This is a genomic window from Paraburkholderia steynii (assembly GCF_900100565.1).
In the GTDB taxonomy this organism is placed as follows: domain Bacteria; phylum Pseudomonadota; class Gammaproteobacteria; order Burkholderiales; family Burkholderiaceae; genus Paraburkholderia; species Paraburkholderia terrae.
On record NZ_FNDI01000013.1, the window covers coordinates 1 to 57,058 of the forward strand.

The 57,058-nt window shown below is 62.0% G+C and carries 53 protein-coding genes and 1 pseudogene (1 of these 54 cut by a window edge); 34 read left to right on the forward strand and 20 right to left on the reverse strand.

The genetic code is table 11. The features are described 5' to 3' along the window. Positions 1-241, reverse strand: a 241-nt coding sequence (locus BLT65_RS22740) for a transposase (RefSeq protein WP_143036543.1), incomplete at its 3' end; no start/stop codon positions are given. Positions 242-659: 418 nt separating this feature from the next. Here BLT65_RS22740 and BLT65_RS22745 point away from each other — a divergent pair. Beyond that, entirely contained in the window at positions 660-1,907 is a 1,248-nt protein-coding gene (locus BLT65_RS22745; protein ID WP_244186552.1) for a Zn-dependent hydrolase, read from the forward strand. 81 nt (positions 1,908-1,988) lie between these two features. Here BLT65_RS22745 and BLT65_RS22750 read toward each other — a convergent pair whose 3' ends face one another. The 5 genes from BLT65_RS22750 to BLT65_RS22770 form a co-directional block, all read right to left on the reverse strand. After that, positions 1,989-2,933, reverse strand: coding sequence for an AEC family transporter (locus BLT65_RS22750; RefSeq protein WP_091781220.1), 945 nt, complete (start codon positions 2,931-2,933; stop codon positions 1,989-1,991). Between the two features lie 500 nt (positions 2,934-3,433). Then, a complete protein-coding gene (locus BLT65_RS22755) occupies positions 3,434-4,417 on the reverse strand; it encodes an alpha/beta hydrolase family protein (protein ID WP_244186553.1) in 984 nt (327 codons plus the stop codon). 69 nt (positions 4,418-4,486) lie between these two features. After that, positions 4,487-6,046: a PqiB family protein gene (locus tag BLT65_RS22760; protein WP_091781223.1), complete on the reverse strand. Its 1,560-nt coding sequence runs from the start codon at positions 6,044-6,046 to the stop codon at positions 4,487-4,489. Positions 6,047-6,157: 111 nt separating this feature from the next. After that, positions 6,158-6,340 carry a hypothetical protein gene (locus BLT65_RS22765; protein WP_244186554.1) on the reverse strand — a complete coding sequence of 61 codons (183 nt, stop codon included), beginning with the start codon at positions 6,338-6,340 and terminating at the stop codon, positions 6,158-6,160. Positions 6,341-6,480: 140 nt separating this feature from the next. Further along, on the reverse strand, positions 6,481-7,143 hold the full coding sequence (locus BLT65_RS22770) for a DUF3313 domain-containing protein (RefSeq protein WP_091781228.1): 663 nt from the start codon (positions 7,141-7,143) through the stop codon (positions 6,481-6,483). A gap of 273 nt (positions 7,144-7,416) precedes the next feature. Between BLT65_RS22770 and BLT65_RS22775 the strand changes: the two genes are divergently transcribed. From BLT65_RS22775 to BLT65_RS22785, 3 genes are all read left to right on the forward strand, one after another. After that, positions 7,417-8,013: a TetR/AcrR family transcriptional regulator gene (locus tag BLT65_RS22775; protein WP_091781231.1), complete on the forward strand. Its 597-nt coding sequence runs from the start codon at positions 7,417-7,419 to the stop codon at positions 8,011-8,013. Positions 8,014-8,176: 163 nt separating this feature from the next. Continuing rightward, positions 8,177-8,602 carry a CopG family transcriptional regulator gene (locus tag BLT65_RS22780; protein WP_042305384.1) on the forward strand — a complete coding sequence of 142 codons (426 nt, stop codon included), beginning with the start codon at positions 8,177-8,179 and terminating at the stop codon, positions 8,600-8,602. A 44-nt stretch (positions 8,603-8,646) separates the two neighbouring features. Beyond that, entirely contained in the window at positions 8,647-9,723 is a 1,077-nt protein-coding gene (locus BLT65_RS22785) for an extracellular catalytic domain type 1 short-chain-length polyhydroxyalkanoate depolymerase (protein ID WP_091781234.1), read from the forward strand. 65 nt (positions 9,724-9,788) lie between these two features. Here the strand turns inward: BLT65_RS22785 and BLT65_RS22790 are convergent, their stop codons facing one another. After that, positions 9,789-10,043, reverse strand: coding sequence for a hypothetical protein (locus BLT65_RS22790; RefSeq protein ID WP_091781237.1), 255 nt, complete (start codon positions 10,041-10,043; stop codon positions 9,789-9,791). Positions 10,044-10,223: 180 nt separating this feature from the next. Between BLT65_RS22790 and BLT65_RS22795 the strand changes: the two genes are divergently transcribed. The 11 genes from BLT65_RS22795 to BLT65_RS22845 all read left to right on the forward strand — a co-directional run bounded on the left by BLT65_RS22795 (position 10,224) and on the right by BLT65_RS22845 (position 23,000). Further along, positions 10,224-10,856, forward strand: a complete 633-nt coding sequence (locus BLT65_RS22795; RefSeq protein WP_091781240.1) for a TetR/AcrR family transcriptional regulator — start codon at positions 10,224-10,226, stop codon at positions 10,854-10,856. Positions 10,857-10,939: 83 nt separating this feature from the next. After that, positions 10,940-11,851: a LysR family transcriptional regulator gene (locus tag BLT65_RS22800; protein WP_042305388.1), complete on the forward strand. Its 912-nt coding sequence runs from the start codon at positions 10,940-10,942 to the stop codon at positions 11,849-11,851. A 218-nt stretch (positions 11,852-12,069) separates the two neighbouring features. Beyond that, complete coding sequence (locus tag BLT65_RS22805; RefSeq protein ID WP_091781243.1) at positions 12,070-14,190, forward strand: 3-hydroxyacyl-CoA dehydrogenase NAD-binding domain-containing protein; 2,121 nt, start codon at positions 12,070-12,072, stop codon at positions 14,188-14,190. A 40-nt stretch (positions 14,191-14,230) separates the two neighbouring features. Continuing rightward, positions 14,231-15,412 (forward strand): acetyl-CoA C-acyltransferase, encoded by a 1,182-nt coding sequence (locus BLT65_RS22810; RefSeq protein ID WP_091781247.1) that lies wholly within the window; start codon positions 14,231-14,233, stop codon positions 15,410-15,412. Positions 15,413-15,425: 13 nt separating this feature from the next. Continuing rightward, positions 15,426-16,634, forward strand: a complete 1,209-nt coding sequence (locus BLT65_RS22815; RefSeq protein WP_091781250.1) for an acyl-CoA dehydrogenase family protein — start codon at positions 15,426-15,428, stop codon at positions 16,632-16,634. A 10-nt stretch (positions 16,635-16,644) separates the two neighbouring features. Then, positions 16,645-17,775, forward strand: a complete 1,131-nt coding sequence (locus BLT65_RS22820) for an acyl-CoA dehydrogenase family protein (RefSeq protein ID WP_091781253.1) — start codon at positions 16,645-16,647, stop codon at positions 17,773-17,775. 4 nt (positions 17,776-17,779) lie between these two features. After that, positions 17,780-18,592, forward strand: a complete 813-nt coding sequence (locus BLT65_RS22825) for an oxepin-CoA hydrolase, alternative type (RefSeq protein ID WP_091781256.1) — start codon at positions 17,780-17,782, stop codon at positions 18,590-18,592. A gap of 43 nt (positions 18,593-18,635) precedes the next feature. Beyond that, complete coding sequence (locus BLT65_RS22830; RefSeq protein WP_091781259.1) at positions 18,636-19,844, forward strand: CaiB/BaiF CoA transferase family protein; 1,209 nt, start codon at positions 18,636-18,638, stop codon at positions 19,842-19,844. Between the two features lie 36 nt (positions 19,845-19,880). Then, a complete protein-coding gene (locus BLT65_RS22835) occupies positions 19,881-20,867 on the forward strand; it encodes an NAD(P)H-dependent flavin oxidoreductase (protein WP_091781262.1) in 987 nt (328 codons plus the stop codon). A gap of 126 nt (positions 20,868-20,993) precedes the next feature. Continuing rightward, a complete protein-coding gene (locus tag BLT65_RS22840; RefSeq protein WP_091781264.1) occupies positions 20,994-21,311 on the forward strand; it encodes a DUF485 domain-containing protein in 318 nt (105 codons plus the stop codon). A 3-nt stretch (positions 21,312-21,314) separates the two neighbouring features. Next, positions 21,315-23,000: a cation acetate symporter gene (locus BLT65_RS22845; protein WP_208545791.1), complete on the forward strand. Its 1,686-nt coding sequence runs from the start codon at positions 21,315-21,317 to the stop codon at positions 22,998-23,000. 28 nt (positions 23,001-23,028) lie between these two features. On the opposite strand, the gene BLT65_RS22850 is transcribed toward BLT65_RS22845, so the two are convergent. Further along, positions 23,029-23,925 (reverse strand): LysR family transcriptional regulator, encoded by an 897-nt coding sequence (locus BLT65_RS22850; RefSeq protein ID WP_091781267.1) that lies wholly within the window; start codon positions 23,923-23,925, stop codon positions 23,029-23,031. 199 nt (positions 23,926-24,124) lie between these two features. Here BLT65_RS22850 and BLT65_RS22855 point away from each other — a divergent pair, with 199 nt between their 5' ends. Further along, positions 24,125-25,480: an MFS transporter gene (locus BLT65_RS22855; RefSeq protein WP_208545794.1), complete on the forward strand. Its 1,356-nt coding sequence runs from the start codon at positions 24,125-24,127 to the stop codon at positions 25,478-25,480. A 79-nt stretch (positions 25,481-25,559) separates the two neighbouring features. On the opposite strand, the gene BLT65_RS22860 is transcribed toward BLT65_RS22855, so the two are convergent. Both BLT65_RS22860 and BLT65_RS22865 read right to left on the reverse strand, forming a co-directional pair. After that, on the reverse strand, positions 25,560-26,150 hold the full coding sequence (locus BLT65_RS22860) for a TetR/AcrR family transcriptional regulator (protein ID WP_091781273.1): 591 nt from the start codon (positions 26,148-26,150) through the stop codon (positions 25,560-25,562). 63 nt (positions 26,151-26,213) lie between these two features. Continuing rightward, a complete protein-coding gene (locus BLT65_RS22865; protein WP_091781276.1) occupies positions 26,214-26,597 on the reverse strand; it encodes a tautomerase family protein in 384 nt (127 codons plus the stop codon). A 528-nt stretch (positions 26,598-27,125) separates the two neighbouring features. Here BLT65_RS22865 and BLT65_RS22870 point away from each other — a divergent pair. Next, positions 27,126-27,905, forward strand: a complete 780-nt coding sequence (locus tag BLT65_RS22870; protein WP_091781715.1) for an alpha/beta fold hydrolase — start codon at positions 27,126-27,128, stop codon at positions 27,903-27,905. A 175-nt stretch (positions 27,906-28,080) separates the two neighbouring features. On the opposite strand, the gene BLT65_RS22875 is transcribed toward BLT65_RS22870, so the two are convergent. Next, positions 28,081-28,734, reverse strand: coding sequence for a cysteine hydrolase family protein (locus BLT65_RS22875; RefSeq protein WP_091781279.1), 654 nt, complete (start codon positions 28,732-28,734; stop codon positions 28,081-28,083). 1,074 nt (positions 28,735-29,808) lie between these two features. Continuing rightward, a pseudogene (locus BLT65_RS46540) lies at positions 29,809-29,937 on the reverse strand (helix-turn-helix domain-containing protein); the annotation flags it as partial. A 42-nt stretch (positions 29,938-29,979) separates the two neighbouring features. Here BLT65_RS46540 and BLT65_RS22880 point away from each other — a divergent pair. Both BLT65_RS22880 and BLT65_RS22885 read left to right on the forward strand, forming a co-directional pair. Further along, a complete protein-coding gene (locus BLT65_RS22880; protein WP_244186555.1) occupies positions 29,980-30,132 on the forward strand; it encodes an oxidoreductase C-terminal domain-containing protein in 153 nt (50 codons plus the stop codon). Positions 30,133-30,251: 119 nt separating this feature from the next. Further along, positions 30,252-31,427: an MFS transporter gene (locus BLT65_RS22885; RefSeq protein WP_091781718.1), complete on the forward strand. Its 1,176-nt coding sequence runs from the start codon at positions 30,252-30,254 to the stop codon at positions 31,425-31,427. 12 nt (positions 31,428-31,439) lie between these two features. Here the strand turns inward: BLT65_RS22885 and BLT65_RS22890 are convergent, their stop codons facing one another. From BLT65_RS22890 to BLT65_RS22905, 4 genes are all read right to left on the reverse strand, one after another. Beyond that, on the reverse strand, positions 31,440-31,688 hold the full coding sequence (locus BLT65_RS22890; RefSeq protein WP_229516426.1) for a hypothetical protein: 249 nt from the start codon (positions 31,686-31,688) through the stop codon (positions 31,440-31,442). 199 nt (positions 31,689-31,887) lie between these two features. After that, a complete protein-coding gene (locus tag BLT65_RS22895; protein ID WP_091781282.1) occupies positions 31,888-33,405 on the reverse strand; it encodes a CoA-acylating methylmalonate-semialdehyde dehydrogenase in 1,518 nt (505 codons plus the stop codon). A 513-nt stretch (positions 33,406-33,918) separates the two neighbouring features. Next, on the reverse strand, positions 33,919-34,941 hold the full coding sequence (locus BLT65_RS22900) for an LLM class flavin-dependent oxidoreductase (RefSeq protein WP_091781286.1): 1,023 nt from the start codon (positions 34,939-34,941) through the stop codon (positions 33,919-33,921). A gap of 141 nt (positions 34,942-35,082) precedes the next feature. Beyond that, positions 35,083-35,766, reverse strand: a complete 684-nt coding sequence (locus tag BLT65_RS22905) for a glutathione S-transferase family protein (RefSeq protein WP_091781289.1) — start codon at positions 35,764-35,766, stop codon at positions 35,083-35,085. Positions 35,767-36,216: 450 nt separating this feature from the next. Here BLT65_RS22905 and BLT65_RS22910 point away from each other — a divergent pair, with 450 nt between their 5' ends. Both BLT65_RS22910 and BLT65_RS22915 read left to right on the forward strand, forming a co-directional pair. Next, the gene (locus BLT65_RS22910; protein ID WP_042305431.1) at positions 36,217-36,486 is read left to right on the forward strand and encodes a hypothetical protein; all 270 of its coding nucleotides are present in this window, start codon (positions 36,217-36,219) and stop codon (positions 36,484-36,486) included. A gap of 105 nt (positions 36,487-36,591) precedes the next feature. Continuing rightward, positions 36,592-36,846: a hypothetical protein gene (locus tag BLT65_RS22915; RefSeq protein ID WP_007577483.1), complete on the forward strand. Its 255-nt coding sequence runs from the start codon at positions 36,592-36,594 to the stop codon at positions 36,844-36,846. 157 nt (positions 36,847-37,003) lie between these two features. Here the strand turns inward: BLT65_RS22915 and BLT65_RS22920 are convergent, their stop codons facing one another. The 3 genes from BLT65_RS22920 to BLT65_RS22930 form a co-directional block, all read right to left on the reverse strand. Then, positions 37,004-40,636: a hydantoinase B/oxoprolinase family protein gene (locus tag BLT65_RS22920; protein ID WP_091781721.1), complete on the reverse strand. Its 3,633-nt coding sequence runs from the start codon at positions 40,634-40,636 to the stop codon at positions 37,004-37,006. A gap of 71 nt (positions 40,637-40,707) precedes the next feature. Further along, positions 40,708-42,006 carry an MFS transporter gene (locus BLT65_RS22925; RefSeq protein WP_091781292.1) on the reverse strand — a complete coding sequence of 433 codons (1,299 nt, stop codon included), beginning with the start codon at positions 42,004-42,006 and terminating at the stop codon, positions 40,708-40,710. A 166-nt stretch (positions 42,007-42,172) separates the two neighbouring features. After that, positions 42,173-42,988, reverse strand: coding sequence for a putative hydro-lyase (locus BLT65_RS22930; RefSeq protein ID WP_279634475.1), 816 nt, complete (start codon positions 42,986-42,988; stop codon positions 42,173-42,175). 149 nt (positions 42,989-43,137) lie between these two features. On the opposite strand from BLT65_RS22930, the gene BLT65_RS22935 reads away from it, so the two are divergent. The 10 genes from BLT65_RS22935 (at position 43,138) to BLT65_RS22980 (ending at position 52,640) form a co-directional block, all read left to right on the forward strand. After that, entirely contained in the window at positions 43,138-44,070 is a 933-nt protein-coding gene (locus BLT65_RS22935; protein WP_007577479.1) for a LysR family transcriptional regulator, read from the forward strand. Between the two features lie 217 nt (positions 44,071-44,287). Continuing rightward, positions 44,288-45,532 (forward strand): urea ABC transporter substrate-binding protein, encoded by a 1,245-nt coding sequence (locus BLT65_RS22940; RefSeq protein ID WP_091781298.1) that lies wholly within the window; start codon positions 44,288-44,290, stop codon positions 45,530-45,532. Between the two features lie 61 nt (positions 45,533-45,593). Then, a complete protein-coding gene (locus BLT65_RS22945) occupies positions 45,594-46,475 on the forward strand; it encodes an ABC transporter permease subunit (protein WP_091781301.1) in 882 nt (293 codons plus the stop codon). Beyond that, complete coding sequence (locus BLT65_RS22950; RefSeq protein ID WP_091781304.1) at positions 46,472-47,566, forward strand: ABC transporter permease subunit; 1,095 nt, start codon at positions 46,472-46,474, stop codon at positions 47,564-47,566. The genes BLT65_RS22945 and BLT65_RS22950 overlap by 4 nt, the downstream gene beginning before the upstream one ends. Then, on the forward strand, positions 47,563-48,273 hold the full coding sequence (locus BLT65_RS22955) for an ABC transporter ATP-binding protein (protein WP_042305438.1): 711 nt from the start codon (positions 47,563-47,565) through the stop codon (positions 48,271-48,273). Before BLT65_RS22950 ends, BLT65_RS22955 begins: the two co-directional genes overlap by 4 nt. Further along, entirely contained in the window at positions 48,270-48,977 is a 708-nt protein-coding gene (locus BLT65_RS22960) for an ABC transporter ATP-binding protein (RefSeq protein WP_091781307.1), read from the forward strand. The genes BLT65_RS22955 and BLT65_RS22960 overlap by 4 nt, the downstream gene beginning before the upstream one ends. 13 nt (positions 48,978-48,990) lie before the next feature. Next, positions 48,991-49,977, forward strand: a complete 987-nt coding sequence (locus BLT65_RS22965; protein ID WP_007740414.1) for an acetamidase/formamidase family protein — start codon at positions 48,991-48,993, stop codon at positions 49,975-49,977. Between the two features lie 58 nt (positions 49,978-50,035). After that, the gene (locus BLT65_RS22970) at positions 50,036-51,190 is read left to right on the forward strand and encodes a transporter substrate-binding domain-containing protein (RefSeq protein WP_042305441.1); all 1,155 of its coding nucleotides are present in this window, start codon (positions 50,036-50,038) and stop codon (positions 51,188-51,190) included. Between the two features lies 1 nt (position 51,191). Beyond that, complete coding sequence (locus BLT65_RS22975) at positions 51,192-51,842, forward strand: ANTAR domain-containing response regulator (RefSeq protein ID WP_174485035.1); 651 nt, start codon at positions 51,192-51,194, stop codon at positions 51,840-51,842. Between the two features lie 33 nt (positions 51,843-51,875). After that, the gene (locus BLT65_RS22980; protein WP_091781310.1) at positions 51,876-52,640 is read left to right on the forward strand and encodes an SDR family NAD(P)-dependent oxidoreductase; all 765 of its coding nucleotides are present in this window, start codon (positions 51,876-51,878) and stop codon (positions 52,638-52,640) included. Between the two features lie 15 nt (positions 52,641-52,655). Here the strand turns inward: BLT65_RS22980 and BLT65_RS22985 are convergent, their stop codons facing one another. Beyond that, positions 52,656-53,090, reverse strand: coding sequence for a MarR family winged helix-turn-helix transcriptional regulator (locus BLT65_RS22985; RefSeq protein ID WP_042305443.1), 435 nt, complete (start codon positions 53,088-53,090; stop codon positions 52,656-52,658). Between the two features lie 160 nt (positions 53,091-53,250). Here BLT65_RS22985 and BLT65_RS22990 point away from each other — a divergent pair, with 160 nt between their 5' ends. The 3 genes from BLT65_RS22990 to BLT65_RS23000 all read left to right on the forward strand — a co-directional run. After that, complete coding sequence (locus BLT65_RS22990) at positions 53,251-54,339, forward strand: substrate-binding domain-containing protein (protein ID WP_244186556.1); 1,089 nt, start codon at positions 53,251-53,253, stop codon at positions 54,337-54,339. A gap of 205 nt (positions 54,340-54,544) precedes the next feature. Then, positions 54,545-56,062, forward strand: coding sequence for an amidase (locus tag BLT65_RS22995; RefSeq protein WP_091781316.1), 1,518 nt, complete (start codon positions 54,545-54,547; stop codon positions 56,060-56,062). A gap of 40 nt (positions 56,063-56,102) precedes the next feature. Next, positions 56,103-57,058 carry the 5' portion of an urea ABC transporter substrate-binding protein gene (locus BLT65_RS23000; protein WP_042305445.1) on the forward strand. The gene runs 271 nt beyond the window's last position, so the window shows 956 of its 1,227 coding nt (coding positions 1-956); its start codon is at positions 56,103-56,105; the stop codon falls past the right edge of the window.

The following is a 57,058-nucleotide window of genomic DNA, read 5'->3' on the forward strand; positions in this document are numbered from 1 at the left end:
GCTCCCGCTCCAGTTCGGCTACCCGCCTTTCCAGCTCCTGAATGCGGGTCTGGGCAGGCGTCGCGCCTGCCTTTGGCGGTTCGGTCACCGCACCCTGCGGCTGGCGATCACCAAGCCAGCGACGCAGCGCCGTCTCGCCAATACCCAGCCCTCGTGCTGCCTTGGTGACCGTATAACCTTGTTGCAGTACCAGATTAACTGCATCTTCCTTGAACTGCGGCGAGAATTCCCTTCGTCCCATCGAACACCTCTCTGTTGGCTAGAAGTCTACCTTTTGAGGTGTCCAGGATCATTGGACCACTACACCTACTTTTCTTTGCGGCGGCAAAGAAAAGTAGGTGCCGCCCCGCACAGGGGCGACGCTTGAAGCACGCTAACAAAACGCGGATGCCAACAGCAAAAACAAGCAAACCACCCAGCGTCGCAGACAACCAAAAGTAGGTGCCAGCCCGCACAGGGGCAACGCGTGAAGCACGCTAACAAATCGCGGATGCCAGCGAAAGAACAAGAACAACCAAACCGGCCGCGCCGGAAGCCCCAAACGAGGATGCCAGCGCAAGACATCAAGTCCGCCGCGTGAGCCCATCACCCATCACGCGTTCATCGGGTTGATGCGAAAATCGTTCTTTGCCCATCGACTCATGTTCCGGAGAACTCGCGTGTACGACTTCCCACGCATCAATCCCGTTCGCCTACTCGACGATCTCAAGACTTTGCGCAGCTTTGGCGCCAATGGACCCGGCGTGGTGCGACTGTCGCTCTCACCCGTCGATATGGAGGCGCGTCGCTGGCTCGCGGGGCGCATGACGGATGCCGGGCTGGATGCAACTATCGACGGTGTCGGGACGGTGTTCGGGCGCTCGCGCAAGCCCGGCCCGGCGCTCGTAATCGGCTCGCATACGGATACGCAGCCGACCGGCGGCTGGCTGGATGGCGCGCTCGGCGTGATCTACGGCCTCGAAATCGCGCGCGCCCTTGACGAATGCGCTGCGGCGCGCGACTTCGCGGTAGACGTTGCATCGTGGATCGACGAAGAGGGCACGTTTTCGAGTTTTCTTGGTAGCCGCAGTTTCGTCGGCGATGCGATCGATGCGTCGTTACAGCACGCGCGCAATCGTGACGGCGTGTTGCTCGGCGACGGGCTCGCACAGGCGGGCTTGGCGAATGTGCCGCGTGTGGTGCTCGATCGTGCGAGACAACGCGCGTATCTCGAACCGCATATCGAGCAGGGCGGGCGGCTGGAAGCATCGGGGAAGTCGATCGGTGTGGTGACGACGATTGTCGGCATCCGCGAGTTTCAGGTGCGCTTCACCGGGCAGCGGAACCACGCGGGCACGACGCCGATGTCCATCCGACGGGATGCGGGCGCGGCGCTGGTTGCGTTCATCGCGCGTGTTGACGCGGCGTTCGGTCGACTGGCGGACGCGGATACGGTGTGGACTGTCGGCCGGATCGATTTCGATCCGGGTTCGTTCAGTGTGGTGCCGGGCAAGGCTGATATGTACGTGCAGTTCCGTGACGGTAACGCCGAGCGGCTGCATGCAATGGAGAACGCGCTTGCTGCGTTAGTAGACGAGTGGAATTTGAAGCATGCCGTGCAGGTTGAGCTGATACCTTGCGATGGTCCTGAGGAGCCGGTCGTGATGGACTCCGCGTTGCAGCAGCATATTGCGCAAGCGGCCGAAGCAGTCGTGCCGGGGCAGTGGATTTACATGCCGAGCGGCGCATCGCACGATGCACAGGTGATCGCGCATCACATTCCCGCTTGCATGCTTTTCGTGCCGAGCATTGGCGGCGTCAGTCACGATTTCATCGAGGATACCGCCGAGGCGCATATCGTGCTCGGGTGTGAGGTGGCGGCGCGGGCAGCGGCGGGGATCGTGGAGGCGTTGCGGGGTTCGGTTTGATGACTGAATTTTGGGTGCGCAGGTTCTGCGGGAGGGTCGTCGAGCACCGCTCGTTGGAAGCGACAACTCCCGTCTGCATCATCAGAAAAAATACGCGATCAGCAGTCCCTCGGTTACGACGCCGAGAATCGTGCTGACCAGAATCGTCGCGGTGGCGTCGCGCGTGTAGGTATCGCTCTTGAGCGCGAACATGGCGGCCGCGGTCGCAGTCGGCACGGCGCCCGTGATAACGGCCTGGTGAGCCGGTGCGCCCACTACCCCGAACAATACGGCGCCGAGCGCCATCAAGGCGGGTTGCAGAAAGTTCTTGATACCCAGGTTCGCCAGGACGTTGGCGTTGAGCACAAAGCGCTCGCCATAGAGCATTAATCCGAGTGCGAATAGCGACGTGCCGCCGGCCGCCTTTGCGATCAGGTCGACGGAGGTCAACACCGGGCCGGGCAGCGTGACATGGCAGAAACTCAGCACCATGCCGGAGATCGGCAGCCAGACAATGGGATTGATGACGGCGCGCGCGATACTTTGTCCGAATACCCGCAACACGTCCGGCTGCCCCGTTCCCATCGCATTCTTGTCGCCCAGCCCGGTCAGCACGATGGTCAGCGGCAGCATGAAGATGCTGGTGACGAGATTGCCGACCAGCACGGCCAGAAATCCCTCCGGCCCGAACACCGCGGCGAGAATCGGCGCGCCGAAGTAAGCCATGTCGGGAAAAGCACACACCAGTGCCTGCATGGTGGCGGTGCGCAGGTCATGCCTGAACACAAAGCGGCCGACGCCCAGCGCAATGACATACGTACCCATCAAACCGAGTGTCAGGCACAGCGCAAAGCCGGCATTGTGCAACTTGTCCGGCGAGGTCTTGACCGCGCCTTCAAACAGCGCAAAAGGTAGCGCAAACCGGATCACCAGAGTTGCCAGCACGCTGGCATCGTCATGCTTCAACAAGCCGATGCGAACCGAGAGCCACCCGAGCATGATGACGAACGCAACCGGCAACAGCCCATTGAGAATGGTGTTGAGCAAAGGAATACTCCTCCTCTATTAACCGGCATATATCGCGCTGCTTTTCGATTCGCTTGCACGGCATGAGCCCACGCACATTGAACGTGTCCCGCTCAGTATCGGGTACACGCGGTTGTCTCGTTCATCACGAGGTTGGCGAGCGGTGCATCACCATAACGCGCAATGTCGAAGAATGCTGTGATGGTCCCGATCGCCGGATGCATTGTCCGGATGCTTTGTCGCACAGGGCCGCGCGGGGGAATAGCGATACCTGGTCTAGTTGGCAATCGCGGTGACGCTGATTCTCATTGGGGAAAAGGTGATTTTCGTTTCGCTCATCGCTCGTCTCACCGGTTTGCTTCTGCGGCAGGTTAGCTCAGCCGAAACGTGTACGCTTCGAACAACCGCTATGCTTGTGTAACCTGTTAGATAGGCCCATGTAAGCCGCACTCGCGAGCAATGCACGCTGAAGAAGAGAACTAAGAGAGATCGACCGCCACGCGCCGAGGCAACCGAAAGACTCAGTGCAACTCCTTACGGAAAAAATCGACCACATCTCCATTGAACTGCTCGTGAAACGCAGCGCGATTGAAGCCCGGCAAACTATTGCAAATGGCGGGCATTTTGCGGGCAAGGCGCGCGTCGCAGGGCGGCAGAAAATCGTAGTGTCCCGCGTTCGGGATAACGTGATATTCGGGCGGATGGGGCAGGTCGGCGCGCACCGCCTCTTCATAGTATGGGTCCGGCTGATGACGGTCATCGGCGGCCCGCCATAGTTGGATTGGGACGCGCACGCCGCTCAAGCCCGCGCGTCCAAAGGTAAATCCGAAAGCGGGGGCCGCAATCACGGCGGCCTTGATTCGAGGGTCACGCACCCATACGCTGGCGGGCACGGCGGCGCCCTGGTCGGGATCGACGCCGGCCCGCGCCAGCGCGCTGCACAGATCGTGATCCGGATGTGCGTGACAATATGGAGCGATCTCGGACAGATTTGGCACGCCACCAGCCATCACGAGCACGGTGAAGCCGCCATTGGAGAAACCGAATGCGCCGACGCGCGTCTTGTCCAGGTGCTGATGATCGACCCACTCGGCGAGCATGTAGTCCACTAACCGGTTCAGTTGAGCGGGACGACGCCATAGCTGCAGAACACGGCTCTGATCGTCGAACGTGTCACCCGCATGACTTACCGCCGCTGCCACGAAGCCGGCGTGGACCAGCGCGATGGCGGTGTCGTAATGGCTGTCGTACCAGCCGCCGCCGCCGTGCGAGATCACGACTAATGGTAAGCCACGGCCTGCGATGGGCGCGTCCCGTGCGACAGTCTCTGTGACATTGCCGACGGTCTGCTCGACTGCCGTAGCGTTCGTCGGATACCAGATTCCGACCGTCAATGGCGGTTCTGTGCCATTCGCGATCTTGACTTCCGCAAAGCCGACGTTGGCAGCAAACGCTGGCGCAGCGAGCAGACTCCAAACGACAGCAACCAGAGCAAGTATTCTCACGACAGCAATCTCCCTCTATGCGTTGTTCGCGCCGCGCGCAGTGTTTTCAACTTCCCTGACTTGATTGGATCAATTGCGGTCCGGCTTGCCCCACAGAAGGGATTCAGGATGCCGTTGCAGATACTCGGACAGTGATCCAAGACTGGCAAGCGTTCGACGCAATTCGTTCAGCGCCTGATGAACATCGGATTGAAGCGGTGAATCCTTCGCAAGGGTAGCGTTTGCCGCGTCGAATGAACGCTGCGCAGCTTCCAGTGCCGCACGAGTCTCGGGGACCAGTTCGCTATCGATCTGCTGGAACAGCGACGCCGAATTCCGGAGAGTCTTGTCGAGATTGCGTCCGATCTCATCGAAGGGCACATCGTCGAGTTTTTTCACGATGCTGGCAAGCTGGTCCTGAAGTTCTTCGAGTGTATTGGGTACCGTCGGCAGTTCGACGGGCGTTCGCTGCGTATCGATTCGGACCGCGCGAGCGTGCGGAAAGAAGTCGAGTGCGACGTATCGCTGGCCCGTCAGCACACTGCCCGTACGCAATTGTCCGCGTAGCCCGTCAGCAACCAGCTGATGCAACAGACGCCTGCCCTCGGCGCCATCACCGTTTCCGAGTGCTTCCCGGTAGCGCCGTCCGAGTCGCGACGGGTAAAGGTCAAGTGTAGCGACCATGTCGACTTTAGCGGTTCGAACGTTTAAGTCGACGTCGATGGCCGTCACCTGACCCAGTTCAACACCGTGGAAATCCACCGGTGCGCCGATCGACAAGCCACGCAACGACTGTCCGAATCTCATGAGTACGCGTGCGGCCGGACCGTCCTCGGCCTTACGTGCGGCTTCCGTCCGTGTTGCGGACAGTGCGAACGACGTGCCGTCCGATGCCAGAGCTTGCGTCGTTGCGGGTCCAACGATATCGAACGCCACCCCTCCGGAGAGGATCGACGCGACCGACTGGGTGTCCAGCCGCAGCCCATTGGAATCAAAGCGCAAGTCGATTCCGCTTGCATGCCACCAGCGGGTATTCGAGGTGACATACTGATCGTAGGGCGCGTTGACGAAGACATCGACAATAACCTCCGCGCCATCTTTCGAGAGCGAATATCCGAGTACCTGACCGGCCTGAACGCGGCGGAAAAGGACGGGCGAGCCAGGTGTCAGCGACCCCAGAGAGCTTGCGTGAAGCACGAACCGCTTTCCCTTCTGATCGGATGTGACGGAGGGCGGCATTTCCAGGCCCGCAAAGTCTTTGCAAACGCTGGACGCGCGCCCCATATCGGCGGCGATATACGAACCTGAAATGGCCGTTGCGAGCCCGGAAATACCTGTCATGCCGATGCGCGGACGGACCACCCAGTATCGCGTATCACATGTCGCAAAAGCTTTTGCTGAGTCATCCAGTTGCACGTCGGCGAGAACCCGTGTGCGATCGGCGGTGAGATGCAGGCCTGTCAGCGTGCCAATCTCGACATCCCTGTATCGCACGCGCGTTTTACCCGCTTCGAGTCCCTCGGCGCTCGTGAAGCTGATCCTGATGTGAGGTCCGCGTTGCACAACGGACGCAACGAGTAGCGCGCTGCAAATGAGTAGCGCGGCGATAGGGATGAGCCATACAGCCGACGGCCGGCGCCGGCTATTCATCAGAGCGTTCCAGTGATCACGTCGCACAGTCGCCTGCCGAACCGGCGAACGATGGCTGCGCACGCTTTGAGCCGGCGACGGAGACGCTTCACCGCTGCCCGATCGCCGTGACTAATGAACGTTCGCATGCGAGTCGACGGCCAGCGCGATGTACACAAGCGCGGCAAACACGCCCGCCATCGTCCCGAGCACGTCCCTGTAGCCAGCACCGCGCGTGAAATGAACCGGCAGTCCTACCACGAAGTAGGTGACCGCGAACACGATCACGACCATCAATGGTGGTGGTGTCGTCATGACGAGGTCGGCCAGGGCATGCATCATGGCGAAACAGCCGGGGTGTGAGCGATTGCCTGCATCCGTGGATCGCTCATACGGTTGACGCGTCGATTCGCTCGTTCTCCGGCTTGGCGCATGTCGATGTGGCTCGCCGGGTGTTACTTCAGTTGAGCGACGAGAGCATCCGCGCCCTTGTCGATCCCCGTCTTGGCGGCGCTGAGCGATCCGAACGCAGCGGGCAGATTCATCGCGTTCGGATACTGCTTCGTCACATATGCCTTCAACAGATGCCCATTGGAACTGTCGTACACCTCGACCGCATACGACACCGAGCCGCTGAACGCACCCTTGCCACCACGGATGGCCTGCACGCCGTTATAGAGATTTCCGGCGATATCGAAGTGCATCACCTGCCCGACAAGCAGAGTGGTTTGTTCCGCGCCCGTCAGCGTGAGCTTGACGCGCAGGGTGGCGGGCGTTGGCTGTGCGGCGATTTCGAAACGCTTCGACAGTTTCGACGCGAACGTTTTGCCCATGTAGTCAGCGAGCGCCGCCCTGTCGTCATCTTTCATATCCCCGAACTGGTTGTCATTGCCCCGATAGATATCGACGGGATCGACGATCACCTGGTTGTAACGCGACCAGACAACGGGGGCCGCGAACCGGTACGGCACCTTGGTGGAGTCGTCATCCCGGTTCTGCTTCAGCTGCGACGAGGAGGCGATACCCGAGTACGCAACGGGCTGCACGCCAGCACAGGCCGTTAAGGCCAGCGCGGTTGCGCCGGCGAAGAAGAGCGGAGTCAGTCTGAGTTTGAACATGTCGTGTTCCCTGGAAGCCGATGGCAGGTATTGGAAGAGCGTCACGTCGGGTGAGTCCCGATGTGTGGCCGAAGCGTAGCATCGCCGTTTTCATATGTAAACCGTCTACCCGGTTTGTTTTTAAGGAAAACTCGGGCGTACAATTCAGGCTTTACCAGCATGAACGCCCGGTTTGCTTCGGATTTCAGCGGTTGGCGCGGGGCCGGCTTCAGACGCCGCTAACCTCGCAACAGACGGCATGACCGGTTGACGCGACGACATCTTTATTCATCAATGGACAATCAGACCCGTTCCGAGACGACCCGCAAGAAGGCTATTGAAGCCGCATTCACAATCCTTGCGCGAGAAGGCGTGGGTGGCCTTACATTCGATTCGCTGTCGCGCGAGAGTGGCGTGAGCAAGGGTGGGCTGCTGCATCAGTTCCGCACCAAGCATGGTGTGCTGACAGCGCTGCTTGATTATCAGCGGCAACAGTTTGAACAGATCCGGCTCGACTACCTGGCGAAGGAAGCAGGCAAGAAAGCCGAACCCAATCTTTCGGCGCATATCGCCGTCTATCGTGAGTCCATCAAGCAGCCGCATTCGGTCGCGCGAGCCGTGCTGGCAGCGTTGGTCGAGAGCCCGGAACTGCTCGACGACTCCAAAGCGGCGGACGCAGACAGGATGAAAGCGCTTCAGCGCGAATCGGGCGACCTCGAGCTTTCGTTACTTCGCTATTTCGCTGCAAGCGGCATAGCGTTCAATTCATTGCTTGGACTCGCGCCACTGCCCCAAACGATGATCAATCGTCTGTTTGACCGGTTGCTCGACGACGACAGCTGGCAGTCCCAGAAGCAGCCGCCGAAAGCGCCGAAGCGAGCTGCGCGATAAGCGGCGCGCCCAATTAGATCGCATTGAAGGCTTGCGGAATCGATGCACCTGCAACCAGGCAGTCAATGACTGTGCGGAAAGTGTATCGGCCCTGAATGTTGATGTTGCGGTGCGACAAAAACCAGCCTATAACCATCCATATGGATGGTGGATGGATGGAAAAATGAAAAAGCCCGCAGCACTCGACACGATTCGCCCCAAAGGCGGCGAATCGGAAAAAATCACGATCAACCTCGGCCCCGTCGATCTCGGACAAATCGACCTGCTGGTCGAGGAAGGCTTTTATTCGAACCGGACCGACCTGATCCGAACGGCGATTCGCAACCAGCTTGCCCTTCATGCGCAGGTCGTGCAGGACACGGTGACGCGCCGTGCGCTTGTGCTCGGACTGCAGCACTTTTCCAGGCAGGATCTCGAGGCCGTTCGCGCTGCGCGGCAGCGACTCACCATTCAGGTGCTGGGACTCGCCAGCATTGCTACCGACGTCACGCCGGAGCTTGCGCTCGCCACGATCGAAAGCGTCACGGTGCTGGGAGCCTTTCACGCTTCGCCCGCCGTCAAGACGGCGCTCGCGGACAGAATCCACTAGCCACGCGACGCCCAACGCCTACATCCGCTAACCGGACACATACGATGAAACTCGACGAAGGTTTCCTGAATTCAATGCACGAAGCGATGACCTTGCTGCGTACCCGCGGTCCCGCCGAAGCGACAGAAGCAATACAACGCGCACTGCGAGGAGGCGCCGTTGATGGAATGCGGGACAAGGCGCGAGTTTTCCCGTTCGCCGAGACACAAGTAAGCGAAGTCACACCGCACACGGCACGAGAAGACAGCAAGGATGTCGAAGACCGGGGGCATTTCAGCACGCATGCGTATTCGAACGCCGCAGGTTCCCGGCAGTATCGGCTGTACGTGCCGGCGGGCGCAGTCGGCGAGCCGATGCCATTGATTGTGATGCTGCATGGTTGCACGCAGAACGCCGACGATTTTGCAGCCGGTACGCAGATGAATGCGCTTGCCGAGCAGCATCGATGTCTTGTCGCGTATCCCGTGCAGCCGCAGCAGGCCAATCCGTCGAAGTGCTGGAACTGGTTCAAACCAGACGATCAGCATCGCGAGAATGGCGAGCCGTCATTGATCGCAGGCATCACGCGCGAGATCATCGCGGCCCACAACGTCGATCCTGCGCGCGTGTACGTCGCGGGCCTGTCTGCGGGCGGCGCGATGGCGGCGATCATGATCGCCACGTATCCTGACCTGTACGCTGCAGCGGGTGTGCATTCCGGTCTGCCCGTGGGCAGCGCGCACGATTTGCCCTCTGCGCTTGCGGCAATGAAAGGCGGCAAACGCCGCAGCGCGACAGCGCATGCGAAGCGCGCTAAAGACTCGCCGAAACGGCCCATGATCGTCTTTCACGGCGACGCGGACGCCACGGTTCACGTCGCGAATGCTACGCAGCTGGTTCAGGGCTTCGAAGAGCGAACCGATAACAGCATTGAAGGGCGTCGGGCCGATACGGGGCGGCGTAGCTGTACCGTTTCGAGGCTTACTTCCCCCGATGGTATCGAGGCGGAATTGTGGACCATTCATGGCGCGCCGCACGCGTGGTCAGGTGGTAACGCACGCGGTAGTTACACGGACCCAAGCGGCCCGGACGCGAGTGCTGAAATGCTGCGATTCTTTCTTGACCATCCCAAACGGGGATGAGGTGCGACCAACGCTGCTCTTCGCAGGAAGAGCAGCGTCTACCTTCTGCGTCCTATCAACCTCTGTTAGCTCGACTGTTTTGTCGATGACTGTGCTTTCGGCACAGACCCAGCCTGCACGAGGCGTGCGTCTTCCTGCGTCACGGCGCCGACGTATTTCCAGCCGTCCGGCAACTTCACAAACGTGTAACCCGTGGGTGCATCGACGAACACGGTGAAAACGGGCGAGTCAGCCTTCGCCTCGGAAACTGCTTGCGCGTGCGACACCATCGGCGCGGCCAGCAGCGTGACAGCGAAAAGTGACGAGGAAATCAGCTTCATTGCTCAATCCTTGAGATATTGAACGCTCGACCATCGAACCTGACCGATGGTCACGCTATTTATGTAACGACCATTACACATATTGAAGCACAGGCGGAGAGCATGCGTCCATAATTTTGTTATGATCGACATAGAATTCAGTATTCGCGGGTTTGTGACAATCGCTTGCCAGGAGGGGACATGGAGCCGGCCAGCTACGGCGAAACCAAGGGACGCGGCAGACCAAGAGCATTCGAGCGCGAGGTGGCGCTCAGGCGCGCGATGGACCTTTTCTGGGAAAAGGGCTTCGATATGTGCTCGATGTCGGATCTCGTCGATGCAATGGGCGTCAACTCGCCGAGCATCTACGCGGCGTTCGGCAACAAGGAAAGCCTGTATCGCGAGGCAATCGAGTTATACGTCCGGGCCGAAGGCGGCGCGGCGCTAAGGAACTTCGAATCGCGCGCGACGTTGCGCGAAAGCCTCGACGCCATGTTCGACGCAAGCATCGACCTTTTCACGGGCGGACAGCGTTCCCGTGGTTGCATGATTTTTCTCGGCGGCGCGGGAATTGGCGCAGAGCACGCCGAACTGCGAAACTTCCTTCAGGCGTTGCGGCTAAAGGCGGCTCGGACCGTCGAAAAGCGCTTGAAGAAAGCCGTCGAACAAGGGGAACTCATGCCTGACGCGGACGCTGCGGCGCTTGCTACATTGTGCATGTCGGTTTTCTCCGGCCTGTCCGTCCAGGCCGCCGACGGCGCCAGCAAACGCAAGCTGCAAGCCGGGGTTGCGCAGTTGCTGGCGATGATTCCTTTTCGTCCCGCGTCGCATTGAGCTAAAGCCACTTTGTAGTCGATGAGCGAACGGGTGAGCGCTATCCTGACGGATCGCCAGGTAATCACACGCACTATTGAACCATGGATCTGAACCTGATCGGCCTGTTCGTCGAGATCGTCGAATCGCGCAGTCTTAGCGCCGCCGCGCGCAAGCTCGGCATGACGCGCGCGAACATCAGTCAGCGGCTCAAGCTGCTGGAACGCGAAACGGGCGCGCAATTGCTGCGCCGCTCGACCCGAAGCCTCGAACTGACGCAAGCGGGACATACGCTATACGACTGCGGCCAGCGCATGCTGGAAGACCTGAGCACGGCTCGCGCATCGATCGACAGCCTCGGGCAGACCTTGAGCGGCCGTGTTCGCATCAGCGTGCCGACCGGCTTCGGCAGAATGTTTCTCGGAGAAAGACTGCTCGAGTTCGCACGCATGCATCCGGGCATCTCGCTCAATGTCACGTTCAACAACCGGATCGAAGACCTGATCGCCGCTGAAGTCGACGTCGCGGTGAGGATCACGGCGACGCCGCCGCTGGAATATGTGGCGCGCAACATCTGCTCGATTGACTGGAACCTGTATGCGTCGGCTGAGTACGTCGAAAAGCACGGTCCAATCAACTGCCCCGGCGACCTCGAAAAGCAGACGCTGGTGGCGTCGCCGTACCCGGCACGGCGGGTCACGATGACGCTCACGCATCGACAGGACGAGTCGGACGTCCACGTAATCGCGATTCAGCCTGCGCTGCAGTCTTCGGACTATCCGTTTCTGACGGAGGCGGTGTGTCAGGGTATGGGTATCGGGCTGTTGCCGGCCTATGTGCCGCACGCGCCAATGAGCCGCGGGTTGCTGCGTATCCTGCCGGATTTCCGTGTGGCCGGCTTGCAGAACACGCTGTATATCGTGACGCTTCCGAACCGCTATCCGTCGCCGGCGACGCAAGCACTGATCGATTATCTTCGAGCCGAAATCCTGTCGCTCGCGCAAGCCTGGAGCTGAAGCGGTTTCCACGCCGCGCCGCCTCGCGCAAGTCCGTCTGTTTCCCGCAAACCCGCTCTCCCGGCATCGAACTTCGGTGGCGAATCATCCCGCCCCGTAGGACGTTGTCGCGGTCAGTGTCAATCTCCAGTTAACAGTTCGTCAACTCCCAGTTGGATTGTCAACGCGTCTCCCGCATTTAACAATCAACCAACACGAAATACATGGAGACGCGGGCAATGACACTCGAACCGACCGGACACGCCGTCAGGCGTACTCTGCGCAACCGCATTCTCGTCATCACCGTCGATAACCCTCCCGTCAACGCGCTTGGCGCGAACGTGCGGCGCCAACTACACGACGCTATCCAGGCCGCCGAAAAAGATTCTGACGTCGATGCCATGCTGCTGGTTGGCGCGGGACGCAACTTCATCGGTGGCGCGGATATCAGGGAGTTCGGCAAGCCGCCGCTGCCGCCGTCGCTGCCCGAGGTCTGCAACACGATCGAAGCATGCCGCAAGCCCGTTGTAGCGGCCATTCACGGCGCTGCACTCGGCGGCGGCCTCGAAGTCGCACTCGCGGCGCATTACCGGATCGCACTCGGAGCCGCCAGACTCGGCTTGCCCGAGGTGACGCTCGGCTTGCTGCCGGGAGCAGGCGGCACACAGCGCGCGCCACGTCTTGTCGGCGCGAAGGCCGCGCTGGATCTGATGTTCAGCGGCCGTCACGTCGGCGCAAACGAGGCTCACGCGCTTGGCCTCGTCGACCGCATCGGCGAAACCGATGACGTGCTGGCCGAGGGTCTCGCCTATGTGCAGGCCTTGCTCGACGCGCAGGCTCCTGTCCGCCGGACCCGCGACGCCGACGGACTGGCGGACCGCGCGGCCAGTCGAGCCGCCATCGAAGCCGCGCGCGCCGAAACGTCGAAGAAATCCCACGGGCTGTTCTCGCCGCTAAAGATCGTCGATGCGGTGCAAGCGGCGCTCGAACTGCCCTTCGACGATGGCCTGCGCCACGAACGGCAACTGTTCCTGCAGTGCCTCGACAGCCCGCAGCGAGCAGGTTTGATTCACGCGTTCCTCGCCGAGCGCGAGGTGCTGAAAGCGCCCGAAACGCGCAACGCGAAGCCGCGCAAGATCGCAAGCGTCGGCGTGGTAGGCGGCGGCACGATGGGCGCGGGCATCGCGGTGGCGGTACTCGACGCGGGCCTGCCCGTCACGATGATCGAACGTGACGATGTATCGCTTGCGCGCGGCCTGGCGCATATCGAGAAGGTCTACGACAACCTGATCGCGAAGGGTCGCATGACGCCGGAGGCCAAGTCGGCAGTGCTCGCGCGCTGGAACGGCAGCACCTCCTACGACGCGCTCGGCACGGCCGATCTCGTGATCGAAGCCGTATTCGAAGAGATGTCCGTCAAGCATGCCGTGTTCGCCGAGCTCGACCGGGTCTGCAAGCCGGGCGCCGTGCTCGCGACCAACACCTCGTATCTCGACATCGACGCCATTGCCGCAAGCGTGTCGCGTCCTGGCGATGTCGTGGGCCTGCACTTCTTCTCGCCCGCCAACATCATGAAGCTGCTCGAAGTCGTGGTGCCCGCGCAGGTCAGCGCCGACGTGGTCGCCACCGCGTTCGATCTGGCGAAGAAGCTGCGCAAGGTGCCGGTACGGGCAGGCGTGTGCGACGGCTTCATCGGCAATCGCGTGCTGGCGATCTATCGCGCGGCCGCCGACCACATGATGGAAGACGGCGCGTCGCCTTATCAGATCGACCGCGCCGTCCGTGCGTTCGGCTTTCCGATGGGACCGTTCCAGGTGGCGGACCTCGCGGGCGGCGACATCGGCTGGGCGACGCGCAAGCGCCGCGCCGCCACGCGCGATCCGCAGCAGCGCTATGTGCAGATCGCCGACCGCATCTGCGAGCGCGGCTGGTTCGGCCAGAAGACGGGGCGCGGCTACTACGTGTATGCCGACGGCGCGCGCACCGGTAAGCCCGACCCGGAAGTCGAATCGATCATCGATGCCGAGCGCGAGCGTGCCGGCGTTACGCCGCGCGAGTTCTCCGATGAAGAAATCATCCGGCGCTACATGGCGGCCATGATCAACGAAGGCGCGAACGTCGTGCATCAGCGCATCGCCCTGCGTCCGCTCGACGTGGACGTTACGTTCCTCTACGGCTACGGCTTTCCGCGCCATCGCGGCGGGCCGATGCAGTACGCCGATACGGTTGGCCTCGACAAGGTGCTCGCCGACATCCGCGAGTTCGCACAAGACGACCCCGTGTTCTGGCAGCCGTCGCCGCTGATCGTCGATCTCGTCGAGCGCGGCGCCACGCTGGCGAGCCTCAATCACGCGGCCTGATCCGTTCAATCCCTCATCCCCTTTTTTGCAGATTCAGACCATGCGAGAAGCCGTTATCGTCTCCACCGCGCGCACGCCGCTGACCAAAGCGCATCGCGGCGAATTCAACATCACACCGGGCCCGACGCTCGCGTCGTTTGCCGTGCGGGCTGCCGTGGAGCGCTCGGGCGTCGACCCGGAACTGATCGAGGACGCGATCCTCGGCTGTGGTTATCCCGAAGGCATCACGGGCCGCAACGTCGCGCGCCAGACCGTGATCCGCGCGGGCTTGCCGCTGTCGATCGCGGGCACGACCGTCAACCGCTTCTGCGCGTCGGGACTGCAGGCCATTGCGATGGCGGCGGGGCGCATCGTCGTCGACGGTGCGCCCGCCATGATCGCGGGCGGCGTCGAAAGCATCTCCGGAATCCGGACACGCGAAGACGGCGTGAGCGGGCTCGACCCTTGGATCGTCGAGCGCAAGCCCGCGCTTTACATGGCGATGATCGACACGGGCGACATCGTGGCGCAGCGCTACGGCATCAGCCGCGAAGCGCAGGACCGTTTCTCCGTCGAAAGCCAGCGCCGCACGACAGAAGCGCAACTCGCCGGCCGCTACGCCGACGAGATCGTGCCTGTGACGACCACGATGGCCGTGACCGACAAGGAGACGGGTGCCGTCAGCCAGCGCGAGGTCACGGTCTCCGCCGACAACTGCAATCGCCCCGGCACGACGTACGAGGCACTCGCGAAGCTCGCGCCCGTCAAGGGCCCGGAAAGGTTCGTCACAGCGGGCAACGCATCGCAGAACGGCGACGGTGCCTCCGCCTGCGTGATGATGGAAGCGAAAGCGGCCGAGCGCGCGAACCTCGTTCCCCTCGGCGCGTTCCGCGGCCTCGCGGTCGCGGGATGCGAACCGGACGAAATGGGCATCGGTCCTGCGCTTGCTGTGCCGAAGCTGCTCGCGCGCCACGGACTCACCGTCGGCGACATCGGTTTGTGGGAACTCAACGAAGCATTTGCATCGCAGGCGATCTACTGCCAGCAGCGCCTGGGCATTCCTGTCGAGCGGCTCAACGTCAACGGCGGCGCGATCTCGATCGGCCATCCGTTCGGTATGACGGGCGCGCGTCTCGCGGGACACGTCCTCATCGAGGGCCGCCGGCGCGGCGTGAAGTACGCGGTCGTCACGATGTGCATTGCCGGCGGCATGGGTGCCGCTGGCCTGTTCGAAATCTATTGAGAGAAACGAGATCATGGATCTGAACTTCACCCCCGAGGAGGAAGCCTTTCGCGAGCGCGTGGTGCGCTTCCTGAAAGAAAAACTGCCTGCGAGACTTTCCGGCAAGGTTCGCAACGGCTTGCACCTCACACGCGCGGACATGGTCGAGTGGCACGCGATCCTGAACGAACAGGGCTGGCTCGCGAATCATTGGCCGGAACAGTACGGCGGCCCAGGCTGGAACGCCGTGCAGAAGTTCATCTTCGAGAACGAATGCGCGCTGGCGGGCGCGCCGCGCATCGTGCCGTTCGGCGTGAACATGCTCGGGCCCGTGCTCATCAAGTACGGCAGCGAAGCGCAGAAGCGCTATTGGCTGCCGCGCATTCTCGAAGGCGCTGACTGGTGGTGCCAGGGCTATTCGGAGCCGGGCTCGGGTTCCGACCTCGCGTCGGTGAAGACGAGCGCGGTGCGCGGCATCGACGACGAAGGCGAGCACTACATCGTCAACGGCCAGAAGACGTGGACCACGCTCGGCCAGCACGCGAACATGATCTTCTGCCTCGTGCGCACCGCCATCGATGTGCGCAAGCAGGAAGGCATCAGCTTTCTGCTCGTGGACATGAACGCGCCGGGCGTCGAAGTGCGTCCGATCATCACGCTCGAAGGCGAGCACGAGATCAACGAAGTGTTCTTCACCGATGTGCGCGTGCCTGCAGCCAATCTCGTCGGCGAGGAGAACAAGGGCTGGACGGTCGCGAAGTATCTGCTGACGTACGAGCGCACCAACATTGCGGGCGTCGGCTTCTCGGTCGCGGCACTGGCGCGCTTGCGCCGGATCGCAGCGAAGGTTACGCGCAACGGCCGGCCACTTGCCGAGGATCCGTACTTCGCGGCACGCCTCGCGCGCGTCGAGATCGATCTGGAAAACATGAAGACCACGAACCTGCGCGTAATCGCGGCCGTCGCGGGCGGCGGCGTGCCGGGCGCGGAAAGCTCGATGCTCAAGATTCGCGGCACGGAGATTCGCCAGGAGCTTTCGTCTCTGATGCGCCGCGCGATGGGACCGCATGCACAGCCGTTCATCGAAGAAGCGTTGCACGAAGGCCATGACGAAGCGCCCGTCGGCCCCGAGGGTGCCGCGAGCGCTGCCGCGCTCTACTTCAACAACCGCAAGCTGTCGATCTTCGGCGGCTCCAATGAAATCCAGAAGAACATCATCTCGAAGATGATCCTGGGACTTTGAGAGGATCACGATGAATTTCCAGCATACCGAAGACCGCCGCATGCTGGCGGATACGCTGAACCGCTTCGTGCAACAGGAATACGGCTTCGCGACGCGCGATGCGCTTGCGCGCAGCGACTCGGGCTTTAGCCGCGAACTGTGGGTCCGCTTTGCGGAACTGGGCGTGGTCGGCGCGCTCTTCAACGAGGCCGATGGCGGCTTTGGCGGAGCGGGTTTCGATATTGCCGTCGTCTTCGAAAGCCTCGGCCGCGGCCTCGTGGTCGAGCCGTTTCTCGGCGCGTTGGTGGTGGGGCGCGCGCTGGCCAGTGCCGGCAACGGCGTGCAAAAAGCGCTCATCGCGAGCCTGATCGAAGGCCACGCCGTTGCGGCGCTCGCGCACGACGAACCCAGCTCGCATTACGAACTGAGCAAGGTGACGACGCGCGCCGTGCATGGCTCGAACGGCTGGGTGCTGACGGGCGCGAAATCGGTCGTGCAGCAGGGTGCCGAGGCTGACTTCTTCCTCGTCTCCGCACGCACGAGCGGTGCGGCCGATGCCGAGGATGGCATCTCGCTCTTTGTCGTTCCGCGCGACGCGGTGGGCGTCAGCGTGCGTGGCTACGGGAAGATCGATGGCGGACGGGCCGCCGAAGTCTGTCTGAACGAAGTGTGCCTTCCCGACACCGTTTTGCTTGGCGAACGGGACGCAGGCTTCGCGACGCTCGAACGCAGCATCGGCGCCGGCGTGCTCGCGTTGTGCGCGGAAGCACTGGGTGCGATGGATGTCGCGAAGGTGTACACGCTCGAGTATCTGCGCACGCGCAAGCAGTTCGGCGTCGCGATCGGCAGCTTCCAGGCGCTGCAGCATCGCATGGCCGATCTGCTGCTCGAAATCGAGCAGGCCCGCTCAGCGGTCATCAACGCCGCCGCAGCGTTCGGCGCGGCGCGCGTCGAGCGCGAACGTGCGTTGTCGGCGGCGAAGGTCACGATCGGGCGCATCGGCGCGCTCGTTGCCGAAGAGTGCATCCAGATGCACGGCGGCATCGGCATGACGTGGGAACTGCCGCTTGCGCACTTCGCGAAGCGCCTTGTGATGATCGACCATCAACTCGGCGACGAAGATCACCATCTCGAACGCTTTATCACATTGGGCCGGAGCTAACACCGTGAATGAACCTATCCTTGCGCGCCGCGACGGCGCGGTGCAAGTGCTGTCCTTCAACAACCCGGCTGCGCGCAATGCGCTCACACCCGAGGTGTACGCGGCTCTTCCGGCCGCCCTCGCTGAGGCTGGGCGTGATCCCGAGGTGGGCGCGATCGTACTGACGGGTGTAGGCGGCGCGTTTTGCGCAGGCGGCGATCTGAACCGGCTTGCGCAACGTCGCGCGCTGACACCGCCCGAGCGGCGCGTGGGCATCGAAAGTCTGCACGACATGATTCGCGCCATTCGCGATTGCAGCAAACCGGTGATCGCAGCAGTCGAAGGCGCGGCAGCAGGCGCGGGTCTTTCGATCGCGCTGGCGTGCGACATGCTGGCCGCCGCGCGCAATGCGTCGTTCTCGGTCGCGTACATCAAGGTCGGCCTCTCGCCCGATGGCGGCGCGACCGCGTTTCTGTCCGGGCTCGTCTCCCGGCAACTGCTGACCGAGTTGTGCCTGACGGGCAGGCCCGTCACGGGCGAGCGCATGCACGCGCTCGGTGTCGCCAATCGCCTCGCCGAGCCGGGCAGCGCGCTGACGGAAGCTATCGCGATGGCGCAGTCGCTCGCGGCCGGCCCGGAACGCGCGATCGCCCGTATCAAGCGCCTGTGCCGTCAAGCCGGCGAGAACACGCTCGAAGCGCAACTGGATCTCGAAGCGCAATACATGACGGAGTCGCTTGGCGACGATGAATCCGCCGAAGGCATCGCCGCCTTCTTCGGCAAGCGCCCGGCTGATTTCTCCGCGCTGCGCCGTGTTTCGCCCGTGGATTCGCACTAGACGTGGTGTGCGCGTCACTCTTCCTTGTCACTCCGGATTAGCCATGTCGAACCTGAATTCTTCTCTGCCGCTTGCCGGCGTTCGCATTCTCGATCTGTCGCGCGTGCTCGCCGGACCGTGGTGCGCGATGGTGCTCGGCGACCTCGGCGCTGAAATCATCAAGGTCGAGCATCCAAAGCGCGGTGACGACACGCGCGACTGGGGCTTGCGTGTCGGCGCGAGCGAAACGACCTATTTCAACAGCGTCAACCGGAACAAGCGCTCGGTGTGCCTCGATCTGCAGACGGCCGAAGGGCAGCGGCTCGCCCGCGAACTGGCTCAGCAGAGCGACGTCGTGATCCAGAACTTCAAGTACGGCGGCGCGGAAAAACTCGGCCTCGGCTATGAACAGCTCAGCCAGGGACGCGAGGATCTCATCTACTGTTCGATCTCGGGCTACGATCGCCGTGGACCGGAAGCGTCACGTCCCGGTTACGACGTGGTCGTGCAGGGCGAGGCGGGACTGATGGCGCTCAACGGAGAAGCCGATCAGCCGCCCCTCAAGTTCGGCATCGCCGCCGTCGACCTGTTCACGGGTATGTACTCCGCCCAGGCCGTGCTCGCGGCGTTGTTCGAGCGGCAGAAGTCGGGCAAGGGACGCCACATCGAAATGGCGCTCTTCGATTGCGGCTTGATGATCACCTCGTACTGCGGACTGGAGTCGATGCTGATGGGCGACGATCCGCCGCGCTACGGCAATGCGCATCCTTCGATCGTGCCCTACGGCGTGTTCGATGCGGAAGATGGGCCGCTCGTCATCGCGGTCGGCACCAACCGGCAGTACGAGCGCTTCTGTCGCGAAGTGATCGAGCGCCCGGATCTCGTCGACGAAGAACGGTTCCGCACGAACATCGTTCGGGCCGCCAACCGTGAAGCGCTCGTGCCTGAAATCAGGCGCGAACTCGGCAAGAGAAAGCGCCTGGACCTGCTGGAGCGTCTGAGTCAGGCGGGCATTCCGTGCGGCGAAGTGCTCGGCCTGCACAAGGCGCTCACGTCGAAGCGCGCGGCCGAGGGCGGACTCGTGACGACCTACACGCATCCCGAAGCCGGCAGCACGCATGTGCTCGCGCCGCCGTACCGCTTCGACGGCGTACGCCTGCCTGTGCGAAGCGGCCCGCCGAAACTCGGCGAGGGCACGAACGAGGTTCTTCAGTCCCTGCTCGGACTGTCCGACGAACAACTTTCACAACTGAAGGCCGAGGGCGTCGTCTGACGCTGCATGGCGCCTTACCGCATGGTGGACTGTTCAATGAGTCAGATCGCTTTTCGAAACGCCGTGACCGAACTGTTTGGCACACGGCTGCCCATCGTCGCCGGCGGGCTGATGTGGCTCGCCGATGCAGACTATGTCGCCGCCGCGGCGCGTGCCGGCATCATCGGCTTTATTACGGCTGCGAGCTTTCCCGAGCCGCAAGCATTGCGTGCGGAGATCCGGCGCTGCCGCGAGCTGTGCGAAGGCGGCCCGTTCGGCGTCAACGTCTCGATGCTGCCCAAGCTCGTCCCCGGCGAGAAGACGCGGGAAGTGTTCGAACTGATCGTCGATGAAGGCGTGAAGTTCGTCGAAACCTCGGGGCGCAGTCCGGAGGAATTCTTGCCGCTGCTGAAAGAAGCCGGCATCAAGGTGCTTCACAAGGTGCCCGCCGTGCGGTTTGCAGTCAAGGCGGCAGCGCTCGGCGTCGATGCCGTCGCGATCGTCGGTGCCGAATGCGGCGGACATCCGGGGCTCGACATGGTCGGTTCGTTCGTCAATGCGGCGTGGGCCGAGAGCCAGCTGGACATTCCTTATCTGATCGGCGGCGGCATCGGACGCGGCTCGCAACTCGCTGCGGCGCTCGCGATGGGCGCTTCCGGCGTGGTTGTCGGCACGCGCTTCGCGGTAGCCGAAGAGATCTGGGCACATGCCGACTACAAGCAACGGCTGGTTGACGCTGGCCCGACCGACACCGAACTGAGCATGCAGTCCTTGCGCAACACCGTGCGGACGCTGCGCAACGAGACCACGGCCGCCGTGAAGGAGATCGAGGCACAGAACCCGGATGTGACGATTCAGGACCTGATGCCGATGGTGGCCGGCAAGATCGGCCGCAATGCCTATGTGACGGGCGATTGGTCGAAGGGACTGCTCTCCGCGGGGCAGTCTCTTGCGTTCGTCGACCGCATCGAACCGCTTGCCGATATCGTGCTCCGTTTCGAGCGCGACATGTGGCAGGCGATGGGACGACTGGTCATCGCCTGAACGGGTTCACCAGCAGGAACATCTGAAACAAGAGCTGCCGAAGCAGCCAGCAAAGCCGTTGTTGCGAACCGTGAAGTTTCATCCGTCATCGAAGACGTCCGCAAATAACAGGGAGGAGACAGTCCCATGCAGCAGGTCCATATCGATTCAATCAAGGCGAGCGCCGCGTACCGGCGGCTGATTACGTCACGCCGACGCTTCAGCTTCACGCTGACGGCACTGATGATCGTCATCTTCTATGGCTTTATCCTGTTCGTCGCGCTTGCACCGCACATGCTGGCCCGCCCGCTGTATACGGGCGCCACGACGAGCGTGGGTGTCGTCGCGGGCGTCGGCATCATCCTGACATCGATCGGGTTGACCGGCTGGTACGTGCTGCATGCAAACCGCACGCTCGATCCGTCGATGAGCGCGCTGCTCGCCAGCGTCCGGAAAGGAGACTGAACGATGAAGCTCATTCGCTCTCTGTCCTGCGCGAGCCTTGCCTCGCTGCCTGCGCTTGCTCACGCTTCCGCCATCGAAGGCCCTGTGCCTGATCACGTCGCGCTGAATCCCGTTGCGATCGGCATGTTCCTGCTGTTCGTGCTGGTGACGCTCGGCATTACGCGCTGGGCGTCACGCAAGACGCGCACAACGAAGGATTTTTATAGCGCGGGTGGCGGCATCTCCGGGTTTCAGAATGGCCTCGCCATTGCCGGGGACTATATGTCGGCGGCTTCGTTTCTGGGCCTCTCGGGCATGGTGTTCATGTTCGGCTTCGACGGCCTGATCTATTCGATTGGCTTTCTGGTCGGGTGGCCGTTTGTGATGTTTCTGCTCGCCGAACCGTTGCGCAATCTCGGCAAGTTCACCTTCGTCGACGTGGTTGCCTACCGTTTCGAACAGGCGCCGATTCGGCTGCTGACAGCCAGCACGTCGCTCGTCGTCGTGATCTTCTATCTGGTCGTGCAGATGGTCGGCGCGGGTAAGCTGATCCAGTTGCTGTTCGGTTTGCAGTACTGGATGGCGGAAGTGATCGTCGGCGCGTTGATGGTGATCTATGTGTTCTTTGGCGGCATGACGGCGACCACCTGGGTGCAGATCATCAAGGCCGTGCTGCTGCTGTGCGGCGCGACGTTCATGGCCGTCAGCGCGCTGGCGCAATTCGGCTTCAGTCCCGAAGAGATGTTTCGTCGAGCCGTCGATGTTCACCCCGGCGCGCTCAGCATCATGGGCCCCGGCAAGCTGCTGAAAGATCCGTTCAACGCGCTTTCGCTCGGCATCGCGCTGATGTTCGGCACGGCGGGCTTCCCGCATATCCTGATGCGCTTCTTCACGGTGCCCAGCGCGAAGGAGGCACGCAAGTCGGTGTTTGTGGCCACCGGCTTTATCGGGTATTTCTATCTGTTGACCTTCATCATCGGCTTCTCGGCAATCGCACTGCTTGCGCAGCATCCCGAGTTCTTCAAGACTGCCGCCGACGGGCATTTCAATCTGACCCATGATCTGCTTGGCGGCTCGAACATGGTCGCCGTCAAGCTGGCGCAGGCAGTGGGCGGTAATCTGTTCTACGGATTCATCGCGGCCGTGACCTTCGCGACGATACTCGCAGTGGTGGCGGGGCTCACGCTCTCCGGCGCGACCACGGTGTCGCACGATCTCTACGCATGCTGGCTGGCTCGCGGGCATGCAAACGAAGCTCGCGAAATGCGTATGTCGCGGATGGCGACGCTGATGTTGAGCGTCATCGCGATCGGACTCGGCATTCTTTTCGAGCACGTCAACGTGGCATTCCTGGTCGGTCTCGTGGCGGCGATCGCGGCGAGCGCGAATTTTCCGGTGCTGGTGTCGTCGATCTTCTGGCGCGGCATGACGACGCGCGGCGCGGTCATGGGTGGTGGTCTCGGACTGATCTCCTCCGTGTTGCTTACGGTGATTTCGAAATCGGTATGGGTTGACGTGCTGCATCAGGCACATGCGCTGGTATCGCTCGACAACCCCGCGTTGATTTCAGTGCCGCTTGCATTCGGAGGCATCTGGTTCTTCTCGATGCTGGATCGCGGCGCCCGTGCGAAGCGGGAGCGGGAGGCGTTTGCGCTGCAGGAGTTCTATGGGCAGACGGGGCTGTTGTCAGTGAAGGCGGTCGATCATTGAGGCAGTTTAGAGGCCACACCCCCCGTGCTCAAAGCTCGATCAATGCTTCATGCAATGTCGAGCGAAACTTTTGCACAGCCGGCGACATGTACGTTTTCCTGCGATAGAACAGCCGGATCCTGCTTTCGAAGAGCGCTGTTTCGTATGGCAGCGCAACGAGATCGCGGCCCGCGTAGGTCTGAAGCATCTGCTCGGTGAGCATCGTGATCAGATCGCTGTTGCGCAGCAAGGACGTCAGCAATGAGATCGACGCGTCGGTTTCGATCATTGCCTGAGGGGGCGCCAGATCATGGTCGTCAAAGTAACGCTCGACGATCTGGCGCAGCCCGTGACCCGGCAGCGGCAGCAGCCATTTCGCCGCCTGCAGCATGCGCGGATCGGCTGGCGTACGTGTCAGCGGATGACCTTGCCGCGCCACGATCCGGTAGCGTTGCGTGCCGATCTCGTCCGACTGGAGTTCTTCGTCCTCTACGGTGTCCGGCATGAAGCAAAGCGCGAGGTCCAGCTGCCCGTCCTTCAGTTCGTCGAATAGCAGCGCCGAAACCTGCACGGAAAGCCGGAAGGAAACGGCGCTCTCACGCGTCGTATAGCCGGCAAGCGTGGGCAGCAGCGCTGATTCCAGCAAGGCGGGCACGACACCGATGCGAATCTTGCCCACCGATGCGGACTTCGCCGCCGCCATCTCCGCGTAGGTTTGCGCGACAGAGGCGCCTACATCGGCGGCACGCTCGACGAGCACGCGCCCCGCGGCGGTCAGATCGACGCCGCGGCCCTTGCGGTCTACGAGGCGCGTGTCGAACTCGGCTTCGAGCCGCTGCAGGATCTTCGACACAGCGGATTGCGTGAGCCCGGTTTTCTGTGCAACGCGATGCAGATTGCGCGTTTGCGCCAGCACGGAGAATACGTGCAGGTCTTCGATTCTCATCCTGTGTCCGTCAGCCGTTGCCGATGCCCAACTCTAGCGGAAATCCGCATGCCATGGCGCCGGTATTCCCCGCGGGAATCAAACGACGCCACGCTTTCCGCGCGGCGCGTCGAACAATAGAGACAACACTTTTGTTCGAACCGGGGAGGGCATCTTGTCCGACGTTTATCACCCAGCCGCGCGTGGCGCCGATGCGCCGATGCCGGCCGGAAACCGCCTCGCGATGGTTGCTGTCATGCTGGCCGTCGCGCTGGCGACGCTTGATACCGCGATCGCGAACACGGCGCTGCCCGCGATCGCCGCCGATCTACACGTCACATCAGCCGAGTCGGTTTGGGTCGTCAACGCCTATCAGCTCGCGATGGTTGCGACGATACTGCCGTTCGCCGCGCTAGGCGACGTGCTGGGGCACGGACGCGTCTACATCGGCGGCCTGGCGCTGTTCACGGTTGCATCGCTGGCTTGCGCGGCCGCGCCGACGCTGCCGCTGCTCGCTGCCGCCCGGCTGCTGCAAGGGCTTGGCGGAAGCGCGATCACGAGCGTCAGCATCGCGCTCGTCAGTGCGCTCTATCCGCGACACCGGCTGGGACGCGGTGTCGGCGTCAATGCGCTCGTCGTTGGCGTGTCGGTTGCCGTCGGGCCAACCATTGCGTCGCTGATTCTTTCGACGGCTTCGTGGTCATGGCTGTTCATGATCAACGTGCCGCTCGGGCTGATTGGACTCGCGTTCGCGCTGCCTGCGCTGCCGCATACGGCCAAAGGCGCGCATCCATTCGATCCCGTTGCGGCCGTGCTGAGCGTTATCACCTTCGCGTCGCTGATTTTCGCGCTTGGTGAAGGTGGGCAACGTGCGCCTGCCGCTCACGTATTCGGCGCGCTTGCAGTCGCGTTCGTTTTCGGCGCGTGGCTGATGCGGCGCGAAGCAGGGCGGCTCGCGCCGATGTTGCCTATGGATCTGCTCAGACGACCTGTCTTCGCGCTGTCGGCGGTGACGGCCCTTTGTGGCTTTGCTGCGCAAGGGTTCGCGTTCGTGTCGCTTCCGTTCTATTTCGAAGACGTTCTGCATCGCAGCCAGATCGAAACGGGTTTTCTCATCACGCCGTGGCCCGTTGTCGTGGCGATCGCGGCGCCGATAGCGGGACGGCTGTCGGACCGCTATCCGCCAGGCGTGCTGGGCGCGACAGGGCTGGCCTGTCTGTGCGTGGGACTGGTGTCGCTGGCGCTGATGCCTGCTGATCCGTCCGTGTATGCCATTGCAGCGCGAATGGCGCTCTGCGGAGTCGGCTTTGGCTTGTTCCAGTCGCCGAACATCAAGGCGCTGATGGCAAGCGCGCCGCATGCGCGAAGCGGCGGAGCAAGCGGTGTCGTCGCGACCTCGCGCCTGATCGGACAGGCTACGGGCGCCGCACTGGTCGCGTTGTGTTTCGGCGTGGCCGGCCGGCACGGATCGACCCTCGCGCTGGCAGGCGGCGCGATGTTTGCGGGTGTGGGCTGCATTGCTAGCGGATTGCGCCTGCTGGCTCGCTCGCATCGGTTGGGGCGTGCGGGCGAGTGAGCGGAGCATTCACCGCGCTCTGCATCGTCTGATAGAGGGGGCGCTACGCGCTGATGACGACGCCCAACCGGCTGTGCCGCTACTGGAAACTGTCGTGCAGATAGTCGCGCACGGCTGTGAGTATTTCATCGGAGAGTGGATCGCCCCGCACCGCGCGCGCGAGCGTGGCCGCTCCCACCAGCATCGAAAGGCGGGCGATCGCGCGTTGGCGCGCTCTCTTCGACGGACGCGGACCAGCAAACGACGCCAGTCTGCCGAGCATCGACTTGAGACCTTGTAGGTATGCGCCGCGCACCGGCTTGGCCGTGTCTTCGCGGGCCACATCCGCCGCGAGCCCTACGGCGGGGCACCCGCTGCCGGGCTCGTCGCGCTGCTTCGTGCTCAGATAGTGCTTCGCGAGCGCGTCGACGAAAGCCTGTTCGCCCGCATCTTCCTTGACCAGCGCTCGCCAGCGCAAAGCGGATTCGCCGAACGCACGCTCGCACGCCACGGCCGCGAGCTCGTCCTTCGATTCGAAATGGCCGTAGAACCCGCCATGCGTGAGCCCCGCGCTCGCCATGATGTCCGTCACCGACACACCGTTCAGCCCGCGCTCCTTGAACAGGCGCGCGGACGCCGCCTCGATCAGCCGGCGGTTCTCGTCGGTTTGTTCCCTCGATACGCGAGGCATCCGCGCCCTCCACGGTGAGTGCGACGCAAGCTGCCTTTACGGCAGCGCGCGTCGACGATGCGCTTACTGCGCGTATTGTGCTTCGCCGTTACCGAACGACCAGTTTTCTTTCGGCACTTCGACGAGACTAATAAACAGGTCTTCGCGGCGCAGTCCGACGCGCGCGTGTAGACCTTCGCTGAGCGCCTTGTAGAAGGCTTTTTTGAGCGCGATATCGCGGCCCGCATTCAACGTGAGTTGCACGATGACGCACTGAGGCGAGCGCTCGATGCCGAGATAGGTCGGATCGGCGATGAAGTCGCCGGGCTTATGCTCGTTGACCACCATGAACCGGTCATTGGCGGGCACGTTCATCGTGGTGGTCATCGCCTTGTAGACCTCGTCGGCGACGGCGCTGCGATATTCGGCGGATTGGCCTTCTGCGAGATCGATGCGTACAAGTGGCATGATAATTTCCCTGGTTGAAACGTCTATGCCGGCGCGCGGCGTCAGATTGAGCAAAAGAAACGCCCGAATAGCGGGCTCGGCTACAACTCGATAATAAATGATGGTCATCATTTATACAATAGATGATGGATGTCATTTATAGGGCGGGAAAGACACGGTTGCGCCTGATCCTTTTTCGCGTCGAACGTGTTCGAACCTGGCAGCGTCAATGTCAGAGGATTGCCAGCTACCGACAATGCTTTCCAAAGTACCCCTTGCCTGCTTTACAACTGGTTGCTGCCTATACTTGTACGCTTATACACGCGGTGGAAAGTCGGTGGGCACAGTGGCGCACGCTATCGCTCGATGAGCCTCAGCGCGGACTACCTGCTCTCGAAGCAGGCCGATCTTCATGCGGCGGCGGTTCTGCAGAGGCCCGGTCCTTCCTCAAAATGGGCGATAACGCTGATCATTCAGTGGCCCCGCCAGGTAGCGGCGGCGTCGGGACCGCTATTGAGCCACAAAGCTTTTAGCGAAGGAGTTCAGTATATGGCTATGGACCGTCGCACCTTTTCGGCGGCTGTGCTGGTAGGCGCCGCAAGCGCCCTGGTGTCGGCACGCGCGCTGGCGATCCCCCCTGCGCAAGTGAAAGCGCGCAATGTCGTTCTCGCGCATGGCCTGTTTGCCGATGGCTCATGCTGGTTGGACGTCATTGCGCGGTTGCAGGCAGCGGGCATGAATTGCACAGCCGTACAGAACCCTCTGACGACCTTGTCCGAGGCGGCTGACTCCGTGACCCGCGTGCTGGATCGACAAGATGGTCCGACGGTGCTCGTTGCGCACTCCTTCGCGGGCATGATCATCACCGAGACGGGCGTGCATCAGAACGTTTCGGCGCTGGTCTACGTGGCGGCGCGCGCGCCGGATGCCGGCGAGGACTACCCCGCGCTTGCAAAAAACTACCCCACGCCTCCTGCGTCAGCCGGCATTGTCTTTGACGGCGACGAGGGACGCCTCAGCGAGTCCGCATTCCTGCACGACTTCGCAGGCGACCTTCCGGAAGCGAGGGCGCGGACGCTGTACGCGGTCCAGGAGCCGTTCCACAAGGCCTTGCTGGCGGGGAAGACGGCTCACGCCGCATGGCGATCGAAGCCCAGCTACTACGCTGTTTCCACCGAAGATCGCACGATCAATCCTGAACTTCAGCGCTTTATGGCCAAGCGCATGAGCGCGAAGACAATCGAGGTGAAGTCGAGTCACCTGTCGTTGATCTCCCATCCGGACGAGATCAGCAGACTGATTCTCGAAGCTGCTCGACCATCGGCCTGACCGGCAACGGAAAGGTGGCGTCGTAGTGGAGTGGCCGAACGTTGTGTGCCACGGTATCGCCTGGGCGGGGACTGCTGTCGATTCGTGACCCGCGAAGCAATGTCCCCGTGATGGCGCACCCGCTGGCACCGAACATGGCTGGAATCCTTTGAATGTCGGGCGGCTCGCGTCGCAGCTATCTTCGCGTCATCGAGTCCACGACATCCTGGGTTTTGACAACAGCGTGCGCAAGAAACGCATAGTTGATCAACGCCGCCTTATAGCCGTCGCCCCAGGTCGGATGACGCGGCCCCGCCGTAGCATCGGCGACGACGTACACTTCGAAGCCCTGCTCGATCAGATCGCGCAGGTGAGATTCGACACACATATTGGCGAGCATCCCGCCCAGCACGACTTTCTGCACGTTACGCTTTCGAAGTTGCAGCGTCAGATCATTTGTCTGCGGTCCGAACACCTTGTGCGGGCTCACTACGATAGTCTCGCCGTCCTCGATAAACGGTTTGAACTCCTCCAGCCAGTCAGCACCTGATTTCTCGAGACCGCTCAGGTTCAGCGCACCCGTTCGTGCGAACGTGCCCGTTGCAAACTCGTCTGCCTCCAGTGGGCCGTTGAATGTCCATGCGCGGTCGGTCGGATAGAAGTAGTGGGGGGAGATGAACACGCTGAACTTCGCTGCTTTCGCTGCCTTGAAGATTTTCACCATGTTTTCAACCGTTCGGTTTTCCGTCACGCTGGCACCAACAGCGCCCCAGTTTTTGCCTGTGGGGCTCAACACGTCGTTCTGTGGATCGATAAACACTACTGCCGTATCGGCGGGGTTGCAGTTCATGATCGAACTCCAGTGAGTAAATGGCGGGACGCGGACATGCAGTACCAATGTAGGTGATGGGAGTCAACCTTGCCGATTGATTCGTGGCAGATCCTTTGCACATATCCGCTCTGGCATTTCGAGTGTCGCGCGCTTACGGACTTGTCATGAATGAAAGGCCACCGTCCGGCTATCGACATGTTTGCGGCGCTCTCGTTAATGTCTCGCGCGATGTAGCAAGCAGAGCTGGCACGGCTATGCTCGCCGCTGGATTTCCTTAGAAGACAGGTCTATAACTGGAGGACAAGAAAAGGCGCGTCCCTAAACATGTGCCCTTGTCACCTCTTCAGAGGATGCCTTCAATAACAGAAACGCACGCTGTTATCCGCACCTGCCGCTATTCATCGTTTTTTGCGGCATTGTGCTTGAGGCGATGTATTACGAGCCTCGCCGTAACAGGCTTCCTCTTCTGCGATCGGCAACCGAAAGTCTGTTGTTCTTTCAAATCAATGCATTTCGATTCGTGATCCTGATTGGATAGACTCGAATTGCATTCTCCATGAAGGTGCAGAAATGAGAGTTCCTTTTGCTTCATTATTGGTGGCTTCTGCATTGTCCGCCGTTACAGGCCTGGCGTATTCGCAGACATCGCAACAGCCAGCCGGAAGCGCCAACCCGCAAATGGCGCCCGCCGCGACGATGTCACAACCACAAATGGCACAGCCTGCCAGCTCAATGAATCGCTATGAATACGATTCGGTCGGTCCTCAGCCTGGTGGATCGAGTGGAAGCGGGCGAGGGAGGAATGGCGGGCCGTGTGTCGTCGGATTGTCTTGTGATATTTATCAAGGGAGTTGAGTTTGCAACGATTGCGCAACCTCTTGGCAAGGTCGTCTCGGAAGTCCCGCTAGACGGAGGCCATGGAGTTGGACCCATCGCGGCGCGCCAGATCTGCATGACAAAGCGGCGCGTCGCTCAACAAGCTTGTTATTCTTTCGTTCACGCGATCGCGCAACGCTTCGCAAGATCCCGACGACCGTGGTGGCCGGCCTGGGGCTGGGTGAGACGCGGTGACGCGTCCACCCGACAACGCAGCGATTCGCGCCGCGGTGTTTCCGACGGAAGTTCTCCAAACCGCTCACGGTATGCCTGGGCGAACCGGCCGAAATGAGTGAGGCCGGAGTCCAGCGCGATAGTCGCGACCCGCACAGCGGGGAGCATCGTCTCGTCACCCGTGGGGATGCTGTCACCGGTTCGTTCTGTGTCATGGCGCTGGACGACACGGCGCGTATGAGGGCGGCGATTGCCGTCAATGCGGGACGCGAGATCGGCGCATGCAGGCGTTTGATTTCGGCAGGTGCCATCATGGACGAAGCGCGGCTCGCGGATTCATCCGTTTCACTGCGGTCGCTGCTGTGACCTGGGCCGGGATCGTGCATCGGTGTATCGAGTGTCGCTGGCGTGTGCCGTAGCATCCAGGCAGTCCGATGCCGCTTTGGTACATACTCGCTCCTGCGATTGACGACTGCCTCTCTTTCATGCGTCCATTCAACGGCTTTCTCGTTCTCGCCGGTACCCTGCTCACGGCAGCAGGATACGGCGGGACTTTTCTTCTTTCGATGCGCTTCAGGTATATCGGCGGCAATGACGTCGACACCGGGCTTACGCTCGTGGGTGCGATGGTGGGTACCTTTGTCGGCGTTCCGCTGGTCGGCTGGCTTTCGCATCACCGCATCGGCGCGGCGCGGATGGCCGCGCTTGCGGCGTTATGCGTGGGCATGGGCGTCGCGGGTTTCGCAGTGATCGAGCGTGTCAGCGTGCTCGATGCGATTCCCGCGTTTCTCGTGGGTTTGGGCTGGGGCGCGTTCTATCTCGCGGCGCCGATGTCGCTTGCCGAGCGAACCAATGATTCGGATCGCGGTTACTGGTTTCTGCGCTTTGGCACTTTCCAGATGGCGGGAATCGGTGGCTGCCCTGCGCTGGCAGGCGTCGCCATACATTCGTTGCACTGGTCGCTCAGCGGTGTGCTCTATACGGTCAGCGGCCTTTGTGTGGTCGCGTCGGTGATACTGGAAATGTTCGCCCGGCTGTCGCCCGTTTCGTTCGTGCCGCCGGTACAGGACAAATGGTGGCGTGGCATCGGCGCCATTGCGCGCACGCGTGCGATGTATCCGATCATCATGGTCGCGCTGGGCGCCTGCGTCTTCTCAGGCTTGATGACGTTTCAGATGTCGCTGGTGCAGGGAACGCATGCGCAAGCAACCACCTTCTTCAGCCTGTACGCGATAACCGTCGTGACGGTACGCTGGGCTTTCACCCGGCTGGTCATCAATCTGCGCCGCGAAACTGCAACGAAGGTGCTGCTCGTCATGATGGTGCTGGGCATCGCAGCGATGTTCGCGGTGCCGTACCATGTATCGGCTCATGCTGCCGCCGCCGTTCTGCTTGGCACCGGGTACGGGCTAGCCTATCCCGTCATTCAGACCCAGGCGGTCAACGATTCCGCCGCCGCGCATCGTCGCGCCGCACTGACGTGGTTCGTTGCGGCGTACTTCATCGGGGTCTTCGGCTTTCCGTCTGTGGGCGGGTGGGTATTGGTACACGCGGGCAAGGACGCGCTACTGACACTGATCGCGATATGCGGTCTGACGGCTCTCACGCTCGCATTCCTGGGCGACCGGGGGCGTGTTGACGCGCGTTCGGCAAAAGCGTAGCAACCGCCGGGCTCAAGCGGGGCGCAACTGGCTTCGCCCGCTGCCGTCTTTGCGCTTCTTCGCCTCGGCTTTCTTGCACATGTCGAGCAATACCCAACGCGCAACGGTCTCCGGACGATCCATTCCGCACTGGGCAGACCGGATATCCGTACCTGAATAGACGATGACGGTTCCTTCGAGCACCCGATATGAACCCGTGTGCGTAATGCCGGCGAGCGTGACGGAAACGGGTCGCCTTTCATCGTATTGAGCTGAAGCCACTTTGTAGATTTTTTTAATTGCAAAGCAGAAACTTAAACGTACGATTATCCGTCGTCAACAACATATACCTTTTGAAGCACATTCCGATTGGAATCCGGTTGGTGCGCCGCGCTCGTTGCCAGCGGGGGCAACGTCAGCAGTTTCGTGTTTGAACGCGCAGCGGGCACAAAACCGACCGTGACCGCTGCGACGCTCCGATTTATTTCGCTACGGGCATCGTGAATTCCGCACCTGTTGCGATGCTATCCGGCCAACGCTGCATCACGCTCTTGTAGTGCGTGTAAAAGCGCACAGCCTCTTCGCCATACGCGTGATGATCGCCGAACAGCGAGCGCTTCCAGCCTCCGAACGAATGCCACGCCGGCGGCACCGGGCTCGGGACGTTGATGCCCACCATGCCAATCTGAATCTGCCGGGAGAACGCGCGTGCCGCGGCCCCGTCAGATGTGAAGAGCGACACGCAGTTCCCCAGTTCGTGCGCGTTGACGAGCGCGATCGCACTGGCCAGATCGGGCACGCGGACAACCGACAGAACCGGGCCGAAGATCTCTTCGCGATAGATGCTCATATCGGGCTTCACGTCGTCGAAGAGCGAGCCGCCGAGAAAGAAGCCTTCTTCATGGCCTGGCACGGTATGGCCGCGACCATCGACGACGAGCCTGGCGCCTGCCGCGACGCCTGCCTCGATATAGCCCGTGACCTTGTTGCGATGCGCGGCGCTGATAAGCGGCCCCATGTCGAGATCCGGCTCCATGCCGCCGCCTATCTTGAGCGAACGCACGCGCGGCGCGAGCCGCTCGATCAGTTCATCGCCGATACTGCCCACTGCCACCGCGACGGAGGTTGCCATGCAGCGCTCGCCTGCCGAACCATATGCCGACGAGATCAGCGCATCGACCGCTTGATCGAGATTGGCATCGGGCATCACGACCAGATGGTTCTTTGCGCTGCCCAACGCCTGCACGCGCTTGCCGCGCTTTGCGCTTTCGCTGTAGATGTATTCAGCGACGGGTGTCGAGCCAACGACAGACATCGCAGCCACATCGGGGTGTGCGATCAACGCATCGACGACGGTCTTGTCGCCATGCACGACATTGAACACGCCTTTGGGAAAGCCCGCCTCGATGAACAACTCGGCAAGCCGGATCGACGCTGACGGCGTGCGCTCCGAAGGCTTGAGGATGAACGTGTTGCCGCAAGCGGCTGCCATCACGAACATCCAGCACGGCACCACCATCGGAAAATTGAACGGCGTGACGCCGGCGGCCACGCCGATCGGCTGACGCAGATTCCAGTTGTCGATGCCGCCGCTGACGGAATCAGTGAAGTCTGTCTTGAGCAACTGCGGAATGCCACACGCGAATTCGACGATTTCGATGCCGCGCACCACTTCGCCCTTTGCGTCCTCAAACAGTTTGCCGTGGTCGCGCGTGATGAGTTCGGCGAGTTCGTCAGCGTGCGCCTCAAGCAGTTCCTTGAACCTGAACATCAAACGGGCGCGTTTGAGCGGCGCGGTTTCGCTCCATGCCGGGAACGCGGCTTTCGCGGCGGCCACGGCGGCTTCGACTTCAGCGGATGTTGCGACGGGTACGCGGGCCGTCACCCGGCCTTGCGCCGGATCGAATACCTCGCCAAACCGCTGACCCGCACCAGCGGCGCGCCGACCGTCGATGAAATGACTCAACTCGCGCACAGCGCTTTTATCTGCTTCGCTCATTACATGCTCCTATCGAGGGCTGCGGGCATTGTCCGTGCCGCGCCGCCCCATGTTGTCGAAGGTTGGTTGCCCGGCCTTTACGCCTTGCGCCGACCGATCCAATAGACACAATGTAGGCGTACGAACCCGGAGGTCGAATATCCACGTCGGACAAACAGTCTTGCGCGGAAGGAACAAATGACAGTCAGCAGCAAGGCTTGCGCGACTGCACTGGACAGTGAATTTGTGCGTGTTGCAGCCGCTAAAAGGAGAGGGCAGGTTCGATGCGCCGGACGTGCTTTAACGTCGACTTCGCCTTGTCGGACAAGGCGCGCCGGAGTGGCGCGAAGTTTTTTACGCCTCGGGAAATTGAAGCCGCTACGACCCGATGTACTTGAACATCTGATCGAATTGATGGCCGTTGCGGCAGCAGGAAGTGTGAGTCAGAGCCTTTTTGCTGGCTCAAAATCTGCCTAAATTGGCCGGAAACCCGCTGCGCCGCGGCCTGTGTGTATCTGACGGTTCTTCCGCGCGTTAGCGCCAACCGAGACGCGGAGCGATATGCGTGAGAATCGATTCAATGACGTGCGCGCAGAACTCGACGCCCAACTGGTTGGGCACGGTGAGTAGCAACGTATCAGCTGCTGCAATGGCTTCGTCTTTTGCCAGTTCCTTGATGAGGACATCAGGCTCCGCAGCGTAATTCCGGCCAAAGATCTTCTGGATGTCGTCGTCGAGAAAGCCGATCGTGTCGTTGCTCTGCGTGCCCCGGCCGAAATACATGCGGTCCTGCTGATTCACGAGCGCGAAGATACTCCGGCTGACTGACACGCGGGGCGCTCGCGTATGCCCGGCCTCTTTCCATGCATCACGGTAAGCCTGGATCTGCTCGGCTTGCTGGATATGAAGCGGTCGGCCCGTTTCGTCGTTTTTCAACGTGGAGGTCTGCAGGTTCATGCCCATCTTCGCGGCCCAAACGGCAGTCGCGTTGGAACCCGAACCCCACCAGATGCGATCGCGAAGGCCTTCGGAATGCGGCTCGACGCGTAGGAGTCCCGGCGGGTTGGCAAACATCGGGCGCGGGTTCGGCTGTGCAAAACCCTTGCCTCGCAGCACTTCATAAAACACTTCTGTGTGACGGCGTGCCAGATCGGCGTGGGTCTCGCCTTCGTTTGGCGCGTACCCGAAGTGGCGCCATCCATCGACAACCTGTTCGCCCGAGCCTCGGCTAATGCCGAGTTGCAGTCGTCCGCCGGCAATCAGATCGGCTGCGCCGGCGTCTTCCGCCATGTAGAGCGGATTCTCGTAGCGCATGTCGATGACACCCGTTCCAATCTCGATCGTGCGCGTCTTCGCACCGATCGCGGCGAGAAGGGGAAACGGCGATGCAAGCTGTTGAGCGAAATGATGGACGCGGAAGAAGGCACCATCCGCGCCGAGTGCTTCGGCGGCGACGGCGAGGTCGATGGATTGCAGAAGAACATCGGCTGCCGACCGTGCCTTTGAACCTGGAGAATTAGCCCAGTGACCAAAAGAGAGAAAACCAATCTTTTTCATAGCTGTAGATTCGGTTGGCCGGCATCTGCGATGTCGGCCGCGAGAACAGGGAACAGGAAAGCTGTAACACTACAGTATCGATCTGCAACGCGCCCGCCCTCGCCATTTCGGGCGGCAAGCGGGGCGGCTCTCGCGGCTTGTTTAGACCGTGAGCGAGGCGTTCTGCGGGAACAGCGCGCGGCGGGTCTCTTCATCGAACTCGGCCTTGAACGTGAGCCGGTCCTTCAGCGCCAACGCGCGGACAGCCGCCGGGCGCGCCGAGATCTCATCGACGAGACGCTTGACGTGCGGATAGTCGGTGAGTCCCTTCTCGCCGAAGATATAGCCAGCAAAATTCGCCCAGCCCCACAGCGCGATGTCGGCGATCGAGTAAGTGTCGCCGGCCAGATACTTCGAGGTCGCGAGATGCTCATCGAGAACGCGATAGTGACGCTCGACTTCCTTCAGATAGCGATTACGCGCATACGGCAGCGGTTCCGGTGCATGGTGCAGGAAGTGTACGGCCTGACCGGAAAACGGCGACAACCCGGTCGCGACGAACTGGAGCCACGAGAGCATCGCGGCACGCTCGGACGCTGCGGACGGCACGAACTTGTCATGTTTTGCGCCGAGGTACAGAAGAATCGCGTGCGAATCGAACACGGTCACACCGTCATCGACGATGGCGGGCACCTTGCCGTTCGGATTGATCTTCCGGTACGCCGGCGCGTGTTGTTCTCCCTTGAAGGTATCGACAGAGGAAAGCTCGAATGGCGTTTCAAGCTCTTCGAGTAAAAGCGCTACCTTGATGGGATTGGGAGAAGGGTGGAAGTAAAACTGAAGCATGGTGTTTCCTTGATGAGGACATCGGTGAGATCGCAACGAACGCGCAGCCTGTTCGCGTAGTCAAATGCTGAACTCAAAGTCCCCTTCTGCCGTACGGTCTGTGCGTTGAACACGTTCGATGAAGTCGAACATGTTGACCGAAGACGAATTGGCGCTGCTCAAGGCAATTCGTGAAACGTGCGGCCTGTCACGCGTGGCGATACGACGCGGCAGGCCAGTGGCGACCGCTGCGCACGCCGTGCGGCAACTGGACACACGCTTTGTAAGTCCATGTTTTCCCGACAATCCTGCGGTTATCTGCCGAAGCCCGCGTCTATCGCGATGCCGCACCAGCGCGTATCCCATTCCCGAATTCTGACAAATACCTTACAATGCCGTCAGGACTTCCCGAGAGCATTGGCGCAATCCAGGCCGCCGCGGAGTCTCCATATAAGGGTCTGAGGAGGCGATATGCACTTCTATCACCACGGTGTAGCGATTCAGCCGTCGGTCGCACGAAGCGGCAATACCTTTGTCGCCCGGGTCGCTATTCTTGAAGAGGATGGCGAGGCGACGTCGCTTGGCGATCTGGGCCATTTCGCGAACCGGCAATCGGCCTTCGCGTTTGCCGTGCGCTGCGGCACGGCATTCGCGGACAACGAACCAATGCCGTTGCCACCCTGCGATATCCGGTCAAAGAAAGAAGGTTGCGGACACGAATCTGCGACCGATCTTCTTTGAGACGCAACGGTTTTGTCTTCAACGATTGGCACGCTTTGAAGTCAGGAAAGTACGCCCCCCTGCGCGAAGCGTCACCCCAGAATCGGAAAACAGGAGGTGGTATCCATGATTCACTCGGAAGTCCACAAGTTTCCCTACACGCGAGCGAGCGGCATGCAGCGTACCTACGACGTCACGATCAACCTCGTCCGGCGCGATTCAGGCGTGTTCGCCTATCGGTCATGGGTACACTACGCGGGGAGATTCAAGGGCAACGGTCTCGACTTTCCGCTCGTTTCCCGGACCACGGATCACGCGATCACCGAGGCGCGTGCCCGTGTTGAAGAACACATCGAACATCTGCTCGGGGTAACGGAATGATCCAGCACTGAAGGCAGTGCTGCACAGGCATGTTCGAGGATCGACATAACGCGTCAAGCGTCGATCTTCGAAGAAGGGGCGCTGAAGTTCATGCGCCCCTCTTTCTCTTCAGAACGTACCGCGAGCTACGCTGCGCAACGGCTCGCCGCAAGCCACATCAAAGCTGCCCGAATCCACCACCGCCGGGCGTCTCGACCACGAATACGTCACCCGTAGCCATCTCCACACTGGCGATGTGGCCCAGCGCGACGATCTCGCCATCCGCTCGTTCGACGCGATTGCTGCCTTGTCTTCCCGCACCTCCGCCCGCCGCGCCGAATGGCGCGTGAATGCGGTTGTTCGACAGAATCGAGGCCGTCATCGGCGCGAGAAAACGGATGCGCCGGATCGCGCCATTGCCGCCTTTCCACTGTCCGGCACCGCCCGACCCGTTGCGGATCAGATGCGATTCGAGCCGCACGGGATAACGCCATTCGAGCACTTCAGGATCGGTCAGGCGCGAGTTGGTCATATGCGTCTGCACGGCGTCGACGCCATTGAAGCCGTCTCCCGCGCCGCTGCCGCCCGCGATCGTCTCGTAGTACTGGTAGCGCGCATCGCCGAACGTGAAGTTGTTCATCGTGCCCTGGCTCGACGCCACGACGCCGAGCGCGCCATACAGCGCGTTCGTGATCGCAGATGAAGTCTCGACGTTGCCCGACACGACAGCAGCGGGATAGACGGGATTGAGCATCGAACCTTCCGGCACGATCACGGAAAGCGGCTTCAGACAACCGGCGTTGAGTGGAATATCGTCGCCCACCAGCGTGCGGAAAACATAGAGCACGGCCGCCATGCAGACCGCCTTCGGTGCATTGAAGTTGTTCGGCAGTTGCGCAGACGTACACGTGAAATCGACCGTTGCGCTGCGCGTCGAAGTCTCGACATGGATCTTAACGTCGATCACCGCGCCGTTATCGAGCGCGTAGCGATACGCGCCGTCCTTGAGTGCGCCGATCACGCGACGCACCGCTTCTTCCGCGTTGTCCTGCACGTGCTGCATGAACGCGAGCACCACGTCGCGACCGAATTGCGCGACCATGCGGCGCAGTTCGTCCACGCCTTTCTGGTTGGCAGCGACCTGCGCGCGCAGGTCGGCCATGTTTTGCACAATGTTGCGCGCGGGATAGCGGCCGGACGCCAGCAGCGCGCGCGTTTCGGCATCGCGCAACACACCAGCTGAAACAAGCTGCCAGTTGTCGATCAGCACGCCTTCCTCTTCGATATGCGTCGAAGCGGCAGGCATCGAACCGGGCGTGATCCCGCCGATATCCGCATGATGACCGCGCGAACCGACATAAAAGAGCGGCGCTTCGCTGCCGTCGGCAAACACGGGCGTGATGACGGTGACATCGGGAAGATGCGTGCCGCCGTGATACGGGTCGTTGAGCATGAACACATCGCCGTCGCGCATCGTGCCGCGATTGCGTTCGATGACGGTTCGGATGCTTTCGCCCATCGAGCCCAGATGCACGGGCATGTGCGGCGCGTTCGCAATCAGGTTGCCGGCCGCGTCGAAGATCGCGCACGAGAAGTCGAGCCGTTCCTTGATGTTGACCGAGTAGGCGGTGTTCTGCAGGCGCAGCCCCATCTGCTCGGCCACCGACATGAACAGGTTGTTGAAGATTTCGAGCCGCACCGGGTCGGCTTGCGTGCCGATCGAGCGGCGCGTCGGCAGCGCGAGCACGCGCGCCATCACGATGTTGCCGTCGCCCGTAAGCGCAGCCTGCCAGCCAGGTTCGACCACGGTTGTGCCGTTCTTCTCCGCGATGATGGCGGGGCCGTCCAGTTTGTCACCGGCCATCAGCGTGTCGCGCGAATAGAGCAACGCGTCATGCCAGCGGCCGCCCGAGTACATGCGTACCACTGCAGCGGCTGTGGGCGCGTCGCCTTCGGGGCGAACGGCGATGCTGCCTGTCACCGGCTGGGCATCCGAATGACCGATCGCTTCAACGGACGCGAGTTCGACCACGAGCGGCGTGTCCGCCATGAGAAACGCGTAGCGCTGCCGATAGGCGGTTTCGAACGCCTCGCGCATCGACTGCACGCTCCCTGCGTTGACTGCGAGTGCCGAATCGGTGCCCTGATAGCGCAGGTGAACGCGCCGCACGGTAGAAATGCGAGCAGCGTCGACGCCTTGATCGAGCAGCACGCCCGTTGCTTCATCGGCGAGGGCATCGAGTGCTACGTCGACGGTTGCAAGCGACGTGTCGTCGAGCACGATTTCGAGCGCGCGCTCGCGCATCGCGGTCTGATCGGCGAGTCCCATTCCAAACGCCGACAGCACGCCCGCGAGCGGATGTGCGAACACGCTCGTCATCGCGAGCGCATCGGCCACGCCGCAGGCATGCTGGCCGCCTGCGCCGCCGAACGTCGTGAGCACGTATTGCGACACGTCGTGGCCGCGCTGAACTGAAATTTTCTTGATTGCGTTCGCCATGCTGCCGATCGCAATCTCCAGATAGCCTTCGGCGATCTCTTCCGGCGTGCGGCGCTGGCCCGTTGCCGCGCAGATTTCGTCGGCGAGTGCGCGAAAGCGTGTGGCCACCGCTTCGCGGTCGAGCGGCTCATTGGCGTGCGGGCCGAACACATGCGGAAAATAGTCGGGCTGAATCTTGCCGAGCATGACGTTGCAGTCGGTCACCGTCAGCGGACCGCCGCGCCGGTACGCGGCAGGTCCGGGGTTCGCGCCCGCCGAAGCGGGACCGACACGCAGACGCGCGCCGTCGAAGCCGAGTATTGAGCCGCCGCCTGCCGCTACCGTGTGAATGCTCATCATCGGCGCACGCATGCGCACGCCCGCCACTTGCGTTTCGAACACGCGCTCGAACTCGCCGTTGAAGTGCGACACGTCCGTGGACGTGCCCCCCATGTCGAAGCCGATGACGTGCTCGAAGCCCGCCGCCTGCGCGGCGCGCACCATGCCGACGATACCGCCTGCCGGGCCCGAAAGAATCGCGTCCTTGCCCTGGAACAGGTCCGCACGCGTGAGGCCGCCGCTGCTCTGCATGAACTGCAGATTCACGCCGGGCATTTCGCTCGCCACCTGATCGACGTAGCGGCGCAGGATAGGCGACAGATAAGCGTCGACGACGGTGGTATCGCCGCGCGACACCATCTTCATCAGCGGCGATACTTCATGCGAAACCGAGACCTGCGTAAAGCCGATGCGCCGCGCCAGTGCCGCGACTTCGCGCTCATGCGTGGTGTGCCGATAGCCATGAACGAGCACGATGGCGAGCGCGCGAATGCCTGCATCGAAGACCTCGCGCAAGGCTGATTCCGTTGCAGGAAGATCGAGCGGCACGACAACGTCGCCTTGTGCGCTCACGCGTTCGTCGATTTCAATCACGCGCTGATAGAGCGCTTCGGGCAGCGCGATGTCGAGGTCGAACAGACGCGGACGGTTCTGGTACGCGATCCGCAGCACGTCTCGAAAGCCGCGCGTGGTCACAAGCGCGACGGGTTCGCCCTTGCGTTCGAGCAAGGCATTGGTCGCGACGGTCGTGCCCATCTTGACCATCTCGACATCGCTCGGCGTGATCACTTCACCGGCGCGCAAACCGAGCAGATGACGGATGCCCGCAACGGCTGCGTCGCGGTAGTGCTCGGGGTTTTCGGAGAGCAGCTTATGCGTGGTCAGCGAGCCGTCCGGGCGACGCGCAACGATATCGGTGAAGGTGCCGCCGCGGTCGATCCAGAATTGCCAGCGGGACGGCGTGCATGCTTCAGGTACGTGATGTTGGTTCATGGTGCGATGAAAGATAAGGGCGGAATGCAGAGGCGGTTGATCGAACGGGCACGCAATCGGGCGCGCCAGATTCATGCGGATTCGAGTTCGCGTCCACGTGTTTCGGGCAGCGTGAGGGCGGCGATAATCAGCACGCCGTAGGCGGCCACCGCAAAAATCCCGATGCTGGTACCAAGGCCGAACTCTTTCGACAGCGAGCCGATCAGCACGGGAAACAGCGCGCCGATCGCGCGGCCGACGTTGTAGCAGAAGCCCTGTCCCGAGCCACGCACGCGGGTGGGGAAGAGCTCGGTGAGGAACGCGCCCATGCCCGAGAAGATGCCGGAGGCGAAGAAGCCAAGCGGAAAACCGAGCCAGAGCATCGACGTATTCGTGAGCGGCAGCGACGTGTAGGCAAACGCGATGGCCATCGAGCCAACGGCGAACAGAATGAAATTGGGCTTGCGGCCAATGCGGTCCGTCAGCCAGGCGCTCGACAGGTAGCCGATATACGAGCCAACGATGATCATCGCCAGATAGCCGCCCGTGCCCATCACCGTGAGATGGCGTTCCGTCTTGAGGAACGTCGGCAGCCATGTAGTGATCGCGTAATAGCCGCCTTGCGCGCCCGTCGTGAGCAGCGCGGCGCGTAGCGTCGTGGTCAGCAGCTTCGGCGCGAAGATCTCAGTGAAGCGCGGTGTATCGTTGGTGTCGCGCCGGATCGCCTTCGCCTGCTCGAACACTTCGGGTTCCTTTACATAGCGGCGGATCACCAGCACGAGAGCGGCGGGCACGAGGCCGATCAGGAACAGCGCGCGCCACGCGATTTCCGGCGCCATCGCCGAGAAGAGCACGGCGTAGAGCAGGGCGGCCATGCCCCAGCCGAGCGCCCAGCCCGACTGCACGAGGCCCACGGCCTTGCCGCGGTCGCGTGCGCGAATCACCTCGCCGATCAGCACGGCGCCCGCAGTCCATTCACCGCCGAAGCCGAAACCCATCAGCGCACGTGCGGCGAGCAACTGGCCGTAGTTCTGCGCGAGTCCGCATAGACCGGTGAAGACGGCGAACCACAGCACGGTGAGCTGCAGCGTGCGCACGCGGCCGATGCGGTCCGACAATATGCCCGCGATCCAGCCGCCCAACGCCGACGAAAGCAACGTCAGCGTGCCGATGAATCCCGCATCCGCGAGCGTGATGCCCCACGTCGCGACGAGCGTCGGGATGACGAACGAGAGCATCTGCGTGTCCATGCCGTCGAGCATGTAGCCGACCTTGCAGCTCCAGAACGCGCGACGCGCGCGCGGGCCGGCTTCTGCATACCATGAAAGCCGGCTGGCGCCGGCCGCTTCGCTGGGCTCGTCAGCGATTGCCGTGAGTGTCTTGCTGTCCATCTGTTGCTCCTGTTGATCGACGCGTGTGGGACGCTGGGGGCACGTGCGGCGCCGCACGCACGCCTGGAAATGATTCAAAGGAATGAGTCAGCCCCTCTGGTCGGCGCGGCCAGATCTCGTTCAACGAATGGGATGCCCAGCGATGCGGCGCAACGCGCCGCGTTTGTCAGAACACGGCTAGCGACGCGTTCGTGATATCTGTCATCAGCATGTGGCCCGGTGCATGGGCGATGGCGATGGGCAGCTTCGCCGCCATCAGCGCGGTCTGCGGAGTCACGCCGCACGCCCAGTAAACGGGCAGTTCGCCCGCGCGGATCGTCACTGCGTCGCCGAAGTCGGGGCGCGCGAGATCGGCGATGCCAAGCTCCGCAGGGTCGCCGATATGGACGGGCGCGCCATGCACGCCAGGAAAGCGGCTCGTGATCTGCACGGCGCGAATCGCGTCGGCGCCGCGCATCGGGCGCATCGACACCACGAGTTCGCCGCCGAACACGCCCGCGCGCCGGTTGGCGATATGCGTGCGGTACATCGGCACGTTGCGTCCCTCTTCGACGTGGCGCAGCCCGATGCCTTCGAGCGCGAGCATGTGCTCGAACGAAAACGAGCAGCCGATCGCGAACACGACGAAATCGTCCTGCCAGAGCGCTTTGATCGAGTCGACGCGCTCGCTCAGCACGCCGTCGCGATAGACGTTGTAGGCGGGCACATCGGTGCGGATGTCGATATCGCGCCCAAGCACGGGTACGCGGAAGTCGCCCGGTTCACCGACACCCAGCAGCGGGCACGGTTTCGGATTTGCATGGCAGAAGCGCAGGAAATCATGCGCGTGTACGGCGGGCAGGATCGCGAGATTGGCTTGCGCGTACTCGCCGCAATGTCCGGCTGTCGGGCCGCGGAAGTCGCCGTGACGAACGGCCTGGCGGAATTCGGATGGAGTCATGGTCGGGCGGGCTTCTGAATGTTTTCGGTTGGCGGCGCGCATCACATTTCGAATTGCGTACCGTCAGGCAAAGCATAGAAAAGAAGAAAATTTGACGCCAACTAGTTTTCTTTGCTGTCCACGAATAGAATTTCTTAACGAATCCGCGGGTTTTCCCGAGTCACGTCGCTTTTTTTGAAGCGCTTCGCGCCATGAACACTCGCTTTCTCGAAACATTCGTCACGCTCGCAAAATTGCGCAGCTTTCGCACGACGGCAACGGCGCTGCACGCCACGCCCGCTGCGATTTCCCAGCGTCTGAAGGCGCTCGAAGATGAATTGCAGACCGTGCTGGTCGATCGCGACAGCCGCGAGTTTCGCCTTACGCCAAACGGCGACTATCTGCTCGGCTACGCGAAAGCCGTGGTCGAGGCGACGCGCCAGTTGCAGGCGGCCGCGTCCAACGAAGGCGCGATGCGCGGCAAGCTGCGGCTGGGCGTGATCGAAACGGTCGTACACAGCTGGCTTGCCGACTACATGCGCATGCTAGCCACCGACTACCCGCAACTCGAAGTGGATCTCGCGGTGGACGTGAGCGTGGTGCTGCAGCGCCGCCTGATGGCGGGCGAACTCGATCTGATCATTCGCGTGGAGGGCAGCGATGAGGAATCGGTGGTGTGCGACGCGCTTGCCAACTATCCCGTTCACTGGATCGCGCGCGCGGGTCTGTTGCCGTTGTCTCGCAGCGGGCTTGCAAAGCGCGTGTTGCGGCATCCCATCCTGACGTTCGGCCGTGGAACGGCGCCGCATCGGGCGCTCGAAGACATCGTCAGCAAGCTCGCGCTCGCGAATGGCGTGCCGCTCGCCGACACGCGCATCACCGGCTCGCCATCGATTTCGGTGATCGTGCAACTGGTGCGCGACGGCTTTGGCGTCGCGGCCATTCCGCGACTTTTCGTCGACGAGCTGATCGCGCGCGGCGAAGTGGTCGAGTTGCCTTTGCAACCGTCGCCGCCTTCGATCGTGGTGTCGATGTCGCGCCGCTCGGACGCGCCGTTGTTCGTACACGGCGCGGCGAATGCTGCACGTACCGCATGTCACGCGTACTGCGAGCATGGCGACGCACGGCTGATCGAGCGGCTGTAATGCGGCGTTTCCGCGAGCGCGCGGATGGCAGAAGGATTTTTGATCAGCGTTGACAACAGAAAATTCGGCGCTTTAGACTGCATCCATTCCTCGCGGCCCGACAAAGATGTCCGCCCGAGGGTCCGGCACAGAAGCCCCCTGACGAACCGTGTGTTCGTCAGGGGGCTTTTTTTTGTTCGCATTTTCGGGAGTTCGAGCCCATTTCTGGAGAATCCGCATGTTGCTTAAGCCGTCCGGCTGGATGCGTCTGGCCTTCATTGCAGGACTTGCAGTTACTTCGCTTGTCGCGAATATCACGGATGCCGCCGAACCCGTGAAAATCGGCCTGCTCGAAGACGCGTCGGGCAACTTCGCGCTCGCGACCATCCCGAAGATTCACGCCACGCAGCTCGCCGTCGACGAAATCAACGCGAAGGGCGGCATTCTGGGCCGCCCAATCCAGCTCATCGCGTACGACACGCAATCGGACAACACCAAGTTCCAGGAACTCGCGCGGCGCCTGGTTCAGACCGACAAGCCGGACGTGATCTTCGGCGCGTTCTCCAGCGCCTCGCGCGAAGCGATTCGTCCCATCATGGATCGCGCGCATCAACTCTACTGGTACGACAACCAATACGAGGGCGGTGTGTGCGACACCAATACCTTCGTGACAGGTGCCGTGCCGGAGCAGCAATTCTCGACACTGATTCCGTGGATGATGCAGAAGTTCGGCAAGAAGGTGTACACGATCGCCGCCGACTACAACTTCGGGCAGATTTCCGCCGAATGGGTGCGCAACATCGTGAAGGAGAACGGCGGCACGATGGTGGGCGAGGAATTCATCCCGCTGTCGGTATCGCAATTCGGTCAGACGATCCAGAACATCCAGAAGGCCAAGCCCGATTTTGTCGTGACCTTGCTGGTCGGCGCGAATCAGGCGTCGTACTACGAGCAGCAGGCTTCTGCACATCTGAATCTGCCGATGGCGAGTTCGGTGAACGTCGGTCAGGCCTATGAGCACAAGCGCTTCAAACCGCCTGCATTGAAGGACATGTACGTGACGGCGAACTATGTCGAGGAAGTCGACACGCCCGCCAGCAACGACTTCAAGAAGCGCTTCCACGCGAAGTTCCCGAATGAGCCGTACATCAATCAGGAAGCCGCCAACGCCTACGACGCCATCTATCTCTACAAAGCGGCTGCCGAAAAGGCGAAGTCCACCAATCAGGATGCCGTGCGCAAGGCGCTGGAGAGCGGCGACATCTGCACGGAAGGCGCACAGGGCAAAGTCTGCATCGACCCGAAGAGCCATCACGCGAGTCACACGATCTTTCTCGTGCATGTGAAGGACGACCATTCCGTCGATATCCCGAAGGTCTGGGATGACGTGCAGCCGTACTGGCTCGGCAAGGTGGGATGCGATCTGCCGAACAAGCCGGATCATCGTCAGTACACGCCGTCGAATTTGCCGAAGAAGTCGTGACCCGAATGGGCGCGCCCGGATAGTTCGAAGGGCGCGCCCGTTCTCTGAAAGTGGAGCAATCATGGCCACCTTGTCGGTGCTCTATTCGCTGATCTATCAGTTCGGCGACAGCTTTGCGTATCTGGTGCTGGCCGCGCTCGGGCTTGCGGTGATCTTCGGCATGATGGGCGTCATCAATCTCGCGCACGGCGAGTTCATCATGTGCGGTGCGTACGTCACCATCATCACGGCCAAGCACGGCGTACCACTGCCGCTCGCGATGTTGCTCGGCGCACTTGCGGCGGCGCTTGCCGGCGTCGTGATCGAGCGGCTCGTGATTCGTCATCTTTATGACCGCCTGTTCGATTCCGTCGTGGCGACGTGGGCCATCAGCCTGATCGTGCAGCAGACCATGCTGCTCGTCGCCGGTCCGTCGCTCGAAGGCATCGGCACGCCGTTCGGCGCGTTCTCGCTCGGCGAGTATTCGTTCTCGACGTATCGCGCAGTGCTGCCGTTGATCGCGCTTTGCATTCTGTTCGCGCTTTATCTACTGTTCTTCAAGACCGACTACGGTGTCTGTGCGCGCGCGACGATCCAGAATGCCAACATCGCGCAATGCCTCGGTTTGCGCACGGATCGTCTCTACACGCTGACCTTCGCGCTGGGCGCTGGGCTCGCGGGACTCACGGGTGCGCTCTATGCGCCGACCATGACGGCAGTGCCGACGATGGGCAGCAACTTCATCGTGCAGGCGTTTGTCTCGGTGGTCGTCGGGGGCGCGAACGTGATTGCTGGAACGACGCCGGCGGCGGGCGTGCTGGCGATCATCCAGACGGCGCTCACCGCGTCCTACGGTCAGCTGTTCGGGCAGATCGGCCTGCTCGTGACGGTGATCGTCGTGATCCGGTTGATGCCGCAAGGGCTCGGCAATCTGTTCATGCGCTTGCGCCGGGAGGAGACGTGAAGCAATCGGTGAAGCAATCGCAACTGGCTTCGTCAGGTCCGGCACCGCGCGCGCTGCGCTACGTGCCGTGGATCGTGGCGCTGTGTCTGCCGCTCGTCGTGGACTCGACCACGAGCGGCAATCTCGCCTACTGTCTGCTGTGGGCATTCAGCGCGGTCGGGCTCGCCGCGATGTGGGGCTATGGCGGCATCCTGTCGTTCGGGCAGACTGCGTTCTTCGGCCTGGCCGGCTATAGCTACGGCATCTTCACGCTGAACTTCGGCGACACGTGGTTCGATTCGTGGCTCGGCCTCGGCGCGGGCATCGCGGTGAGCGTCGTCGTGGCGGCGTTGATCGGCTACATGATTTTCTTCGGGCGTATCAAGGGCGTGTTCATCGGCATCGTGACGTTATCGGTGACGCTCGTGCTCGAAACCTTCATGGCACAGACGGCTGGGCCGCAATGGGCGATCGGCGAGGCGCGCCTGAACGGCTACAACGGCATGGGCGGCATGCCGCCCCTGACGATACCGTGGCCCGGCGGGCCGCTCACGCTGGAGAACACCAGCTTCTACTACCTGGTGCTGATCCTGCTGATCGCTGTCTACGCATTCATGCGCAAGCTGCTCGACGGGCCCTTCGGTCTCACGCTGATCGCGATTCGCGAGAATCCGCAGCGCGCGGAAATGCTGGGCGTCGATATCCGCCTTCATCAGTTGCTGGTCTTCGTGCTCGGCGGCACACTGGGCGGAGTGTCGGGTGCGCTGTACACGATCTGGGGCTCGTACATCACGCCGTCGACGATGGGTTTGACGGCTGCAGCGATGCCCGTGATCTGGGTCGCCACGTCAGGCAGGAAGAGCATCGGCGGCGCGATCGTCGGCACTGCGCTGCTCGTGTGGCTTTCGCAGAATCTCGCGGTATACGGCAGCCAGTACGCGCTGATCCTGATGGGCGCGATCCTGCTCGTGGTCGTGCTCGGTGCGCCCGAAGGCTTGCTGCCATTCGTGGCAAGGCAGTTGCGGCGCTTCGAGCGTGAGCGCAGCGTTGGCAACGGTCGCAACCGCCCGTGTTTCGACGAACCGCTCAAGCAAGAGGAGGGCAAATCGTGACCGTGCTGCTCGAAACACGCGCGCTCAAGAAGCACTTCGGCGGCGTGCAGGTGATCAACGGTATCGACTTTCAGATCGACGCGGGCGAGATTCGCTGCGTGATCGGACCGAACGGCGCAGGCAAGAGCACGTTCTTCAAGCTCATTACGGGCGAGCATCGGCCGTCCGAAGGCAGCGTGCATTTTCTCGGGCAGGACATGAGCCACGTGCTGCCGCATGAGCGCATCCGCATGGGGATGAGCATCAAGTTTCAGATACCCGGCGTCTTTCCGGATCTGAGCGTGCGGCAGCATCTGCAACTCTCGCTGCATCGCGCGAAGGACGACCGGCCTGGAAGTATCGAAGAACTCTTGCAGCGCTTCTTGCTGGAAAGCGAAGAGCATGTGCTTGCGCGTAACCTGTCGCATGGCAAGAAGCAGTGGCTCGAAATCGCGATGGCCGTGTCGCTGCGGCCGAAGCTGCTGTTTCTCGACGAGCCCGTCGCGGGCATGTCGATCGAGGAAACGCATGCGACGGGCGAACTCATCAAACGGCTTTCCGCATCCGGCCTGACGATGATGGTCGTCGAGCACGACATGACCTTCGTCAAACAGATCGCGACGCGCGTGACGGTGCTGCACGGCGGAAGATTGCTCGCCGATGGCCCGCTCGAAGAGATCCTCGCGCGCGACGATGTCGCCGAAGTGTATCTGGGGAAGAAATCATGAGCGCGCTTCTCGAAGTCGCGGACGTGGCAGCGGGCTATGGCGGTGGGCGCGTGCTCAACGGCGTGTCGTTCGGCATCGGGCGCGGCGAAGTGCTGGCGCTGATCGGACGCAACGGCGTCGGCAAGACCACGCTGATGCGCACGCTCATCGGTCTCGTCAAGCTCGATGCGGGCCATATCGTTCTGGACGGTGCGCCGATCGGTCATGAAAAGCCCTATGTGCGTGCGCGCAAAGGCATCGGCTACGTGCCGCAGGGCCGCGAAATCTTCGGCGCGCTGACGGTCGCGGAGAACCTGCAGGTCGGCGCGCAGGCGAACCCGGACAAGGCGGCGCTGATGCGGGAGAAAGTGGTCGGCTATTTCCCCGTTCTCAAGACACGCTATCGGCAGAAGGCGGGCACGATGAGCGGCGGGGAACAGCAGCAGCTCGCCATCGCGCGGGCGCTCGTCAGCTCGCCGCAGGTGTTGCTGCTCGACGAGCCATCCGAAGGCATCCAGCCTTCCATTGTCGATCTGATCGGCGAGACGCTGCTGACGATCGCGCGTGAGACGGGCATCGGCGTGGTGCTGGTCGAGCAGGACATGGGCATGGTCGAGCGCATCGCGACGCGTTGCTGCGTGATGGACAAAGGCCGCATCGTGGACACGTTGAGCCCGGCGCAACTCGGGGATGAGCAACTGATACGCCAGTATCTGGCACTGTGACGGAGAGCAGAACATGAAATGGCTAGAAGAATCGATCATGATGAAGCGCGGCGTCGGCGCCGATCGCGAACCGGTGGAACACCATTTGACCGAGGAACTGCAGAAGACTTTCCACTACACCATTGGGCCGTATTCGGAGCCCGTGCTGCACGTGAAACCCGGCGATCGGGTGGTGGTGGACACGCGCGACGCGTTCGAAGGCAAGATCAAGAACGAAACGGATAAGCCTTCGGAGGTGCTGAAGGTGCCGTTCCTCAATCCGCAAAACGGCCCCATCATGATCGAGGGCGCGGAGAAGGGCGATGTGGTCGCGGTGTACATCGAAAAGATGTCGCCGCGTGGCGACGACCCGCACGGCTTTTGCTGCATGATCCCGAACTTCGGCGGACTGACGGGCACCGACTACACGGCGCTACTCAACGAGCCTCTGCCGGAGGTGGTGCGCAAGATCAAGATCGACGAAGAGAACGTGTACTGGAGCAAGCGCAACACACTGCCGTACAAGCCGCATATCGGCACGCTCAGTCTGTCGCCCGAACTCGATTCGATCAATTCGCTCACACCGGATTCGCACGGCGGTAATATGGACGTGCCCGACATGGGGCCGGGCAGCATCACCTATCTGCCCGTGCGTTCTCCCGGCGGGCGGCTCTTTATCGGCGACGCGCACGCTTGCCAGGGCGATGGCGAAGTATGCGGCACAGCCGTCGAGTATCAGAGCACGACCACGGTACGGGTCGATCTCATCAAAAAGTGGAAGATCGACTGGCCCCGGCTCGAAAACGAAGACGCGCTGATGAGCATCGGCAGCGCGCGACCGCTCGAAGACGCGACACGTATTGCGTATCGCGAACTCGTGCTGTGGATGGCGGCGGAGTACGGCTTCGACAAGTGGGACGCGTATATGATGCTGAGCCAGGTCGGCAAAGTGCGGCTCGGCAATTTTGTCGATCCAAAATATACGGTCGGCGCGATGGTCGCCAAGCACTACCTCAAGTAAAACGATCTGCCGTGCGGGCATGGTCCCGCACGCAATCATATGGAGAGCGTGTCACGAAATGGCATTGTCCGATCCCATCAGAGTTGGTCTGCTTTGCTCCACGAGCGGCTCGACGGCGCTTCTGGAGCAGTCGCAATGGCGCGGCGCGTGCCTCGCGATGGACGAGATCAACGCGCGCGGCGGCATCGAAGGACGCGAACTCGTTGCGATTCACTACGATCCGGGCTCGGACCCCGCCGTGTTTCGCGAGCTTGCCGAGCGCCTGATCGTGCAGGACGGGGTCAACGTGATCTTCGGCGGCTATACGTCCACGAGCCGCAAGGCGATGCTGCCCGTCGTCGAGAAGCACAACCGGCTGCTGATCTATTCACAGCAGTACGAGGGCTTCGAATACTCGGACAACATCATCTACAGCGGCGCGTCGCCGAACCAGAACGGCGTGCAGCTCGCCGACTTCATGACGCAGACGTTCGGCGCGCGTGTCTACTTCGTCGGCTCTCGCTACGTCTATCCGTACGAATGCAACCGGACCATGCAGGAGCTGCTGCTTCAGCATCCCGAAGGCGCCATCCTCGGCGAGCGCTATCTACCCCTCGAAGCGGACCGCGAGCAGTTCGCGCAGGTCGTCGCGGATATCGCGCGCAAGTCGCCCGACTGGATCTTCTGCACGGTGATCGGCGCGACCGTGCCGTATCTGTACGAGGCCTACGCGCATGCGGGTTTCGATCCCGCGCGGATGCCGATCGGCAGCCTCAACACGTCCGAGACCGAAATTCATGCAATGGAACGCGGCATCGCCGCGGGACATTTCACGGCGGCGCCTTATTTTCAGAGCATCGACACAGCCGAAAATCATCGCGCGGTGCGGCAGCACCAGGCGCGCTTCGGTGTCGATACGCCGACCGACATGAACTGGGAAGCCGCTTACTATCAGATGCATATGTTTGCCGAAGCCTGCACGCGCGCCGGTACGGACGAGATCGGCAAGATCATGCCGCATCTGCTCGGCTCCGAATTCGCGGCGCCGCAAGGCAGGGTACGCATCGATCCCGTCAATCATCACATGGCGCTGTATCCGCGCATTGGCCGCGCGAATGCGGACGGCCAGTTCACCGTGCTGCGCGAATCGAAGTTCGCCGTCGGACCCGACCCGTACATGACGCGCCAGACGCTCGGGGACTGGGTCACGAAGTTGAGCACGCGGGACTACTGACGTGAGCGCGCGCATGGGCCGAGACCAACGCAGCCTCACCAGTTCGATTCTGGAGCGCCATCCGCGCGTGGTCGTGTTCCATCCCGATGATGACGACGGCCAGACCCTCACGAACCATCTCCGGCGCATGGGCTTTCAGGTCGAGCGATGCTGGCCGCCGCTGGAGACGCTGCCCGACAGGACGGATCTGGTGTTCCGTGCGCTGCTGCCCGAGGAGCGCGCGCCGAAAGACGAATGGTCCGGGCCGGATGCGCCGCCCGTCATCTGCGTGGTCGCGTATGAGAACCCGACCTTTATCGATCAGGCCATCAAGATGGGATCGGACGGCATCGTCACGACGCCGATCCGCGCATCGGGCCTGCTGTCGACGGTGGTCATGGCGCTCTATCACGCGCGGCGTTCGCGGCAGCATTTGCAACGCATCGCCAGGCTCGAGCAGAAGCTGCTCGACAGCCGGCATCTGCAGGAAGCAAAGGGCATTCTCATGACGATGCATAGCGTCAGCGAGAACGAAGCGTACGACATGCTGCGCGCCCAGGCGATGGAAAAACGTGTGTCGATCGACGACATCTGTCACTCGGTGATCCAGGCGGGCGAGGTGCTGCAGATCAAGCGCGGCATGATGCCCGAGGATGGGCGCGGCGAAGACTGAGTTCAACCGTAGGTTCAAAAAGGGGCAACCAGCATGGACTTGCAACTGAAGGGACTGAAGGCAATCGTGACGGGCGGGACCAAGGGCATCGGTCTTGCCATTGCGCGCACGCTCGCGCAGGAAGGCGCCGACGTGGCCATCTGCTCGCGCGACGCGGCAGCGGTGACGGCGACGGCGGGCGCGCTCGCGGAACTGGGCGGCGCACGCGCGTCGGGCGCGGCCGTGGATGTCGCGGACGGCAGCGCGCTGAAGGCGTGGGTCGAGCATGTCGCGAAGGACTGGGGCGGGCTGGATATCGTGGTGGCCAACGTGAGCGCGCTCGCTATCGGCAACGATATCGAATCGTGGCGCAAGGAGTTCGAGACCGACCTGCTCGGCACCGTCAATCTCGTCGACGCGGCCATGCCCTGGCTCGAAGCGAGCAAGGCGGCTTCGATCGTCGCGATATCTAGCGTATCGGGACGCGAGATCGATTTCGCCGCCGGCCCTTACGGCGTGTTCAAGGCAGCACTCGTTCACTACATGCAGGGGCTCGCGAATCAGCTCGCGTCCAAAGGCATTCGCGCGAACACGGTATCGCCCGGCAACGTCTATTTCGAAGGCGGTGTGTGGGACTGGATCGAGCATAACGACGCGGCGCTGTTCGAGCGGGCGCTCGCGTTGAATCCGACCGGGCGCATGGCCAAGCCGCAGGAGATCGCGAATGCCGTCGCTTTCATCGCGAGCCCGGCGGCGAGCTTTGTGAGCGGCACCAACTTCGTGGTCGATGGCGCGCTCACGCGCGGCGTGCAACTCTGAAGCGGGCGGGACGCGTCAACGCGGTCCCGACTCCTCGATAAACCGTTCGAGCAAACGCTTCAACTGCTTCGCGTTGCGAGGGCCAAGCGCTTCTTCGATGGCGGCATGATGCGCGTCCACGCCCGGTTGCAGACGGGCTAGCAGCTTGATGCCCCGGTCCGTGATGAAAATCAGCACCTTGCGGCTGTCGTAGTCGTCCGCCGACCGCTGCACCAGGCCGCGGCTCACGAGCTTGTCGACGTTTTTGGTCAGCGCGGGAAGGTTGAGCAGGACCTGAGCGGCGAGTTCGCTCATCGAGTGGCCCGTCTCGTCGGATACGGCATGCAGGATGCGCCAGTGCTCTTCGTTCACGCCTTCTTCGGCGGTCAGCTGGGCGAGACTGAGCTTCATCTGCCGATGCGCGGATGCGATGAGCCAGGCAAGGTATGAGGAGAGGTCTGTGTCCGGCATGGTAGATGCTTTGTGAAAGACGAATAGCTGAATCTTACGCAAATAAACTTTCTGCGGAAAGTATCGGTGCAAGTGTCCTCTGGCGCGTGCGCGCGATGGTGCGCGCACGCCATTCGTTGGTGCATCCCGAATCGTTCGAACCCGCCGCGTCGACCGTTTGATGAAGCCGCGTTCCCGTGCTTGCCGCTCAGGGCAGGAGATGACCATCGCGTTGTGCGTGCCGCTAGGCGGCGCGGCCGGGCTTTGGGGGCCTTGCGCGCTTGCCTCGGCTCAACTCGCCGTGGACGAACTGAATGCGTCGTCGGGCATCACGGGCCGCCCCTGCCGGCTGTTGACGATCAATGCGGGCGACGACGCGCGCGAACTCGACGCCGCCTTGACCGACCTCGTCGGCGACGGTGCAATCGATGCGCTCGTCGGCATGCACACGAGCGCAGTGCGCCTCGATCTGCTCAAAGCCGTGGGCGGACAGATACCGTTTGTCTATACGCCGCTCTATGAAGGCGGCGAGCGCACGCCCGGCGTCTTCGCAATTGGCGAGACCACGCGGCGGCAGCTCCAGCCGGCCATTCACTGGATCAGCACGCAGCGCCGCCCGAAGCGCTGGTTCTTCGTCGGCAACGACTATGTATGGCCTCATGCGACGCATCGGCTCGCTCGACGTTATGTGCTCGACGCGGGCGCCGAGGTGGTCGGCGACATGTATCTGCCGTTCGGCGGAGGCGACTATGGCGAGGTGCTCGATGCGATCCGCAAGCGGCGAGCGGATGCCGTACTGCTGTCCCTGATCGGCCAGGACACCATCGACTTCAATCGTGCCTTCGGTGAGGCCGGGCTCGCAACGCATATCGTGCGGCTGTCGTGCGCGCTCGGCGAAAACGAACTGCTCGGCATCGGCGCGCGCAACACGGCTGAGCTGTATGTGGCCTCGGGTTATTTCGCTTCATTGCGCACCGATGCGAACCTCGCATTCAAGGAGCGGTATCGCGGGCGATACGGCGCACGCGCGCCGACGCTCGACACCTTCGGTCAATCCACTTACGAAGGCATTCATTTTCTCGCGGCGCTGTTCGACGATGCGCGGCGCAGACGTCTGTCCGAGCAGGCGGGGCTCGCGCAACTCGGCATCGCGCCGCTTTCCTATCAAAGCGCCCGCGATTCTGCCTATGCAGGTGGGCGAGTGAACCACGTGCCCATCTATCTGGCGCGGGCCGAGGGCCATCATTTCGAGGTGCTTTCGCCGCTATAGGCGATGCGTGTTTCGTGCCACATCGGGCTTAGTCCAATTTAGTTTCCGTGGAAAATAAATTGTTGACTCGGAAAATATGTGTCCATACCATGGCTCGCAGATCGGGACACATGCAGGTCGATTCGTCCCGTTCATTACGACACGCCTGCATGAAGGCACAACAGCAGGCGGCAGTCCGTCACGAATCCGTTCGAGTGAGGAAGCCATGGCAGTGAAACGTCCCACGCCCGCCCAGCTTGACGAAGTCGCCATCAGTCTCGGCATTCATCTGTCCGAGGCACAGCTCGCTTCGTATCACACGTTGTTGCAGCCGAATTTCGACGCATACGATGTCATCGACGCAATGCCCGATTACGTCCCGCGCGTCACTTACCCACGTACGCCGGGCTATCGCCCTTCAGGCGAAGAGAACCGCTATGGCGCCTGGTACGTCAAGAGCGAAGTGAAGGGCGCGCCCACGGGCAAGCTTGCGGGCAAGACTGTCGCTCTGAAGGACAACGTATGCCTCGCGGGCGTGCCGATGATGAACGGCGCCTCGACACTCGAAGGCTATGTGCCCGATGTCGATGCAACCATCGTGACGCGTCTGCTCGATGCAGGCGCGACCATTGTCGGCAAGGCCACCTGTGAGTACTTCTGCTTCTCGGGCGGCTCGCATACCAGCGCGCCGGCGCCCGTACACAACCCGCGAAAGATGGGCTATTCGGCGGGCGGTTCGTCGTCGGGAAGCGCGGCGCTGGTGGCCGCGGGCGAAGTCGATCTCGCTATCGGCGGCGATCAGGGCGGCTCCATCCGCATGCCTGCGTCGTATTGCGGGATTTACGGCATGAAGCCCACACATGGGCTGGTTCCTTATACGGGTGTCATGCCGATCGAATTGACGATCGACCACACGGGACCGATGACAGCCAACGTGACGGATAACGCGTTGATGCTCGAAGTGCTGGCAGGCCCCGATGGTCTCGATCCGCGCCAGTACGCGGGGCAGACCGCGAAACCCTATTCGGACCTGATGAAGGAAGGTGTGCGCGGACTGAGAATCGGCGTCGTGAAAGAGGGTTTCGGATGGCCGCAATCGCTCGCGGAATCGGATGCCAAGGTGCGCGCCGCAGCCGATCATTTTGCGGAACTGGGCGCGAAGGTCAGCGAGGTCTCGATTCCGATGCATCGCGTGGGCCCGTCGATATGGCTGCCGATCGCCGCCGAGGGCGCCACGCAGCAGATGATGAAGGACAACGGTCACGGCTTCAACTGGAAGGGCCTTTACGTCACGAGCATGGTGGACTATCACGCCGGCTGGCACGAGCGCGCGGACGAACTGTCGGAAACGCTGAAGATCACGATGGTGCTTGGCGAGTACTTTATTCGCCACTATCGCGGGCATTTCTATGCGAAGGCGCAGAACCTGTCACGCCAGCTCACGGCCGCATATGACGCCGCGTTCGCCGACTACGATCTGCTCCTGATGCCGACGCTCCCGCTTACGGCGACGCCGTTGCCCGAGCCGGGCGCGAGCGTCGAGGAAGTCGTCACGCGTGCTTTCGAAATGTTGCCGAACACATGCCCGTTCGATTGCACGGGGCATCCCGCGATGAGCGTGCCGTGCGGCACGGTCGACGGCCTGCCGGTGGGCATGATGCTGATCGGCAAGCATTGGGACGAAGCGACCATTTATCGCGGCGCATACGCATTCGAACAGTCGATCGACTGGATGAAAGTCTGATCTTTGTGATCCTTCTCGCGTCTCTTTCCGGAACCCTTCTATGGACCGACGTGCGTTTCTGAAATCGTCTGCGGCATCGGTAGCCGCTGGAATGGCGGGCTCGTTTCCCTTCATCGCCGAAGCGGCCGACGAGATTCTTGTCGGCGGCATCACGGACCTGTCGGGCGGCCTCGATATCTACGGCAAGCCGATGGCGGACTGCCTCACCATTGCCGTCGAGGAGTGGAATGCGCAGGGCGGCCTGCTCGGCAAGCAGATCAAGCTGCTGAATTACGATCCGCAGTCGAGCATGCAGCTCTATACGCAGTTCGCGCAGCAATCGGCGTTGAAGGACAAGGTCGCGGTGGTGCATGGTGGCATCACGTCCGCTTCGCGCGAAGTCATGCGGCCCGTGCTGGACCGTTATCGCACGCTCTATTTTTACAACACGCAGTACGAAGGCGGCGTATGCGACCGCAATACGTTCTGCACGGGCGTGACACCGGGCCAGACCGTCGCCAAGCTGATTCCCTACGCGATGAAGCAGTGGGGCAAGAAAGTGTATGTCGTTGCAGCCGACTACAACTATGGCCAGATCACCTCGCAATGGGTGAAGAAGTTCGTCCAGGACAACGGTGGGTCGGTACAGTCAATCGACTTCTTCCCGCTCGACGTAACCAATTTCGGCTCGACCATATCGAAGATCGAAGCGGCGAAGCCTGACATGCTCGTGTCGGCGCTCGTCGGTGGCTCGCATATGTCGTTCTACCGGCAATGGGCTGCGGCGGGCTTGCACAAGAAGATTCCGCTGGCGTCGACGACCTTCGCGGGCGGCAACGAGCAGATCGTCCTCTCGCCTGAGGAGTGCGATGGCTTCCTCGTCTCGTACAACTACTTCGAGAACCTCGACAACCCGGTGAACAAGGCGTTCAAGGACCGCTTTCACAAACGTTTCGGCGCGAACTACCCGAACATCACCGAGCTGGCGATGGGTACGTATCAGGGCTTCAACCTCTG

Excerpts from the sequence above, each read along its gene's own strand:
- BLT65_RS22820 (WP_091781253.1), top strand. The coding sequence starts at position 16,645 with ATGAATTTCCAGCATACCGAAGACCGCCGCATGCTGGCGGATACGCTG.
- BLT65_RS22995 (WP_091781316.1), top strand. The coding sequence starts at position 54,545 with ATGGCAGTGAAACGTCCCACGCCCGCCCAGCTTGACGAAGTCGCCATC.
- BLT65_RS22980 (WP_091781310.1), top strand. The coding sequence starts at position 51,876 with ATGGACTTGCAACTGAAGGGACTGAAGGCAATCGTGACGGGCGGGACC.
- BLT65_RS22920 (WP_091781721.1), bottom strand. The coding sequence starts at position 40,636 with ATGAACCAACATCACGTACCTGAAGCATGCACGCCGTCCCGCTGGCAA.
- BLT65_RS22970 (WP_042305441.1), top strand. The coding sequence starts at position 50,036 with ATGGCATTGTCCGATCCCATCAGAGTTGGTCTGCTTTGCTCCACGAGC.
- BLT65_RS22835 (WP_091781262.1), top strand. The coding sequence starts at position 19,881 with ATGAGTCAGATCGCTTTTCGAAACGCCGTGACCGAACTGTTTGGCACA.
- BLT65_RS22915 (WP_007577483.1), top strand. The coding sequence starts at position 36,592 with ATGATTCACTCGGAAGTCCACAAGTTTCCCTACACGCGAGCGAGCGGC.
- BLT65_RS22985 (WP_042305443.1), bottom strand. The coding sequence starts at position 53,090 with ATGCCGGACACAGACCTCTCCTCATACCTTGCCTGGCTCATCGCATCC.
- BLT65_RS22895 (WP_091781282.1), bottom strand. The coding sequence starts at position 33,405 with ATGAGCGAAGCAGATAAAAGCGCTGTGCGCGAGTTGAGTCATTTCATC.
- BLT65_RS22855 (WP_208545794.1), top strand. The coding sequence starts at position 24,125 with ATGCCGGCCGGAAACCGCCTCGCGATGGTTGCTGTCATGCTGGCCGTC.
- BLT65_RS22875 (WP_091781279.1), bottom strand. The coding sequence starts at position 28,734 with ATGAACTGCAACCCCGCCGATACGGCAGTAGTGTTTATCGATCCACAG.
- BLT65_RS22925 (WP_091781292.1), bottom strand. The coding sequence starts at position 42,006 with ATGGACAGCAAGACACTCACGGCAATCGCTGACGAGCCCAGCGAAGCG.
- BLT65_RS22870 (WP_091781715.1), top strand. The coding sequence starts at position 27,126 with ATGGCTATGGACCGTCGCACCTTTTCGGCGGCTGTGCTGGTAGGCGCC.
- BLT65_RS22965 (WP_007740414.1), top strand. The coding sequence starts at position 48,991 with ATGAAATGGCTAGAAGAATCGATCATGATGAAGCGCGGCGTCGGCGCC.
- BLT65_RS22940 (WP_091781298.1), top strand. The coding sequence starts at position 44,288 with ATGTTGCTTAAGCCGTCCGGCTGGATGCGTCTGGCCTTCATTGCAGGA.
- BLT65_RS22770 (WP_091781228.1), bottom strand. The coding sequence starts at position 7,143 with ATGTTCAAACTCAGACTGACTCCGCTCTTCTTCGCCGGCGCAACCGCG.
- BLT65_RS22845 (WP_208545791.1), top strand. The coding sequence starts at position 21,315 with ATGAAGCTCATTCGCTCTCTGTCCTGCGCGAGCCTTGCCTCGCTGCCT.
- BLT65_RS22905 (WP_091781289.1), bottom strand. The coding sequence starts at position 35,766 with ATGCTTCAGTTTTACTTCCACCCTTCTCCCAATCCCATCAAGGTAGCG.
- BLT65_RS22815 (WP_091781250.1), top strand. The coding sequence starts at position 15,426 with ATGGATCTGAACTTCACCCCCGAGGAGGAAGCCTTTCGCGAGCGCGTG.
- BLT65_RS22885 (WP_091781718.1), top strand. The coding sequence starts at position 30,252 with ATGCGTCCATTCAACGGCTTTCTCGTTCTCGCCGGTACCCTGCTCACG.
- BLT65_RS22760 (WP_091781223.1), bottom strand. The coding sequence starts at position 6,046 with ATGAATAGCCGGCGCCGGCCGTCGGCTGTATGGCTCATCCCTATCGCC.
- BLT65_RS22805 (WP_091781243.1), top strand. The coding sequence starts at position 12,070 with ATGACACTCGAACCGACCGGACACGCCGTCAGGCGTACTCTGCGCAAC.
- BLT65_RS22765 (WP_244186554.1), bottom strand. The coding sequence starts at position 6,340 with ATGACGACACCACCACCATTGATGGTCGTGATCGTGTTCGCGGTCACC.
- BLT65_RS22830 (WP_091781259.1), top strand. The coding sequence starts at position 18,636 with ATGTCGAACCTGAATTCTTCTCTGCCGCTTGCCGGCGTTCGCATTCTC.
- BLT65_RS22960 (WP_091781307.1), top strand. The coding sequence starts at position 48,270 with ATGAGCGCGCTTCTCGAAGTCGCGGACGTGGCAGCGGGCTATGGCGGT.
- BLT65_RS22790 (WP_091781237.1), bottom strand. The coding sequence starts at position 10,043 with ATGAAGCTGATTTCCTCGTCACTTTTCGCTGTCACGCTGCTGGCCGCG.
- BLT65_RS22880 (WP_244186555.1), top strand. The coding sequence starts at position 29,980 with ATGGCGCTGGACGACACGGCGCGTATGAGGGCGGCGATTGCCGTCAAT.
- BLT65_RS22900 (WP_091781286.1), bottom strand. The coding sequence starts at position 34,941 with ATGAAAAAGATTGGTTTTCTCTCTTTTGGTCACTGGGCTAATTCTCCA.
- BLT65_RS22930 (WP_279634475.1), bottom strand. The coding sequence starts at position 42,988 with ATGCGCGCCGCCAACCGAAAACATTCAGAAGCCCGCCCGACCATGACT.
- BLT65_RS22910 (WP_042305431.1), top strand. The coding sequence starts at position 36,217 with ATGCACTTCTATCACCACGGTGTAGCGATTCAGCCGTCGGTCGCACGA.
- BLT65_RS22810 (WP_091781247.1), top strand. The coding sequence starts at position 14,231 with ATGCGAGAAGCCGTTATCGTCTCCACCGCGCGCACGCCGCTGACCAAA.
- BLT65_RS22775 (WP_091781231.1), top strand. The coding sequence starts at position 7,417 with ATGGACAATCAGACCCGTTCCGAGACGACCCGCAAGAAGGCTATTGAA.
- BLT65_RS22800 (WP_042305388.1), top strand. The coding sequence starts at position 10,940 with ATGGATCTGAACCTGATCGGCCTGTTCGTCGAGATCGTCGAATCGCGC.
- BLT65_RS22935 (WP_007577479.1), top strand. The coding sequence starts at position 43,138 with ATGAACACTCGCTTTCTCGAAACATTCGTCACGCTCGCAAAATTGCGC.
- BLT65_RS22840 (WP_091781264.1), top strand. The coding sequence starts at position 20,994 with ATGCAGCAGGTCCATATCGATTCAATCAAGGCGAGCGCCGCGTACCGG.
- BLT65_RS22990 (WP_244186556.1), top strand. The coding sequence starts at position 53,251 with ATGAAGCCGCGTTCCCGTGCTTGCCGCTCAGGGCAGGAGATGACCATC.
- BLT65_RS22865 (WP_091781276.1), bottom strand. The coding sequence starts at position 26,597 with ATGCCACTTGTACGCATCGATCTCGCAGAAGGCCAATCCGCCGAATAT.
- BLT65_RS22780 (WP_042305384.1), top strand. The coding sequence starts at position 8,177 with ATGAAAAAGCCCGCAGCACTCGACACGATTCGCCCCAAAGGCGGCGAA.
- BLT65_RS22795 (WP_091781240.1), top strand. The coding sequence starts at position 10,224 with ATGGAGCCGGCCAGCTACGGCGAAACCAAGGGACGCGGCAGACCAAGA.
- BLT65_RS22850 (WP_091781267.1), bottom strand. The coding sequence starts at position 23,925 with ATGAGAATCGAAGACCTGCACGTATTCTCCGTGCTGGCGCAAACGCGC.
- BLT65_RS22860 (WP_091781273.1), bottom strand. The coding sequence starts at position 26,150 with ATGCCTCGCGTATCGAGGGAACAAACCGACGAGAACCGCCGGCTGATC.
- BLT65_RS22945 (WP_091781301.1), top strand. The coding sequence starts at position 45,594 with ATGGCCACCTTGTCGGTGCTCTATTCGCTGATCTATCAGTTCGGCGAC.
- BLT65_RS22785 (WP_091781234.1), top strand. The coding sequence starts at position 8,647 with ATGAAACTCGACGAAGGTTTCCTGAATTCAATGCACGAAGCGATGACC.